55 protein-coding genes and 1 pseudogene (2 of these 56 only partly in view) are annotated in these 56242 nt (G+C 72.1%); 31 read left to right on the forward strand and 25 right to left on the reverse strand.

Annotation, left to right across the window (positions count from 1 at the left end):
* A protein-coding gene (locus J2S42_RS05640; RefSeq protein WP_307235895.1) for a hypothetical protein crosses the window boundary here: on the reverse strand, positions 1–61 show its 5' portion. It extends 959 nt beyond the left edge of the window; 61 of the gene's 1020 nt are visible here — the first part of the coding sequence; it begins with the start codon at positions 59–61; the stop codon falls past the left edge of the window.
* Positions 62–111: 50 nt separating this feature from the next.
* On the opposite strand from J2S42_RS05640, the gene J2S42_RS05645 reads away from it, so the two are divergent.
* Both J2S42_RS05645 and J2S42_RS05650 read left to right on the forward strand, forming a co-directional pair.
* Positions 112–591, forward strand: coding sequence for a (2Fe-2S)-binding protein (locus J2S42_RS05645; RefSeq protein ID WP_307235897.1), 480 nt, complete (start codon positions 112–114; stop codon positions 589–591).
* Positions 591–2714 carry a xanthine dehydrogenase family protein molybdopterin-binding subunit gene (locus J2S42_RS05650; protein ID WP_307235899.1) on the forward strand — a complete coding sequence of 708 codons (2124 nt, stop codon included), beginning with the start codon at positions 591–593 and terminating at the stop codon, positions 2712–2714. The genes J2S42_RS05645 and J2S42_RS05650 overlap by 1 nt, the downstream gene beginning before the upstream one ends.
* Positions 2715–2720: 6 nt before the next feature.
* Here J2S42_RS05650 and J2S42_RS05655 read toward each other — a convergent pair whose 3' ends face one another.
* On the reverse strand, positions 2721–3440 hold the full coding sequence (locus J2S42_RS05655) for a hypothetical protein (RefSeq protein WP_307235901.1): 720 nt from the start codon (positions 3438–3440) through the stop codon (positions 2721–2723).
* Between the two features lie 70 nt (positions 3441–3510).
* Between J2S42_RS05655 and J2S42_RS05660 the strand changes: the two genes are divergently transcribed.
* Positions 3511–3933: a MarR family winged helix-turn-helix transcriptional regulator gene (locus J2S42_RS05660; RefSeq protein ID WP_307235903.1), complete on the forward strand. Its 423-nt coding sequence runs from the start codon at positions 3511–3513 to the stop codon at positions 3931–3933.
* Positions 3934–3973: 40 nt separating this feature from the next.
* On the opposite strand, the gene J2S42_RS05665 is transcribed toward J2S42_RS05660, so the two are convergent.
* Positions 3974–5062 (reverse strand): carboxylate-amine ligase, encoded by a 1089-nt coding sequence (locus J2S42_RS05665; protein ID WP_307248631.1) that lies wholly within the window; start codon positions 5060–5062, stop codon positions 3974–3976.
* Between the two features lie 179 nt (positions 5063–5241).
* On the opposite strand from J2S42_RS05665, the gene J2S42_RS05670 reads away from it, so the two are divergent.
* Positions 5242–5631, forward strand: a complete 390-nt coding sequence (locus J2S42_RS05670) for an SRPBCC family protein (protein ID WP_307235905.1) — start codon at positions 5242–5244, stop codon at positions 5629–5631.
* A 47-nt stretch (positions 5632–5678) separates the two neighbouring features.
* On the opposite strand, the gene J2S42_RS05675 is transcribed toward J2S42_RS05670, so the two are convergent.
* The 4 genes from J2S42_RS05675 to J2S42_RS05690 are packed head-to-tail and all read right to left on the reverse strand — an operon-like array spanning position 5679 to position 9784.
* The gene (locus tag J2S42_RS05675) at positions 5679–6065 is read right to left on the reverse strand and encodes a hypothetical protein (RefSeq protein ID WP_307235907.1); all 387 of its coding nucleotides are present in this window, start codon (positions 6063–6065) and stop codon (positions 5679–5681) included.
* A 27-nt stretch (positions 6066–6092) separates the two neighbouring features.
* Positions 6093–8150, reverse strand: a complete 2058-nt coding sequence (locus J2S42_RS05680) for an SIR2 family protein (RefSeq protein WP_307235909.1) — start codon at positions 8148–8150, stop codon at positions 6093–6095.
* Between the two features lie 13 nt (positions 8151–8163).
* On the reverse strand, positions 8164–9405 hold the full coding sequence (locus J2S42_RS05685; RefSeq protein ID WP_307235911.1) for a YqgE/AlgH family protein: 1242 nt from the start codon (positions 9403–9405) through the stop codon (positions 8164–8166).
* 19 nt (positions 9406–9424) lie between these two features.
* Entirely contained in the window at positions 9425–9784 is a 360-nt protein-coding gene (locus tag J2S42_RS05690) for an effector-associated constant component EACC1 (RefSeq protein ID WP_307235914.1), read from the reverse strand.
* Positions 9785–9881: 97 nt separating this feature from the next.
* Between J2S42_RS05690 and J2S42_RS05695 the strand changes: the two genes are divergently transcribed.
* Positions 9882–11078: an amidase family protein gene (locus J2S42_RS05695; RefSeq protein WP_307235916.1), complete on the forward strand. Its 1197-nt coding sequence runs from the start codon at positions 9882–9884 to the stop codon at positions 11076–11078.
* A gap of 283 nt (positions 11079–11361) precedes the next feature.
* On the opposite strand, the gene J2S42_RS05700 is transcribed toward J2S42_RS05695, so the two are convergent.
* Entirely contained in the window at positions 11362–12801 is a 1440-nt protein-coding gene (locus J2S42_RS05700; protein WP_307235918.1) for a peptide MFS transporter, read from the reverse strand.
* 140 nt (positions 12802–12941) lie between these two features.
* Positions 12942–13469, reverse strand: a complete 528-nt coding sequence (locus J2S42_RS05705; RefSeq protein ID WP_307235920.1) for a DUF4142 domain-containing protein — start codon at positions 13467–13469, stop codon at positions 12942–12944.
* 251 nt (positions 13470–13720) lie between these two features.
* On the opposite strand from J2S42_RS05705, the gene J2S42_RS05710 reads away from it, so the two are divergent.
* The 4 genes from J2S42_RS05710 to J2S42_RS05725 all read left to right on the forward strand — a co-directional run bounded on the left by J2S42_RS05710 (position 13721) and on the right by J2S42_RS05725 (position 19117).
* Positions 13721–15562 carry a chitosanase gene (locus J2S42_RS05710; protein ID WP_307235923.1) on the forward strand — a complete coding sequence of 614 codons (1842 nt, stop codon included), beginning with the start codon at positions 13721–13723 and terminating at the stop codon, positions 15560–15562.
* 186 nt (positions 15563–15748) lie between these two features.
* Positions 15749–17317: a methyl-accepting chemotaxis protein gene (locus J2S42_RS05715; protein ID WP_307235925.1), complete on the forward strand. Its 1569-nt coding sequence runs from the start codon at positions 15749–15751 to the stop codon at positions 17315–17317.
* Positions 17318–17852: 535 nt separating this feature from the next.
* Positions 17853–18284: a transposase family protein gene (locus tag J2S42_RS05720; RefSeq protein WP_307235927.1), complete on the forward strand. Its 432-nt coding sequence runs from the start codon at positions 17853–17855 to the stop codon at positions 18282–18284.
* Positions 18230–19117, forward strand: coding sequence for an ISAs1 family transposase (locus tag J2S42_RS05725; protein ID WP_307248633.1), 888 nt, complete (start codon positions 18230–18232; stop codon positions 19115–19117). Before J2S42_RS05720 ends, J2S42_RS05725 begins: the two co-directional genes overlap by 55 nt.
* A 712-nt stretch (positions 19118–19829) precedes the next feature.
* Here the strand turns inward: J2S42_RS05725 and J2S42_RS05730 are convergent.
* Complete coding sequence (locus tag J2S42_RS05730) at positions 19830–20792, reverse strand: RNase A-like domain-containing protein (protein WP_307248635.1); 963 nt, start codon at positions 20790–20792, stop codon at positions 19830–19832.
* 332 nt (positions 20793–21124) lie between these two features.
* On the opposite strand from J2S42_RS05730, the gene J2S42_RS05735 reads away from it, so the two are divergent.
* Positions 21125–22426, forward strand: a complete 1302-nt coding sequence (locus J2S42_RS05735) for an IS256 family transposase (protein WP_307235929.1) — start codon at positions 21125–21127, stop codon at positions 22424–22426.
* 4 nt (positions 22427–22430) lie between these two features.
* On the opposite strand, the gene J2S42_RS05740 is transcribed toward J2S42_RS05735, so the two are convergent.
* Together J2S42_RS05740 and J2S42_RS05745 are read right to left on the reverse strand one after the other, a co-directional pair.
* Complete coding sequence (locus tag J2S42_RS05740) at positions 22431–22751, reverse strand: hypothetical protein (RefSeq protein WP_307235931.1); 321 nt, start codon at positions 22749–22751, stop codon at positions 22431–22433.
* Positions 22752–22953: 202 nt separating this feature from the next.
* Entirely contained in the window at positions 22954–23946 is a 993-nt protein-coding gene (locus J2S42_RS05745; protein ID WP_307235933.1) for a hypothetical protein, read from the reverse strand.
* 96 nt (positions 23947–24042) lie between these two features.
* On the opposite strand from J2S42_RS05745, the gene J2S42_RS05750 reads away from it, so the two are divergent.
* The gene (locus tag J2S42_RS05750; RefSeq protein ID WP_307235935.1) at positions 24043–25122 is read left to right on the forward strand and encodes an NAD(P)-binding domain-containing protein; all 1080 of its coding nucleotides are present in this window, start codon (positions 24043–24045) and stop codon (positions 25120–25122) included.
* Here the strand turns inward: J2S42_RS05750 and J2S42_RS05755 are convergent, their stop codons facing one another.
* The gene (locus J2S42_RS05755) at positions 25123–25638 is read right to left on the reverse strand and encodes a DUF1360 domain-containing protein (protein WP_307235938.1); all 516 of its coding nucleotides are present in this window, start codon (positions 25636–25638) and stop codon (positions 25123–25125) included.
* A 137-nt stretch (positions 25639–25775) separates the two neighbouring features.
* On the opposite strand from J2S42_RS05755, the gene J2S42_RS05760 reads away from it, so the two are divergent.
* Positions 25776–27512 (forward strand): carbohydrate ABC transporter permease, encoded by a 1737-nt coding sequence (locus tag J2S42_RS05760; protein ID WP_307235939.1) that lies wholly within the window; start codon positions 25776–25778, stop codon positions 27510–27512.
* 623 nt (positions 27513–28135) lie between these two features.
* Here the strand turns inward: J2S42_RS05760 and J2S42_RS05765 are convergent.
* Positions 28136–28546, reverse strand: a complete 411-nt coding sequence (locus tag J2S42_RS05765) for a pyridoxamine 5'-phosphate oxidase family protein (protein ID WP_307235940.1) — start codon at positions 28544–28546, stop codon at positions 28136–28138.
* A gap of 15 nt (positions 28547–28561) precedes the next feature.
* Positions 28562–29401, reverse strand: a complete 840-nt coding sequence (locus tag J2S42_RS05770; RefSeq protein ID WP_307235941.1) for a helix-turn-helix transcriptional regulator — start codon at positions 29399–29401, stop codon at positions 28562–28564.
* Positions 29402–29583: 182 nt separating this feature from the next.
* Here J2S42_RS05770 and J2S42_RS05775 point away from each other — a divergent pair, with 182 nt between their 5' ends.
* Together J2S42_RS05775 and J2S42_RS05780 are read left to right on the forward strand one after the other, a co-directional pair.
* Complete coding sequence (locus J2S42_RS05775; RefSeq protein ID WP_307235943.1) at positions 29584–30522, forward strand: SDR family oxidoreductase; 939 nt, start codon at positions 29584–29586, stop codon at positions 30520–30522.
* 31 nt (positions 30523–30553) lie between these two features.
* The gene (locus J2S42_RS05780; RefSeq protein ID WP_307235944.1) at positions 30554–31492 is read left to right on the forward strand and encodes an SDR family oxidoreductase; all 939 of its coding nucleotides are present in this window, start codon (positions 30554–30556) and stop codon (positions 31490–31492) included.
* Positions 31493–31548: 56 nt separating this feature from the next.
* Here the strand turns inward: J2S42_RS05780 and J2S42_RS05785 are convergent, their stop codons facing one another.
* The gene (locus J2S42_RS05785) at positions 31549–32322 is read right to left on the reverse strand and encodes a hypothetical protein (protein WP_307235952.1); all 774 of its coding nucleotides are present in this window, start codon (positions 32320–32322) and stop codon (positions 31549–31551) included.
* A 74-nt stretch (positions 32323–32396) separates the two neighbouring features.
* Here J2S42_RS05785 and J2S42_RS05790 point away from each other — a divergent pair, with 74 nt between their 5' ends.
* The 7 genes and pseudogenes from J2S42_RS05790 (at position 32397) to J2S42_RS05820 (ending at position 38521) form a co-directional block, all read left to right on the forward strand.
* Positions 32397–33869, forward strand: a complete 1473-nt coding sequence (locus J2S42_RS05790) for a glycoside hydrolase family 43 protein (protein WP_307235954.1) — start codon at positions 32397–32399, stop codon at positions 33867–33869.
* Between the two features lie 79 nt (positions 33870–33948).
* On the forward strand, positions 33949–34464 hold the full coding sequence (locus tag J2S42_RS05795; protein ID WP_307235956.1) for an O-acetyl-ADP-ribose deacetylase: 516 nt from the start codon (positions 33949–33951) through the stop codon (positions 34462–34464).
* A gap of 108 nt (positions 34465–34572) precedes the next feature.
* On the forward strand, positions 34573–35445 hold the full coding sequence (locus J2S42_RS05800) for an AraC family transcriptional regulator (protein ID WP_307235958.1): 873 nt from the start codon (positions 34573–34575) through the stop codon (positions 35443–35445).
* A gap of 104 nt (positions 35446–35549) precedes the next feature.
* Positions 35550–36086 (forward strand): peptide deformylase, encoded by a 537-nt coding sequence (gene def, locus J2S42_RS05805; RefSeq protein WP_307235960.1) that lies wholly within the window; start codon positions 35550–35552, stop codon positions 36084–36086.
* A 113-nt stretch (positions 36087–36199) separates the two neighbouring features.
* The gene (locus tag J2S42_RS05810; protein WP_307235961.1) at positions 36200–37009 is read left to right on the forward strand and encodes a hypothetical protein; all 810 of its coding nucleotides are present in this window, start codon (positions 36200–36202) and stop codon (positions 37007–37009) included.
* Positions 37010–37338: 329 nt separating this feature from the next.
* Positions 37339–37485 (forward strand): annotated as a pseudogene (locus J2S42_RS05815) (GTP-binding protein); the annotation flags it as partial.
* 91 nt (positions 37486–37576) lie between these two features.
* Positions 37577–38521, forward strand: coding sequence for an FAD-dependent oxidoreductase (locus J2S42_RS05820; RefSeq protein WP_307235963.1), 945 nt, complete (start codon positions 37577–37579; stop codon positions 38519–38521).
* A gap of 417 nt (positions 38522–38938) precedes the next feature.
* Here J2S42_RS05820 and J2S42_RS05825 read toward each other — a convergent pair whose 3' ends face one another.
* Together J2S42_RS05825 and J2S42_RS05830 are read right to left on the reverse strand one after the other, a co-directional pair.
* Positions 38939–39394 carry a nitroreductase family deazaflavin-dependent oxidoreductase gene (locus tag J2S42_RS05825; RefSeq protein WP_307235965.1) on the reverse strand — a complete coding sequence of 152 codons (456 nt, stop codon included), beginning with the start codon at positions 39392–39394 and terminating at the stop codon, positions 38939–38941.
* 279 nt (positions 39395–39673) lie between these two features.
* On the reverse strand, positions 39674–41287 hold the full coding sequence (locus tag J2S42_RS05830; protein WP_307235966.1) for a ricin-type beta-trefoil lectin domain protein: 1614 nt from the start codon (positions 41285–41287) through the stop codon (positions 39674–39676).
* A gap of 310 nt (positions 41288–41597) precedes the next feature.
* Here J2S42_RS05830 and J2S42_RS05835 point away from each other — a divergent pair, with 310 nt between their 5' ends.
* A complete protein-coding gene (locus J2S42_RS05835; protein ID WP_307235968.1) occupies positions 41598–41729 on the forward strand; it encodes a hypothetical protein in 132 nt (43 codons plus the stop codon).
* Between the two features lie 10 nt (positions 41730–41739).
* On the opposite strand, the gene J2S42_RS05840 is transcribed toward J2S42_RS05835, so the two are convergent.
* Positions 41740–43023, reverse strand: coding sequence for an MFS transporter (locus tag J2S42_RS05840; protein WP_307235970.1), 1284 nt, complete (start codon positions 43021–43023; stop codon positions 41740–41742).
* A gap of 103 nt (positions 43024–43126) precedes the next feature.
* Entirely contained in the window at positions 43127–43954 is an 828-nt protein-coding gene (locus J2S42_RS05845; RefSeq protein WP_307235972.1) for a CPBP family intramembrane glutamic endopeptidase, read from the reverse strand.
* A 182-nt stretch (positions 43955–44136) separates the two neighbouring features.
* On the opposite strand from J2S42_RS05845, the gene J2S42_RS05850 reads away from it, so the two are divergent.
* The gene (locus tag J2S42_RS05850) at positions 44137–45069 is read left to right on the forward strand and encodes an enoyl-CoA hydratase/isomerase family protein (protein WP_307235974.1); all 933 of its coding nucleotides are present in this window, start codon (positions 44137–44139) and stop codon (positions 45067–45069) included.
* Here the strand turns inward: J2S42_RS05850 and J2S42_RS05855 are convergent.
* Positions 45002–45532 (reverse strand): GNAT family N-acetyltransferase, encoded by a 531-nt coding sequence (locus tag J2S42_RS05855; RefSeq protein WP_307235976.1) that lies wholly within the window; start codon positions 45530–45532, stop codon positions 45002–45004. The genes J2S42_RS05850 and J2S42_RS05855 overlap by 68 nt on opposite strands.
* A gap of 75 nt (positions 45533–45607) precedes the next feature.
* Here J2S42_RS05855 and J2S42_RS05860 point away from each other — a divergent pair, with 75 nt between their 5' ends.
* Positions 45608–46183 (forward strand): AAA family ATPase, encoded by a 576-nt coding sequence (locus tag J2S42_RS05860; RefSeq protein WP_307235978.1) that lies wholly within the window; start codon positions 45608–45610, stop codon positions 46181–46183.
* Positions 46184–46200: 17 nt separating this feature from the next.
* A complete protein-coding gene (locus tag J2S42_RS05865; protein WP_307235980.1) occupies positions 46201–46641 on the forward strand; it encodes a permease-like cell division protein FtsX in 441 nt (146 codons plus the stop codon).
* 45 nt (positions 46642–46686) lie between these two features.
* Here the strand turns inward: J2S42_RS05865 and J2S42_RS05870 are convergent, their stop codons facing one another.
* A complete protein-coding gene (locus tag J2S42_RS05870; RefSeq protein WP_307235982.1) occupies positions 46687–47781 on the reverse strand; it encodes a glycosyltransferase 87 family protein in 1095 nt (364 codons plus the stop codon).
* A gap of 434 nt (positions 47782–48215) precedes the next feature.
* On the opposite strand from J2S42_RS05870, the gene J2S42_RS05875 reads away from it, so the two are divergent.
* Positions 48216–49232 carry a glycosyltransferase family 2 protein gene (locus J2S42_RS05875; protein WP_307235984.1) on the forward strand — a complete coding sequence of 339 codons (1017 nt, stop codon included), beginning with the start codon at positions 48216–48218 and terminating at the stop codon, positions 49230–49232.
* Positions 49233–49275: 43 nt separating this feature from the next.
* Here the strand turns inward: J2S42_RS05875 and J2S42_RS05880 are convergent, their stop codons facing one another.
* A complete protein-coding gene (locus J2S42_RS05880) occupies positions 49276–50718 on the reverse strand; it encodes a glycoside hydrolase family 76 protein (protein WP_307235986.1) in 1443 nt (480 codons plus the stop codon).
* A gap of 75 nt (positions 50719–50793) precedes the next feature.
* Positions 50794–51594, reverse strand: coding sequence for an SDR family NAD(P)-dependent oxidoreductase (locus J2S42_RS05885; RefSeq protein ID WP_307235988.1), 801 nt, complete (start codon positions 51592–51594; stop codon positions 50794–50796).
* Between the two features lie 65 nt (positions 51595–51659).
* On the opposite strand from J2S42_RS05885, the gene J2S42_RS05890 reads away from it, so the two are divergent.
* The 3 genes from J2S42_RS05890 (at position 51660) to J2S42_RS05900 (ending at position 53968) form a co-directional block, all read left to right on the forward strand.
* Positions 51660–52232 carry a TetR/AcrR family transcriptional regulator gene (locus J2S42_RS05890; RefSeq protein WP_307235989.1) on the forward strand — a complete coding sequence of 191 codons (573 nt, stop codon included), beginning with the start codon at positions 51660–51662 and terminating at the stop codon, positions 52230–52232.
* Between the two features lie 186 nt (positions 52233–52418).
* On the forward strand, positions 52419–52943 hold the full coding sequence (locus tag J2S42_RS05895) for a hypothetical protein (protein ID WP_307235991.1): 525 nt from the start codon (positions 52419–52421) through the stop codon (positions 52941–52943).
* Positions 52940–53968, forward strand: coding sequence for a homoserine dehydrogenase (locus tag J2S42_RS05900; protein WP_307235993.1), 1029 nt, complete (start codon positions 52940–52942; stop codon positions 53966–53968). Before J2S42_RS05895 ends, J2S42_RS05900 begins: the two co-directional genes overlap by 4 nt.
* A gap of 195 nt (positions 53969–54163) precedes the next feature.
* Here the strand turns inward: J2S42_RS05900 and J2S42_RS05905 are convergent, their stop codons facing one another.
* A complete protein-coding gene (locus J2S42_RS05905; protein WP_307235995.1) occupies positions 54164–54943 on the reverse strand; it encodes a class I SAM-dependent methyltransferase in 780 nt (259 codons plus the stop codon).
* A 58-nt stretch (positions 54944–55001) separates the two neighbouring features.
* On the opposite strand from J2S42_RS05905, the gene J2S42_RS05910 reads away from it, so the two are divergent.
* Both J2S42_RS05910 and J2S42_RS05915 read left to right on the forward strand, forming a co-directional pair.
* Positions 55002–55823: a metallophosphoesterase family protein gene (locus J2S42_RS05910; protein ID WP_370879144.1), complete on the forward strand. Its 822-nt coding sequence runs from the start codon at positions 55002–55004 to the stop codon at positions 55821–55823.
* Positions 55820–56242, forward strand: partial view of a 4'-phosphopantetheinyl transferase family protein gene (locus tag J2S42_RS05915; RefSeq protein ID WP_307235998.1) — the 5' portion only. 201 nt of this gene lie beyond the right edge of the window; 423 of the gene's 624 nt are visible here — the first part of the coding sequence; the start codon lies at positions 55820–55822; its stop codon lies beyond the right edge, outside the window. The genes J2S42_RS05910 and J2S42_RS05915 overlap by 4 nt, the downstream gene beginning before the upstream one ends.

Consider the following 56242-nt stretch of genomic DNA (forward strand, 5'->3'; position numbering starts at 1 on the left):
CCACCGCCGGGACGCCGATCAGCAGGGCGCGCTCACTTCGTACCGCGGAGTCGTTGACCACGGAAGGGAGTATGCCGGATATTCAGTAAGCTGAACAATGGACGCTGTTCGATGGGAGCCATGATGGGCCGGTACCGGTTGCGGGTCAACGGCAGACGCAGAACCGTGGACGTCCCCGGCGACACGCCGCTGCTCTGGGCGCTGCGCGACGAGCTGGGCGTCACCGGCCCGCGCTACGGCTGCGGCGTCGGCGCGTGCGGCGCGTGCACGTCACTGATCGACGGCGCCGCGGCCCGGCCGTGCGTGCGCACGGTCGCCGACTCGCAGGACGCCGCGATCACCACGATCGAAGGGCTGTCCGACCGCGGCGACCACCCGGTGCAGCGCGCCTGGCTGGAGCTGGACGTCGCGCAGTGCGGCTACTGCCAGCCCGGCCAGATCATGACGGTGGTCGCGCTGCTGGCGAGCGTGCCGGACCCGACCGACGCCCAGGTGGACGCCGCGCTGCGGGACAACGTCTGCCGCTGCGGGACGTACCCGCGCATCCGGGCGGCCGTGCGCCGCGCCGCCGAGCTGGCCCGGGAGGCGTGATGGTCACCCGCCGTACGCTGCTCGGCGCCGCCTTGATCGTCGCCGTTCCGCTCCCCGGCGCTACGCTGCGACCCTCGGTGTTCGTGCGCGTCGACCCGGACGGGCGCATCGTGGCGACCGTGCCCAAACCCGACACCGGCCAGGGGGTACGGACCATGGCCGCGATCCTGGTCGCGGAGGAGCTCGCGGTCGAGGTCGCGGACGTGACGCTGGAGCAGGCGCCCGGCGACACCGCCACCTACGGCCCGCAGGGGGTGGCGAACTCGTTCTCCAGCCGCCAGCTCACCGAACCGCTGCGCACCGCGTCCGCGACCGCCCGCTGCCTGCTCGTCGCGGCCGCCGCCGCGCGCTGGCGGGTCCCGGCCGGCTCCTGCACCGCGGCCCGCGGCCGAGTCACCCACCCGCGCCGCGGCGCCCTCCCCTACCGCGCGCTGGTCGCGGACGCGGCCGCACTGGACCCGGCCACGGTCCCGGTCACGCTCACACCGCCGTCCGCGTGGCGGCTGATCGGCCGCACCGACGCCGGCCGCGCCGACGCCCGCGAGATCGTCACCGGCCGGGCCCGCTACGGCGCCGAGTCCGCCCCGGCCGGCCGCCTGGTCGCTGTCGTGGCCCGGCCACCGTGGATCGGCGCGGTCGTGTCCACCGTGGACGACACGGCCGCGCGGGCGGTCGACGGCGTGGTCACCGTGGTCCGGCTGACCGCGCCGGGCGACGGGCAGGGCGGCGTCGCGGTCGTGGCCCGATCCACCACGGCAGCCCTGCGCGGCCGCGAGGCACTGCGGGTCACCTGGACCGGCGGCACCCCGGACGCGGACAGCCGCACCTGGCTGGCGGATCTGGAGGCGGCACTCCCACCCGCGCCCCCTGCGGCGGCCTCGACGCCGCAGGGAGTTTCCGCCGCGACGGAGGCGGAGTCGGCGGCGGCGCAGGCAGGTCCCGCCGCGCAGGCAGGTCCCGCCGCGCAGGCAGGTCCCGCCGCCGCGCAGGTGGGTGTCGCGGCGGCGGAGCGGGTGTACCGGTTGCCGTTGCTGGCGCACGCGCCGATGGAGCCGATGAACGCGACCGCACACGTCACCGCGGAACGGCTGCGGGTATGGGCGCCGATCCAGGATCCCGGTTCGCTGCGCACTCAGCTGGCCCGGCAGTTCGGGCTCGCCGAGGCGGCCGTCGAGGTGACGCCGACGCTGGCCGGTGGCGCGTTCGGGCGGCGGATCGAGCCGGACGCCACGCTGGAGGCGATCGCCTGCTCGCGCGCCGCCGGAGCGCCGGTGACCGTGCGGTGGACCCGGGACGACGACACGCGGCACGACTCGTACCGGCCGATGTCCGTGCACCGGCTGACCGCCGAGCTGGATGCGGACGGCGTGCCCATCTCCCGTACACATGCGGTCGTGACCTGGCCGTTGACCGTTCTGCCGGTCTTCGGCAACCCGGCGATCGTGAAGGCGAGCGGCGACCACTTCCCCTACGCGGTGCCCGGCGAGGTCACGGTGACGCTGCGGCCGGCGCCGCTGCGGACCGGATTCTGGCGCGCGGTGTACGCGGGGCAGTTCGGCTACGCGGAGGAGTGTTTCCTGAGCGAGATCGCCCGCCGCGGCGGCCACGACCAGGTCGCGCTGCGCCGGCGGCTGCTGCCGGCGGACTCACGGCTGCGCCGGGTGCTGGACGCGGCCGCGGACCGGGACGGCTGGACCGGCGGCCCGGGTCGCGGCGCCGCCTGCCACCTCGACTACGGTTCCGCGATCGCGGTGCTGGTCACCGCGGATCCGGCCACCCGCCGGGTACGACGGGTGACCGCGGCCGTCGACGTGGGCATCCCGATCCACCCGTCCGGCGTACGCGCACAGGTCGAGGGCGGCATCCTGGACGCGCTCTCCACCGTCCTCGGCGCGCAGATCACCGTGCGTGACGGCGCGGTGGTGCAGTCGTCGTTCCGGGACTACGCGTGGGCGCGGATCGGCGACTGCCCGGAGATCGACGTGGTGCTGGTGCCGTCCGAGGCGCCGATCGGCGGCCTGGGCGAGCTGGCGTATCCACCGGCCGCGGCCGCGATCGCGTCCGCGCTGGCCGTCGACGGTGCACCGGTCACCGGCATGCCGTACGGGGTGGCGGTGGGCTGAGGGCCTTCAGAGTTGCGCGGTCAGGTAGATCAGCACGAGCAGGGCGACGGCGGTCAGGCGGATCATCCGGCCGGCCCGGCGGCGGGCCTCGAACGCGTGCCACCACGCGATCGAGGCCTCGGCGAGGGCGGCGGACCCCAGACGTACGGTCGAGTCCAGCACCGCCGCCCGGCGCAGCGCGACGCTGACCCGGCCGGACGGGGCGGGCCGGGCCCGGACCGGCTCGGCTCCGGTCGCGGTGGTCCCGAAGATCGCGAAGGTCTCGGCAGTTGCGCCGAGATGCGAGGTCACAGGCGTCCCGGCGCTTCCACCGGCCTCGGAGATCCCGCGGACCGCGGAGTTCCCACCGAACTCCGCGGTGCCGACCGGCTCAGCAAGAGCGCGGAACTCCGCGGTGCCGCCCGGCTCGGGAGCACCGCGGAGTTCGGCGGTGCCGGGCGTCTCCCAGACGACGAGGTCCATCGGGTAGATCTGCCGCTCGCGCCAGCGCCGGGCCTCGCGGCGCACGATCCGGTCGAGGTGCCGGTCGACGAGACCCGGCCGCCGCAGCAGCATCGCGGCCGCGCGCAGCGCCGACCACCGGCCGGCCAGGCCGGACAGCACCTCGGCGAGCACCTCCGCCCGCTCCAGCCCGAGTGCCGGAACCTCCCGCGCGACGCGCGCACGCAGCTCCGGCAGCCGCCGGCCGACGAACGCCACGTAGTCGGCCGGCGCCTCCGCCGACATCCACATTCCTCCATGGTTGCCCGGTCCGGCCGCCCGGTAAAGCGGCTCAGCCGCGTGAAAGGATGATCCGATGCGCGCGGACGTCGACTCCTGGCCGACCGGCCGGCTGCTGTCCGTGGCCGCCCGCATGGTCGAGGCCCGCTTCGACGACTTCCTCGCCGGGCTCGGCCTGACCCACGCCGGCCTGATCACGCTGCACCACCTGGCCGACGGCCCGCTCCCGCAGCGCGAGCTGGCCCGCCGCTCCCGCGTCACCGACCAGACCATGAGCCGCACCATCGACCGCCTGGCCCGCACCGGCCACATCACCCGCAGCACCGACCCGGCCGACCGGCGCCGCACGGTCGCCGTGATCACCCCGCTCGGCACCCGGGCCCTCACCGCCGCCCGCGACGAGGAACGCCGCTCCGACCGGTTCTTCGGCGCCGTCGACGACTACGACCACTTCCGCGACCAGCTCATCCGCCTGATCGAGTCCGCCGGCAACCGCTGAGCCGCAACGACCGGCTCGCGGCCCGGCCGGTGGCGGAGGCTCAGCCCATCACGGTGAGCCGGGCGACCATGTTGAGCACGTGCCGGAGGTCGCCGGTCGCTTGCAGCACGCGGCGCTGCCGGGCGGCGCCGGTGCCGACGCGCCGCAGCAGGGACAGCGCCGCGATCACCGACGGCAGGTCGCCGTGCCGGATCAGGGCCGGGGAGGCCGTGGCCAGCAGGTCGCCGACCAGGTGCCCAGCCGGGCGGGAGTGGCCCACGCGAAGGTCGAACAGCTCCGCGTCCAACCCGTCGCGCGCGGCCCGCCAGTGCGCGGCCGTGACCGTGCACTCGGGTACGTCCGGCGCGGGGATGCCGTCCCGTACGTCGTCGATGGCGGTGGCGACCAGCGCCCGCAGCAGCGCGGTGATCAGCACCGTGTCGCGCGCGGTGGCGCACACGTCACCGACCCGGATCTCGACCGTGGGACAGCGTTCGGAGACCCGCGCGTACCAGTGGACCTTCGCGTCGCCGACGAGCACGCCGGAGTCCCGCAGCGCGTGGACGGCCTCGTCGTACTCGGCGGCGGAGCCGAACACCGGCGTCGGCCCGAGGCTCGGCCATCGCTGGATCTGCACGCTGCGCCAGCTCGCGTGGCCGGTGTCCACGCCGTCGAAGATCGGCGAGTTCGCGCTCATCGCCTGCAGCAGCGGCAGCCAGACCCGCAGGTGCGCGCAGACCTGCACGGCCAGTTCCCGGTCCGGTACGCCGACGTGCACGTGCAGGCCGCAGAGTCCGTCCCGTTGCCCGGTCGGGACGTGCGGGCCCGGCGCACGCAGCGGCGTGGCGCCGATCGCGGTCAGCCGGGCGCCGGAGTCGCGAGCGGCCAGCGCCGCGATCCGCCGGTGCCGGTGCAGGTGGTAGGAGAGTTCCGGCAGCCGGGTGCAGACCGGGCTGACCATCTCGATCATGCTGCGCCGGGACTCGGCGCGGCTGTGCTCCCGTACCGGGTGCGGCAGACCGGCGCGGACCCGGTCCGCGACCGGCATGTTCTCCCCGGTCTGCGGGTCGAGCAGCAGAAGTTCCTCTTCCACACCGATCGTCGGTACGACGGGGCCGGCGGCGAACCCCGGCCGAGTCCAGCGTCGCAGCGTCTCGACCACGAGCGTCCTCGCTTCGTCAGGACGCGCCGTGACCGGCGCGTCGGGCCGGACCGGGCTTCCCGCCATCCGGGGCGGTAAACGTCCGCGGGTGGCGATGATCGGGTGTGAAGCCGGGCCGGCGGGGAAGCCCGTGGTGTGACGGACAGGCACGCCGGGAGGGCGACGACATGACGACGCTGGTGCAGGAGACGTACGGGTTCAACGCCCCGGCGGAGGTGGTGTTCGGCGTGCTCACCGACCCGGACAGGATGACCCGGTGGCTGCCGGTGGGCGTGACGGCCGAGCCCGTGCCCGGCGGCCGGGTGCGGGTGCGCAGCGGGCAGGACGAGACCGAGTACGACGTGGAGATCGACCCGGAGCGGATGGAGATGCGCTGCCGCACCGCGGACGACACCGGCCCGCACGCCTCCGCCCGGGTCGGCGACGCCCCGGCCGGCGGCAGCGAGCTGCGCGCCGAGGTGACCGCGCCGGTCAGCGAGCAGCGGCTGCGCACGCTCCTCGAGGAGACCATGACCCACCTACGGCGCGACGTCAGCGACAACTTCACCGCCGGCTGACCGCGGCCCGGCATCACGGTCCCGAGGCGTGATGCCGGCGGTGGCCGTCAGGCGGCGACCGGGTGGGTGCGGCTGCGTTCGGTGACCCAGAAGTGGGCGGCCTGGAGGACGGTCTTGATGGGCTGGATGTCGGTGCCGGCCGTGCGGATCGCGCGGGCCGGGACCAGCGGGCCGTCCTCGGTGTCGGTCATCTCGCGCAGCCAGTGTCGCAGGTGGGACAGCAGGTTCTCGGCGGCGAAGATGCGGATCAGCTCGGTGCCGGCGGCGAGCCGGACGACCGTGCGGGCCGGGTCGGGCGCGGGGGCGCCGGCCCGCCAGGCGTCCAGCTCGGCGACCGTGTCGGCACCGGCGAGGTAGGCGGTCAGCTCCTCCCCCAGCGCGGCCGCGCACCGGCCGGCGAGGACGGGCAGCTCGATCGTCGCGTGAAGGACCATGCCCCGAGCGTACCCATCGATGCCCGCTCACGAAACGGCCGAAGGTCCCGGGTCGCCGCGGTACCAGAGCGTGGCCTGGTCGGCGAGGACGGCGAGCGCGGGGGCGCCGCCGTCCAGCGCGGCCATGAAATCGGCCCACGAGTCGAGGACGTAGCCGCCGGTCTCCGGGGGAGCGGTCCCGGTCAGGTAGTTCGGCAGCAGCACCGCGTTCTGCAGCAGCCAGGACACGTACCGGCCGTCGGCGTCCCAGCCGGGGACCGCGCACGTCTCGGCCAGGTGCTCGCGCAGCGACTCGGCGTCGTCCCAGCGCAGCATCTCGGACTTGTGGGTGAGGCTGGAGATGTGCGGGTTGTAGAGCTGCGCGATCCCGAACCGGTACATCTCCCGCCACTGCTGCCAGAACAGCGCGTCGTCCCGGGTGCCCAGCGTCATGATCGAGTGGGCGGGACGGTCCAGGAGCAGATGATGCAGGTACGCCCACATCGTCATCGGCGTCAGCAGCCGGTTCGTGTTGCGGCGCAGCAGGGCCTGGACGATCTCCCAGGCGCGCGGCTCCAGCTCGTGCGCGGCCACGTTCGGCACCGCCTTGATCGCGGACAGCACGCTGTACAGCGACGGGTTGTGCTCGCCGTAGAACTCGCGGGCCACGGTCCACGGGTCGACCGGCCGGAGCAGCTGTTCCGGGCCGTGCGACTCGTGCTGCTGCAGGATGAACTCGGACAGCGACACGAAGTCGACGTCCAGACCGGGCGCGGTGGCGCCGATCCAGCGACGCAGGTCGGCCTCGAATCCGGCGCCGGTGACCCGCGGGTCGCGGATGCCGAAGTCGTCCAGGCAGACCAGCAAGCTCGCGCCCCGGCTGGCGAGCGCGCCCGCGACCAGCGCCTGTGCCATGTGGATCACCGAGGTGCGGGCGCGCAGCCGTACCGGCCAGAAGATCAGCGACGGGGTGCCGGTGTCGGCCGGGGAGAACTGCCAGCCGAACCGGCGCTCCAGCTGCCGGATCAGGCCGAGGAAGCCGTCCGGCGGGGTCGCGGCCGGGTGCGAGACGAACTCCCGCTCCCAGATCGGGTGCCGGTGCCGGTGCCGCGGGCCGGACGTACGCGGCACCACGGTCACGCCGACGCGCGCGGCCAGCCCGGACAGCAGCCGTTCCGCGTCCACGCCGGCGAAGCACTCGACCTGGGTGACGCCCTCGCCGCGCAGCTGCTCGGCACGCCGGGCCGCGCCGTCCGGGTCGTCCGGATGCAGCGCCCACAGCACCGTGACCGGCCGGTGCCGGGTCACCTCGGCCAGCGCGGACGTGATCGTGCCGGCCCAGTCGCTGCTGCCGATCACGCACACGGTGTCGCCGGTGATCAGGTCCGCGACCGGGCCGATCGTGGGCTTGCGGGAGAACCGGGCCGGGTCGTGCACCAGCGGCGTACGGTCACCGGTCACCACCGGGCGCCAGAACCCGTGCAGGTGGAAGACCCGCACCGCGCCGTCGTACGCGTTGTTGCGGTCCCAGCGGCCGTCCACGTCCAGCGGTGTGGTGATCGCCCGGCCGCTGGCGGTGCGGATCGCGACCTCCAGCTGCGGGTCGAAGTTCGTGGTCAGCACCCGGTTGTCGAACGCGCCGGGCAGCCCGGCCAGGACCGCGCCGAGCGCCTCGACCGCGGGCGACAGCGTCCACGAGCCGAGGTCGTTCTCCAGGTCCTCGCCGAGTTCCGCGGTGACGCGCTGCCACAGCCCGTGCGTGGCCAGCGGGCCGGCCAGCCGGTCCGGCGGCCGGTACTTCTCCAGCACGGCCTGCTGCGCGATCACGTCGAAGCCGTCGCCGCCGACCCAGTTCGCGAAGATCCGCCGGTACTCCGTGTACAGCTCGGTCGGTGCGCCGTCGCCGCGGCGGGCCCGGGCCAGCGCCAGCATGCGGGTCAGGTCACCACCGTCGCTGCGGCCGACCGCGTACTGTTCGGCCAGCCGCAGCACGTCGGCGACGCCGGGCGTGGCGTCCGCGCCGATGCCGGAGCCGAGGATCAGCGTGATCTGCTCCTCCCGGCGGAACGATTCGTACAGCCGGTCCGCGAGGATCTGCTCGGACATCACAGCTCTCCGCTCACGCCGGTGGTCTTTCCTGGGTACGGACGAGCGCGCCACTGTCCAAATAGGACTCTAGTTCGCCCGGCGCCCAGCCGAGGTAACCGCTGAACACGCGGATCCAGGCGAACGTGTGCCGCAGATCGTCCGGCGGCGCCGCCAGCGACAGGACGCCGAGCCGGTCCCGGATCGGCGTGAACCGCGGCGGCGGCGTCGCCTGCGGGCGCACCTGGGCCAGCGCGATGTAGCCGTCCCGGGCGACCGGCCCGCCGTACCGCACGGACTGGTCGGCCATCAGGTCGCGCCAACCGGGCCCGAACTCGTCCGGCAGCGGCGCGCGCCGCCCGTACAGGTCGACGCCGATCGCGCCGCTCTCGTCGTGCGCGAGCACCAGGATCCGGCCGCCCGCCAGGTCGCGGTCGGCGACGCCGGGGCCGCCGCGCAGCACCCGGCCGGCCAGGTTCTCCTTGCTCAGCGCCGCGTTGCGGACCAGCCCGAGGCTGCCGCCGGCGTTGCGTTCACGCAGCTCCGGGCGTTCGAAGCCGCGGGCGGTGAGCGCGGTGCGGACCCGGCGCCAGATCGCGGCCATGGTCAGCACCGGATCGCCGCCGGGAATGCCGTCGCGCAGCACGCGCAGCAGCTCGCCGGTGAACGCGGTGTACGGCTCGCCCTCCGGCGCGGCGGCCCGCCGGTTCGACGGCGCGGACACGAACAGGCAGGTCCGGTCCAGCTCCGCGACGTCCGCGACCTCGTCCGTGCCGGCCGGTGACTCGGCCGACATCAGGTTGTCCGCGCGGCCGGCGTAGCAGCAGTCCAGGATGACCGCGCGGCGGGCCGCGGGGCTGCCGGCGAGCGCGCGGCCGATCCAGTCGTACGGCAGGCCGGCCTCGTCCGGCACCTCCGGCTCGCACTCGGCCAGCGCCAGGATCAGCTGCCCGTTGAGCGGGTCGATCAGCCCGTGCCCGGCGTAGTAGACCAGCAGCAACCCACCCTCCGCGACCGACGCCGCGGCGGTCCGGATCACCCGGCCGACCTCGCGCGGGCTGGCCTCGTCCAGCACCACGTGGCAGTTCTCCGCCGGCACGCCCCACAGTGCCTCGTCGCGCAGCACCTCGGCCAGCGCGGCCACGTTTCCCGCCACGGACGGCAGCGACGGCAGCCGCGTGTAGGTGGTGGCCCCGATCAGCACCACCTGTGAGGCACCGGGATCGGCCAGGTCCGAGCGGGTCATGCCGGACTGCCGGCCGGACTGCGGTGACACCGAGCCGATGATTCCCCGCTCATGACCCGCCGAGCTCGCGCATCGCGGTGGCCACCGCGTCCGGGTCGGACGTCTCCAGCGTGATCGTGCGGCCGTCCTCGGTCTCCCGGGTGATCGTCACGACCGGGGCCGGGCGACGCGTGTCCCGCCACTGCGCGACGGCGAGGCCGAGCTGGACCAGCGTCAGTCCACTGCCGACGATCAGGCTGAGCATCTCGACGCCCACGCCCATCTCGTTGCCGCCGGCCGTCTCCGCGTACCGCAGGTCGCCGTGCGCGCGCACGGCACGCTCCTGCTGCAGCCACGATCGAAGATTCCGTACCTCGTCGGGGTCGTCGCCCTGCACCCGGAGCCGTACCCGCACCGCGTCGCTCTCCATCCGGCCACTGTATGGAAATCCGACAATAGCCGCCGCCCCGGGGTACCGGCCACATCGGCGACGGTCAGTGGCCGCACGCCGGGTAGCGTGGCTCCGCGTGACCGACGGACGTACCGGGCCGGCCGCCGCACTCGCCGCGCGGGTGCGCGCGGGCGTTCGTACCGCCACGGAGGTCGTCGAGGAGGCGCTGGACGCCGCGGCGCGGCTGGATCCGGTGCTGCATTTCCTCGCGTCGCTCGACGCGGCCGGCGCCCGTGCCGCGGCGGCCCGGCTGGTCCCCACCGGCCCGCTGGCCGGCGTGCCGTTCCTGATCAAATCGGGTACGTCACCGGACGCGCCGATCGTGACCCGGCTGGTCGCGGCCGGCGCGATCCCGATCGGCGTGTCCACCCGTGCCCGTCCGGGCTCCGCGGCCCAGACGCACGGCTGGAACGGCACCGACCACACCCGCAACCCGTGGGACCTGACCCGCTCCTCCGGCGGCTCGTCCGCGGGTGCCGCCGCGGCCGTCGCCGCGGGCGTGGTCCCGATCGCCACCGGCGGCGACAGCGGCGGCTCGCTGCGGATCCCGGCCGCGTTCTGCGGCGTGACCGGCGTCAAGGGCACCGCGGGCCGCATCCCCCGCTCCCGCCCGGACCTCGGCGGGCTGCTCACACCCGGCATCATCGGCGCGGACCTGTCCGACGTGGTCACCGCGACCGCGATCGCGTCCGGCCCGCACCGCCGCGACCCGTCCGCACTTCCGGTATGGACGCCGCCGGCCGCCGGCGGCACGGCACGCGAGTGGCGGGTCGCCTACCTGCCCGGCCTCGGTGGGGTCCACGCGACGCCGGAGCTGGATGCGGTGGTGCGGTCGCGTCTGGTGGTGCCGGGGATCGAGGTCGCCGCCGAGGCGCTGGAGCTGCTGCCGGTCGCGGACGCGTGGGCGGCGCTGTACGCGGCCGGCAGCGGCGCGGCCGAGGTGCCCGGACCGGCGCTGCGGGCCGCCGCCGAGGTCCGTCACCGCAACGCGGCCGCGCTCGCCGATCTCTTCGAGTCGGTCGACGCGCTGGTCACACCGGTCACGCTGACGGTCGCGCACGGCTTCGCCGGGCCACCCGCGGGCCCGTTCGTGGGTGATCCGTGCTGGCACCTCAACGTGACCGGTAACCCGGCGGTCAGCGTCCCGGCCGGCCTGGCCGCGGGGCTGCCGGCCGGGTTGCAGGTGGTGGCCGCGCACGGCCGCGACGACATCGCGGTGACGGTCGCCGCCCTGCTGACGGCACCGCTCCCCCGCCCGCCCGTGCACGCCTGACCCAGCGCCTGTCATCGCCCGCCCGGGATCTTCCGGCGCCGGTTCCGGATCCTCCGGCGTCGGTCGGCATCTTCCGGCGCCGGCCCGGCACGGAGCTCGGCCTGCCGCCGCCGGTGATCGGCGTGCCGCCCCGTCGCCGCATCGCCCGCCGTGCACATCCGCCCGACGCACAGGCCCGGGGACGTTGCCGCGTCCCCGGGCCGGTCCGGCGGACCACGGCGCGGGCCGCGATCTGCCGGACCGCCGGATTCCCCGGATCACCCGGGCCATGTGTGCGCGCCGGTCAGCGGACGCCGCCCATCAGCCGCCGCAGCGACGGGGCGAGTGCGGCCAGCGCCAGGCCGAGCACGATCGCGACCGCGCCCAGGATGCCGAAGTACGCGGTCTCGCGATCCGGGTCGTAGTAGCCGGCCAGCGTGCCGGACAGCGCGGTGCCGAGCGCCACGGACAGGAAGAAGAGCGCCACCATCTGCGTGTGGAACGCGTGCGGCGCCAGCTTCGTGGCCACGGACAGCCCGACCGGGGACAGCAGCAGCTCCGCGATCGTGAAGACGAACAGGATGCCGGTCAGCGCGAGCAGCGGCGCGCTCGACGGCCCGCCGCCGGCCAGCGGCAGGAACAGCAGGAACGCGACACCCATGATCGCCGTACCGGCCGCGAACTTGACCGGCGTGCCCGGCTGGCGGTCGCCGAGCCGGCTCCACAGCGCGGCGAACACGCCGGACAGCACGATGATGAAGACCGGGTTGATCGACTGGACCCAGGAGACCGGCATCTCCCAGCCGAACAGGTTCCGGTCCAGGCGCTGGTCCGCGTAGATCGTCACGACCGTGAACTGCTGCTGGTAGAGCGACCAGAACGCGGCGCTGGCGATGAACAGCGGGATGAACGCGAGCACCCGGCGGCGCTCGACCGGCGTGACCGTGCGCGCGGTCAGGATCACCGCGAAGTACGCGATCGCGGCGAGCACGCTGGCCGCCACCACTACGTCGGAGAGCCGGTCGGTGAACAGCACGAGCACGGCCGCGACCAGCGCCGCCACCGCGACGCCGACCACCGGCACCAGTGGGCGCGCCCGGGCCGGCAGCGGATTCGGCACCTCGCGCGCGGCGGCGGGCAGCCGGCGGCGGCCGAACGCGTACTGAATCAGGCCGGCCGCCATGCCGACCGCGGCCAGGCCGAAGCCCCAGTGGAAACCGGCGCGCTGCTGGAGCAGGCCGGTGGCGAGCGGGCCGATCAGCGCGCCCACGTTGATGCCGAGGTAGAACAGCGAGAACCCGGCGTCGCGGCGCTCGTCGCCCGCCGCGTAGAGCGTGCCGACCAGCGACGTCGCGGTGGCCTTGACGCCCCCGCTGCCGATCGCGACCAGGATCAGGCCGGCCGCGACCCCGGCCAGGCCGGGCAGCACCGCGAGCGCGATGTGCCCGGCCATCACCACGACCGCGCTGGCGAACAGCGTGCGTTCCGCGCCGAGCACCCGGTCGGCCAGCCACGCGCCGAGGATCGTGGAGAGATAGACCGAGCCACCGTACGCGCCGACGATGCCGGTCGCGGTGTCCTGGCCGATGCCGAGCCCGCCCTCGGCCGCGGAATAGTACAGGTAGATCAGCAGGATCCCCTGCATGCCGTAGAACGAGAACCGTTCCCACAGCTCCACCCCGAACAGGTTGGCCAGCGCGCCCGGCTGCCCGAAGAAGCCGCGCTTCTGCTCCGTCTCCGTCATACCGCCCGCATACCCCGGACGGTCGTCGATCACCCTCGACAGGTGATCGACTTTCACATCCGGTCACGGGTACGGCGTCCCGCGGCCTCCCGGGCTGCGCTGAGCGCCGTTTCCGTGCCTGACCTCGATCACCGCACCGCTCAGGGGCGCAGGGCGTCGCGGACCATGGCGAGGTGGGCCACGACGACCGGGGCGGCGGCCTTCGCGGCGTCGTGGACCGCGGGCGCGCAGCCACCGGTGAGTTCGCGCGCGATGTAGTCGAGCGTCTTCAGGTGCGCCTTCTCCTGCATGGCGAGCCAGGCCGTGTCGAACGCGGCGCCGTCCTGGGCCACCACCGCGGCCAGCTCGTCGCGCTGCATCTGGTTCGGCTTCGGCGGCAGCGTCACCCGGTGGTGCCGGGCCAGGTGCCGGACCGCGCGGTCCAGGCGCGCGTGGTCCGGGATCAGCATGGCCGCGATGTGCCGCACCTCCCCGGATTCCGACTCGGCCAGCGCGGCCCGGCCGGCGGCCTGCTCGGCCAGGTTGCCGCGGTGCGCACGGACCAGGTACTTCACGTCCTCGGCGCAGACCTTCCCGGGCGAGGCGGCCGGCTCGGCGGACGCGGGCGCACCCGCGGTGAGCACGGCACCGGCCAGCAGCGCGGCGGTCAGCGTGGAAGTGATTCGCATGATGTGTTCCCCCGTGTACGGGCGGCGTGCCGACCACGCCGCCGGGCCGCGAGTACCCGAGTCTTCGCAGGTCAACCCGGTGGGGTTCAGTGGTGACCACCGCGGAACGGACAGGGAGGCCGCCCGCGGCCGACCGGTGCCCGCGGGAGCATGCGGACCGCGACCACGCCGGAAGCGGGCAGATCCGAATTTGATCGTTGATCTTCAATGTTTCATGAGCCGGCTCCGGGATCGGTCCGTTGGTGACGGGTGTGAATACTTTTCGGAGGAAGGCGCTGCTGGCCGCGCTGGCGGCGGCGCTGGTGCTGGGGCCGGCCGGGTTCGTGATGATCGCACGGGACGGTGCGGTGGCCGCGGTCGCGGATCTGGCCGATCCGGCGCTGAAGGACGTCGCGATGCGGCTGGTGTCGAGCGCGGAGAACTCGTCGCTGGACTGGCAGGAGCAGTACGGGTACATCGAGGACATCGGGGACGGGCGCGGGTACACGGCCGGGATCATCGGGTTCTGCTCCGGGACCGGCGACATGCTCGCCGTGGTCGAGCGGTACACGTCGGCGGCGCCGGAGAACGTGCTCGCGGCGTATCTACCGGCGCTGCGCGCGGTGAACGGCACGGACTCGCACGACGGCCTCGACGGGTTCCCGGACGCGTGGCGAAAGGCGGCGGCGGATCCGGCGTTCCGGGCGGCGCAGGACGCGGAACGGGACGAGACCTACTTCGCACCGGCGGTCGGGCAGGCGAAGGAGGACGGGCTGCGGGCGCTCGGGCAGTTCGCGTACTACGACGCGATCGTGATGCACGGGCCGGGTGCCGGGCTCGGCGACATCCGGTCGGCGGCGCTGGAGGCCGCGGAGCCGCCGTCGCAAGGTGGGGACGAGACGGCGTATCTGGAGGCATTCCTGGACGCGCGGGTCGCCGCGATGCGGACCGAGGCGGCGCACCGCGACACCGGCCGGGTGGACACGGCGCAGCGGGTGTTCCTGCGGGACGGCAACCTGGATCTGACGCCGCCGCTGCGGTGGGAGGTGTACGGGCTGCCGTTCGAGATCGCCGCGCTCGGGCCGGCGTCGTCGGACGGGGTGTTCGTGCATCCGGGCGTGCTGGTCGGCGCGGAGCGGCTGGCCGCGATGGACGCCCGGTCCGCGGCGTTCGACGACATGATGGCCAGCCGGTACGCGTCACTGGACCGGACGCCGACGCCGCGCGCGACCGTGGAGTGCGGGTCGTACTCGCGGCCGAACCACGGCTGCACGGACGAACGGGAGGACGCGATCGCGGCGTACACGCTCGCGCTGGCCTGGCACGTCACCCGCGACGACCGGTACGCGATGGCCGCCATCACGATCATGGACGCGTGGTCCGCGACGCTGGAACGGCACACGAACAGCAACGCGCCGCTCCAGGCCGGCTGGGCCGGATCGGTCTGGCCGCGCGCCGCCGAGATCATCCGGTACGGGTACGGCGACTGGCCGGCGGCGGAACGGTTCGCCACCATGCTGCGCGACGTGTACCTGCCGACCGTGATCAAGGGCTCGTGCAGCAACGGCAACTGGGAACTGAGCATGATCGAGGCGGCCGTCGGCATCTCCGTGTTCCTCGACGACCGGTTCAACTACGAGCGCGCGATGGCCATGTTCGCCGAGCGCGTGCCCGCCTACCTCTACCTCTCGTCGGACGGCCCGGCGCCGGTGTCCGTGCCGCGATGCGGCGACTCCCGCTGGCACGGGCAGCGGACGTTCGTCGACGGGCTCGCGCAGGAGACGTGCCGCGACTTCACGCACACCGGATACGGCATCTCCGCGATCACCCACGTGCTGGAGACCGCCCGCCTGCAAGGTCAAGACCTGTGGCCACGGTACGGCGAGCGGGTGCGCGCCGCGCTGGAGTTGCACGCGCGGTACCAGCTCGGGGCGCGTGTCCCGGCCAGCCTGTGCGGCGGGGAGCTGACGCTCGGGCTCGGGCCGATCGCGGAGGTGGGCTACGCGGCACTCGGGGCGCCGGACCTGCCGCACACCGCGGAACTGGTCGCGCAGAGCCGGCCGGCCGGCACGAACAACCTGTTCGTGGCGTGGGAGACGCTGACCCACGGCTGACCGTTTCCGGCGTGTTCGGGGTCTCGGTGTGCGTTCGGGGTCTGCGGGTGTGTCCGGGGTCTCCAGGGGCTCTGCTCGGGATCGGGGTGATGCGGCCGATACAGCGGTCGCATCCCCCTTGCACGCGTGACCTCATGCCCTGGAGGCATCGACATGGATTCGTCCCGGCGCAACCGGTTCGACGATATGAGCTTGAACAAGAAGATCCTGACCGCGGTCGTCACCGGCGTGCTGGCCGCCGGTGTGGTCGGTGGCGTCGGCCTGCTGAAGCTGCACGAGGCCGCGCAGTCCGCCGACCTGATCTACGAGAGCAGCGTCGCGAACATCAGGTCGGTCAGCGAGATCAAGTCGGAGATCTACAAGGCCCGCCTCGCCGCCGCGAACGAGGCGATCTCCCGGACCCCCGCCGACCGGGAGAAGTACGCCGCCGAGTTCCAGAAGCACGTGGACGCGTACGTCGCCGCGATGGCCGGCTACCGCGACGGCGACCCGGCCGGCAGCCCCGACACGATCGACGACCTCGACGCCGCCTGGCAGAAGTACCTGACCGTGGCCGAGAGCGACCTGCTGCCCGCCGCCGCCAGCGGCGACGTGGCCACCTGGGCCGCCGTCCGCGACGCGAACGTCAGCCCGCTGATGAAGGAGGTCGACGCCAACCTGGCCGAACTCGACGCCGCCGAGACCGCCGACGCCGCCGCCAAGGCCGCCGCCGCCACCGCCGGCTACTCCTCCGGCCGCCTCACCTCGATCATCGTGATGATCGTCGGTGCCGTGGTGGCACTGGGCCTGGGCGTGCTCGTCTCCCGCCGGATCGTGCGCGCACTCGTCAGCGTGAAGTCCGTCGCCGAGGGCCTGGCCATCGGCGACCTGACCCGCTCCACCGGCGTGACCTCCCGCGACGAGACCGGCGCGATGGCCGCCGCGCTGGACACCGCCGTCGGCAACCTGCGCCGCACGGTCCAGACCATCGACGGTTCCGCGACTTCGCTGGCGAGTGCCGCGGAGCAGATGAGCAGCACCGCCGCGCAGATCGAGGACTCCGCCACCGAGGCGTCGATGCAGGCCAAGGCCGTGTCCGCCGCGGCCGAGGAGGTGTCCCGCAGCGTCGAGACGGTGTCGGCCGGTGGCGAGGAGATGGGCGCGTCGATCCGCGAGATCTCCCAGAACGCAGCCGAGGCCGCGCGGGTGGCCGCGGAGGCGGTCAGCATCACCGCGGTCACGTCGGAGACGATGAGCAAGCTCGGCGAGTCGTCGGCGGAGATCGGCAACGTGATCAAGGTGATCACCTCGATCGCGGCGCAGACGAACCTGTTGGCCTTGAACGCGACCATCGAGGCGGCGCGGGCCGGGGACGCGGGCAAGGGTTTCGCGGTGGTGGCGTCCGAGGTCAAGGACCTGGCGCAGGAGACGGCGCGGGCGACCGAGGACATCGGCAAGCGGGTCGAGGCGATTCAGGCCGACACGATTGGCGCGGTGGAGGCGATCGCGCAGATCTCCGCGGTGATCGCGCGGATCAGCGACTTCCAGACGACGATCGCGTCCGCGGTGGAGGAGCAGACCGCGACGACGGCGGAGATGAACCGCAGCGTGAGCGAGGCGTCGGGCGGGACGAACGAAATCGCCGCGAACATCACGATGGTGGCGCAGGCCGCCGAGACGACAAGCCGCGGCGTGGCGGAGACGCGCCAGGCGACCGGCGAGCTGGCGCGGATGTCCAGCGAGCTGAACGCTCTGGTGGCGGGGTTTCGCTACTGACGAGGACGGGCTGGCGCAATGCGCCAATCCCGCATGGTTGTGCCAGCCCGCCCCTCTGATAACAATGTTGTCCAGCACCGGGTTTGATAGAGAATTGGTTAGCTGGTTTCAGGGGCGCTGACCGGGTGGATCATCGCGTGTAGTGCTTTGGGCTCGGCGGGCGAGACACAGGGTCATTGCGTTGTCGGGTAGCCGCTGGTCACGGCGGTGACCAGGTCAGGGCCATTGCGTAGTCTGATGGCACAACTCTGAACTGCGGATTTGCGGGTGGAGTGGCCTCTGTGGAGGCAAAGATGGCGGGTGAGATCACGTCAGTGATCATGAAGTTCTCTACGCCCCACAAAGCCCCGAGCACCTCACCCACCGATGGCATCATCTCTCATCGCTGCACTGACCGTCACCGCACCCGCCGCCGTGACCCCACCCGCCTTGGTCACCGAGAGTGATCAGCACGGGTTGTTGGCTGCTCTGGCAGCGGTTCGGCGACCCGCGTGATCCGCGAGGGATCCGATATCCGCTGACCGCGGTCCTGGCCGTGGCGGTCTGCGCGGTCATGGCCGGCGCATCGTCATTCGCCGCGATCAGCGACTGGCTACAAGACCTCGACGAACACAGCCGTATCCGGCTCGGATTCACCGATGCCCTGCCGGCCGGCACGACCGTGTGGCGGCTGCTGATCAGGCTCGACGCACCGCTGCTGTCCGGCGTCCTCGCCGGCTGGCTGCGCACCCGGACCAGCCCGCCGAATCCGGCCACTGACACGCGACGACACCGGCGGGTGATCGCAGTCGACGGCAAAACGTTGCGCGGCGCCCGGCGTGACGACGGCCGCCAGGTCCATCTGCTGTCCGCCCTGACACCGGCACCGGAATCGTCCTGGCCCAGGTCACCGTCGACGCGAAAAGCAATGAGATCCCGGCGTTCGCGCCGTTACTCGACCGCGTCGAACAGGTCCTGGGCAGCCTGACCGGGGTGCTGTTCATCGCCGACGCCCTGCACACCCAGACCGGCCATGCCGACGAGATCGCCCGGCGCGGCGCTCACCTGCTCGTCCAGGTCAAAGCGAACCAACCGACCCTGTTCAAGCAGCTCAAACGACTGCCCTGGGCACAGATCCCGGCCGGGGATCGCACCCGCGACCGAGGTCACGGCCGCCGCGAGACCCGCACCGTCGAAGCCGTGACCCTCCGCCCGCCCGGCGGTATCGCATTCCCCCACGCCCAACAGGCCATCCGGATCACCCGCACCCGTGTCACCGCAGGCCGGACCAGCCGAGAGACCGCCTACCTGACCATTTCACTACCCACCGGCCACGCCAACGCCCGCGACCTGCAGACCTGGATCCGACGACACTGGCACATCGAGAACCGGCTCCATCACGTCCGCGACACCACGTTCCGTGAAGACCAGCACCAAGCCCGAACCGGCCACGGACCCGCCGTCATCGCCACACTCCGTAACACCGCCATCGGCTGGCACCGCACCACCGGCGCCACCAACATCGCCCGCGCCACCCGCCACGCCAACCGCCGCTCACACGACCTGGTCACCGCCGTGACCAGCGGCTACCCCGACAACGCAATGACCCTGCTCGCCCCCCCCCCCCCCCCGACCGCATATGCAAGCGCCACCAGCCTGAAAACGTTGATCTGTGTCGGTGCTCATAATCGGCTGACATCGACCGTGATAGCAACCCGTGCGATCAGCCACGCGCGCCAGTGCACCGCAGCTCCGAAGGATACGATGCACGAGGAGCTTCGACCACCGAACCTGACCGCTGGCGGATCCCCGCACGATTGAGCGAAAGCCGAAGCACACACCTCAGGTATACCATTTCAAGATTGTAGAATCGCCAGACCATCTACTCGACCAAGAATTCCACGGTGGACACCAAGAAAGGACCGTAGCCCATAGCCGTACCAATTTCTCGGAGATCTTCGTACTCAGCAAGCCCGATTGTGCAATTGCTAACGACAAGCAGCCTTAGAAGGAAGCGAAATGCAAGCTCGGGCCAAGCCCCCGAGTCAGCGTACTGATGGAGTGCTTCTACCGCCGCCGGAGAGCCCTGACCAAGGGCGCCACCGAGGCCCGATCGAGCAAGGCAATCCGACAGACGATCATGGAGTTGCCGAATTACCCGTAGCACCTCGCCCCCGCACGCCCTATAGCGCAAACCGGGTAACAGAGGCCTACTCTCCCTCTTCAGCCTCTCTTTACATTCTCCAAGAACCAGCCCAAGGAGACCCTCGCTAGACATTCCGGCTAGCCGAGGCTGATAATTCCCCATGGTGCTTGCAAACCAAAGACTCCCTACGTAGTCACCTCTCGCGTTCCATTCAATCATGAACGAGAGATCATCCGCCAGCGCCGCTAGATGCGCAGCAGACTGCCCATCTAGGTACGCGATAGCAACATCCATCGGCGCCCCCTCACTTGGCCAGTCCTGATGAAACTGCTGAGCCAGCGCAGTGACGCCAAAATCAAAGTCAGCAACAGCATTCATTCAGACTCCTCAGCGAGGATAAGCTGTGTAGACATAATAACCTCCAGGATGCCCCTGAGCACGCTGAAGAACGATGGTATAGGCATTACTGCTGGGCGAAATCGACCCGTCTGCTCTTGCCACCACGCCAATCGGGTTATTCGCGCCGAATCTGCCGTTGATTTCAAGGTTGCCCACGCCACCTCCACGGAGCCACCTATCAATCTTATCCTTATTTCCAGCCAATCCGTAATCAACAACCTGCTGAGCGGTTTGAAGATCAAGGAATCGCGATTTTACTCCGGTGGCTTGAGCCATTTGGACAAGTTGCACGTCGGACACATTGACATGCTCGTTGAGCACGTGAGCATTCGGGAATCGGGCAGCGTCACCCACAAGGTTGCCGCAGTTGTGCACCAGCACGGGCGTGTTGCCGGCGAGCACATAGTACGTGTGGAGGCTATCGACGGTGAGGTCGTAGGCTGCCGCCCCAAAGGAGAACCCGTACTCGATGTCTTCGAGGATGGCGGGTCGGCCACTCGGAGTTAGGAGGGCGTCGCCGGCATCGAGCTCGTCCATCCTCTGCCATTGACGGTCGCTGGCATTCCAGACGGGATGGTCCTCCGTAGCCGTAAGGACTTCGCCGTCGATTCGCACTAGAACGAGGTCATCGCGGTGAGGCCACAGATGTGCGACCTTTCGGGCGCCGCTTTCCCCGGTTTCGGGGTCGCTCGCAGCAACCTCGTCTCCGACCTCGATGTCCGCGATTTCTTTCGAGGTTCCGTCTGCCATGAGGACCCGAGTGTCGCCACTGAAGCTGCAGAAAAGCTTTGCGGCGGCGCCTGCGGCGGTTAGACCGGCCCCTTCCGCGATGCCCACCTCGGCAGTGATCAGGCCAGTCGAGATGGCACTTCCCGTGGCGGCGAATTCGGCCGCTTCGACAACGATGGCCGCCGCTCCACTAACGCAGGCCACAATCGCCGCGCCACACACCAACGATCCTAGAATAACGCTTGTAGCTAGGGCAGTCTCAGCAAGACTTGGCGGCTCCCTAACCAGGTTGTTTGAAATGCAATATTCATATGTGCCACCAAGGCCGTGCTGGCAGAGCCATTCCCAGTTTCCGGTACTTATTCTGGCCCAATTTATTGCGTCGTTCCAGGTAAGACGATCTGACCCCTCATACATAAGGTCTTCGAGGACGTAGCCACGTTCCCACTCCTCAAGAGCCTCAAGCGGTACCTCCGCCTCCCAATAGTCTTGAAGGATCGGGGTCGGGGACTGTAAAACGAACGGTGTAACTCCTGATCAAGGAGACGCACCTGATGACTGTCATGACGGATGCCGTGGATACTTCCGCGGTGGCGAAGAAGAAAACTCCGGCGAGCACGCCGGAGGGCGTGGACGCCGAGCTGGTCGGCCGGCTGGTCGAGCAGGCCCGCGCAGCGGGCCTGCAACTGACCGGCGAAGGCGGCCTGCTGCAGCACCTGACCAAGCGAGTGATCGAAGCCGCGCTGGACGGCGAGATCACCGACCACCTCGGCTATGAGAAACACGACCCGGCCGGCAAGGACGGCGGGAACTCCCGCAACGGTGTCCGCGCCAAGACCGTGCTCACCGACGTCGGCCCGGTCGAGATCACCGTGCCGCGGGATCGGGACGGCTCGTTCGAGCCGCAGATCGTCAAGAAGCGGCAGCGGCGGCTGACCGGCGTCGAGGACATGGTCCTGTCGCTGTCCGCGAAAGGCCTGACCACCGGGGAGATCAGCGCACATTTGGCCGAGGTCTATGGCGCCGACGTCTCCCGCCAGACGATCTCCACGATCACCGATAAGGTGATGGACGGCATGGCCGAGTGGCAGAACCGGCCGCTGGACCGGGTCTACCCCGTGGTGTTCCTGGACGCGATCAACGTCAAGATCCGCGACGGGAAGGTCGCCAACCGGCCCATCTATGTCGCGCTGGCGGTCACCGTCGAGGGCACCCGTGACATCCTCGGGCTGTGGGCCGGCGACGGCGGTGAGGGCGCCAAGTTCTGGTTCCAGGTATGCACCGAGCTCAAGAATCGTGGTGTCGAGGACGTGCTGATGGCCGTCTGCGACGGCCTCACCGGCCTGCCTGACGCGATCAACACCGTCTGGCCCCAGACCGTGGTCCAGACCTGCGTGGTGCACCTGCTGCGCAACTCGTTCAAGTACGCAGGCCGCCAGCACTACGACGCGATCGCCAAAGCACTCAAGCCGGTCTACACCGCACCGACAGAGGCCGCTGCCGAGCAGCGGTTCCTGGAGTTCGCCGAGGCCTGGGGCGAGAAATACCCGGCCATCGTCCGGCTCTGGACCAACGCCTGGGCCGAGTTCGTGCCGTTCCTCGCGTTCGACGCCGAGATCCGCAAAATCGTCTGCTCGACCAACGCCATCGAAAGCGTCAACGCCCGCATCCGCAGAGCCGTCCGGGCCCGCGGACACTTCCCGAACGAGCAAGCCGCCCTCAAATGCGTCTACCTCGCCGTCATGGCCCTGGACCCCACCGGCACCGGACGCCGCCGCTGGACCATCCGATGGAAACCCGCCCTCAACGCCTTCGACCTCGCCTTCGAAGGCCGCCTGTCCGCAGGCCGGAACTGACCTTCTAACAAGATCGAGTTACACCGTTTTCTTGACAGTCCCGATCCGTCTCCGACCACGACCCGTCCGCATGCCGCACATGCATCGGCACCACCGTGGACTCCATCACGAACCGGCCCGACGGCTCCGCGAACACCTGCGAGAACTCGGTCCGCTCCGCCAGCACCTCGACCCGCTCACCGGTCTCCGCCGTCCGCTCCACCTCGGACAGCGGCCGCGCCGCCACAGCCGGCTGCGCCAGCACCGGAAGCAGCGTCACACCCACCACACCCGACATCAGAAGCGCGAGCTTGCGCCGCGACGACGAACGAAACGCGCGCAGCATGACACCACGTGGCACAGCGGTCTCCCCCGGTGATCAAGATCAGCCGCAGGGACTCTAGACCGTCGACACTCAGGAAGTAAACAGGAATTACAAAGCGTATTCACAGAACGGGCAAACCAACTTGATCATGACGCTCAGTCACTGATAATCACCGATCGCCTGCAGAATGTAGGCATGGGCGACGCAACCGATCAACCCAGGATCAACGGCCTTCGACGGTACGTCGTGAGCCGCGCGGCCGGCGGGCCAGCCGCACCAGCACCGCGTCGCCCCGGCCGTACTTGGCCTGGAACAGCGCGGCCGCCCGCTCCCCGCCCGCCGGCCCCGCCATCCGGTAGCTCACGCCACCGGCCGTGACGTCGCCGTCCGGCGGCTCGCCGCCCAGGTCCACCCACGGCTCGTCGTCACAGATCACGTACGGCACGTCGCGTTCCACCGCGCCGCTGGCGGCGGTGAACCGCACCCGCAACCGGTAGTGTTCCGCGATCGGCCGGGCTGCGGTCCATCGTCCGTCGAACGCCTCCAGGGCCAGCGCGCCCAGATCGCCGTGCACCTGCACCTCGCGCTGCTGGTTCTCGCTGACCCGCCGCGTGCCGAACCGGCCGTACGACAGCCAGTCGTCCACCCGGTAGATCGCGTGCGCCGGTCCGACCGGGCTGATCCCGACCGTGAACAGGTCCCGGCGGTCCGGTGGCAGCGTGCCGATCAGCGCGTCCAGCCGCTCGATGTTCTGCCGGATCAGCGCCACCGCGTCGGTCGGCGCGGTCTGCCGCCCGCGTGCCGCCGCGTCCGCCGACGCCGGATCGGTCAGCATGATCCGGAACCGGACGTCGCGCTCCAGCGCGCCGTGCACCGCGGCCACGAACGCCCGTTCGTACCGTGGCTCCAGCAGTCCGGTCCAGAACTTCCAGATGTCCACCCGGTACTGCGCCCGCTCGATCCGCCGGATCACGTCCCGGTAGTCGAGGCTGTTCCGCCGCCGCACCGCGTTCCGGTTCAGCGCCACCACCGCCGGTTGCAGCACCAGCACCGCCAGCACCAGGTCGATCAGGTTCGACCCGATGTTGATCCGCAGCTGCGTCGCCAGCCCCGGCGTGTCCCGGATCGGCCACAACGTCACCACGGCCCCGAGCACCAGCCCGGCACCGATCAGCACGTACACATAGGACAACCGCCGCCACATACCGCCCATCATGACTACAACGGTCGATATGTGAACCACGCCGGGCATCAACGGCTCCCGTACGTACCATCGAAGGGTTGTTGATCGTCGGAGAGCGGTGGGAAGACCATGCCCGAGCGTGCGACCGTGGTGGTCATCGGCGGTGGCCAGGCGGGGCTGTCGGCGGGGTATCACCTGAAACGGCGCGGGTTCGGCAGTGCGCTCGCGGAGCCCGGCGGCGCGCGGACGTTCGTGGTGCTGGACGCGGAGACCGCGGCCGGTGGGGCGTGGCGGCACCGGTGGGAGTCGCTGCGGATGGCGACCGTGAACGGCATCTTCGATCTGCCGGGGTTCGCGCAGCCGCCGATCGACCCGGACGAGCCGAGCCGGACCGCGGTGCCGCGGTACTTCGCCGCGTTCGAGGAGCAGGCGGGACTGCCGATCCTGCGGCCGGTCACGGTGTCGCGGGTGCTGCCGGCGGACGGCGGCGACCTCACGGTGGAGACGGACCGCGGGTCCTGGCACGCCAAGGCGATCATCAACGCCACCGGGACCTGGACGAACCCGGTCCGGCCGCACTATCCGGGGCAGGAGACGTTCAGGGGCGTTCAACTGCACACCCACGAGTACGTGGACGCGGCGCGGTTCGCCGGCCGGCGGGTCGCGGTGGTCGGTGGCGGGATCTCGGCGGTGCAGCTGCTGGAGGAGATCTCCCGGGCCTCGGTGACGTTCTGGTACACGCGCCGCGAGCCGGTGTTCCGGGACGGGGACTTCACCCCGGAGGTGGCCGGGCGCGAGGTGATCGCGAAGGTGGTCGCGGACGTGGCGGCGGGCCGGCCGACCGGCAGCGTCGTCTCCTACACGGACCTGATCTGGACGCCGTACGCGCTGGCCGCGAAGGCCCGCGGCGCGCTGGAGCGGCGGCCGATGTTCACCGCGATCGAGCCGGACGGCGTGCGCGAGGCGGACGGCACGCTCACGCCGGTCGACGTGATCCTGTGGGCGACCGGGTTCAAGGCCGCGCTCGCCCACCTGGACCCGCTCGGGCTGCGCACCGCGGCGGGCGGCATCCGGCTGACCGGCACGCAGGTGGCCGGTGAACCGCGCGTGCACCTGATCGGGTTCGGCCCGTCGCAGTCCACCGTGGGCGCGAACCGGGCCGGCCGCGATGCGGTGCGCGCGCTGGTCACGTACCTCGGCCGGCCATGATCACGGCGCCTTCTTCAGCGCGTCGTAGGCGAGCTGCAGGAAGTCGGAGGCCGCGGTCGCGGTGAGCGCGGTCGCGGCGAGCCGGGTCAGCCGCGGCGCCAGCACCAGGCCGCCGGTCAGGCCGGTCGCCACCCAGACGGCCAGGCAGAACGGGCAGGTGATCAGCTCGCCGAGGCTGTGCCGGACCGTGCTGCCCTCGTGGCGTACCTCCTCGTTGAGTTCCGCGGCACCGGCCGGGCCGGTGTACCGGGTCAGCGGCGCACGCAGCGGGCTGGTCACCGCGCCCTTCGCCAGCAGCCGGCTCAGCTTGTGGGTGGCGATCGAGACGAGTACGACGTCCGCGATCGCGGGTCGCTCCGGCACCGGCCGGCCGGTGAACCGGGCCGCGGCGGTGAGCGTGGCCGCGAGACCACCGAACGCGGCGAGCGCGGTCGCGTAGCCCTGCAACGGCCGGTGCTCGTGCGGCGCGTACCGGACCGCGACGCGATCGAGTGCGGTCTGCCCGGTGTTCAACATCCGTGTTCCTCCAGTGGCGTCGCAAGCGGTACGGCCGGTGACTACCCGTGATCCGGCCGTGCCACTCCCCCCAATGGTGTTGCCCGGTGTGGCTACCATCGCGGCGTCGGAGGATCCGGATGATCGAGGTGACCGGAGTGACTTCCCCACCCGCCCGTACCGCCCGCCCGATCGGCCTGGTGCTCGTGGTGCCGGCGCTGCTGGCGCTGATCGCCGGCTACGTCGTGCCCGGTGCGCGCACGCTGTGGAACAGTTTCCAGAACGTCGCCGTGCTCGACGGCAGCGGCGAGTTCACCGGCTTCGACAACTACGCGCGCGTCACCGAGCTGGGCTTCTTCCGCGGCCTCGGGTTCGCGCTGGCACTCGCGGTGCTGCCGGTGCTGGCCGCGTGCGTCCTCGCACCGGCGCTGGCCTGGCTCGCGCACCGCGCCGGTACGCCCGGCCGGCTCGCGGTCCGGCTCGGCCTGGTGCTGCCGATGGTGATCGTCACCCCGGTCGGCCTGGCGCTGGCCTGGCGGGCGTCGGCCCGCGGTGGCCCGCTCGCCGAGCCGCTGGCCGCGCGGCTGTTCGTCGGCCAGGTGCTCGGGCTGACGCTGTTCGGCCTGCTGATCGGCGCGGGTGTGACGCTGTTCCTGGCCGCGCTGCGCCGCAGCGGCACCGGCCGTCCGGTCCGGGCGGTCGCAATCACCGGCCTGGTCGCCGGGCTCGCGGTCGTCGCGTACACGCTGCAGACCTGGTCCTATCCGGCCGTGCTCACCGGCGGCGGGCCGGGCGACGCGACGGTCACGCCGATGCAGACGATCTACGACGCGGGCTTCCGGTACATGGACTTCGGCGTCGGCGCGGCCGGCGGCACCGTGCTCGCGCTGCTGCTCGGCGTGCTCGGGCTGGCCGCGGTCGCGGTGATGGTGTTCGGCCGGGTCCGGGTCGACGTGGTAGGCCCGCGGACCGGGGTGCGGCCGGTGGCGCCGCTGCCGCTGGCCGGTGCGCTCGCGTTGCTCGCGGTCGTGCTCGCGGTCGCCGGTTACGCACTGTGGCCGTGGCTGTTCCCGGGAGCCGACGTTCCCGGCCCGTCCCGGTTCGACGGCGTGGGCAGCGCGTTCAACACCTGGGTGCCGCCGCTGATCTCCACCGTGGGCGGCATCGTGCCGGCCGCGCTCGCCGGTTTCGGCATCGGTGCGCTGCGCCCGCTGGGCGACCGCAGCGAACTGTTGCTGTTCCTGTTCGCGCCGTGGCTGTTCGTCGGCACCGGGCCGTTCAGCATGGTGCACTTCCAGACGCTGAGCGACCTGGACCTGATCGGTACCGTGCTGGCGGTGCTGCCACCGGCCTATCTGAGCGTTCCGGCACTGGTCGTGTTCACGCTGCTGTTCCGCGGCCTGACCGAGGCACGCCCGGGCGGCCCGGCCCGGACGCTGTTGCCCGCGCTGCCGATGCTGGCCGTGACCGGCGGGATCACCTATGTGATGCAGACGCAGGACGCGTACTGGCAGACCATCGCGGTCGTCGAACCGGACCGGATGCCGCTGCCGGCGGCGGCGCTGACGCTGGGGAACTCGCTCGCGTTCGGCGGCGCGGCGTCGCTGCCGCTGCCGATCACGGCGGTGGTGCTGTTCGCATTGACGCTGGCCACGCTGCAGGTGCTGTACCTGGACCGGCTGTCGCTCCGCACCACACCGGCGGCGGAGCTGGTGGGGCAGCCGTCCGGATATCCGCCGGCAGCGGGGTATCCGCCGGCAGCGGGGAACGCGGGGCCGGGGTATCCCCCGGCTGGGTACCCGCCGTTACCGGGGAATTCGGGGGCGGGGTATCCGGGGCCGGGATATCCACCGCCGGCGGCTCCGGGCTATCCGCCGTCGACGGCAAAACCATAGATCCGAGGGCGATGCACCCGCTTCCGGCGTGGTCGCGTTCCGGTGCTCCCGCGGGCACCGGTCCGCGCCGTGGCCGGGCTACGAGCACGCGGCTGCCGCCGAGGTGCCGCCTGCCGCGCGGTAACGACATCGTCATCTCGTCGGATGCTCTGCGGGCATGATGCGACGTCACGCCGGAAGGTCCGCTGCCCGAGAGTGATCTTCCGCCATTCGGGATGGAAGATCCTTCAGCCTGTATGGCTGTTTCGGGCGACCGGAAACAGCCATACAGGCTGAAAGGACCTTCGCCGGCCGGCCGGCGACAGCGGTTCCCGCTGCCGGCGTCCGACATTTCTTTTATGGCGGCAATGCCCGCTCAACAGCGAGCCATCACACCGGAAACGACCACGGCGACAGCCCCGAAGTCACCGCGGCGGAAAACGACCACACCGGAAGCCACCGCGGCGACAGCGGCGCAGCCACCACGACGCAGAGCCACCACACCAGCAAACGACGGTGGTGGCGGAAGCCGGTCTCGCCGGAAGGCAACCGCGGCGGCGAGACGGTGGCGGTAGGTGGACGTGGCGGGTAGCCGGGTGCCGGCGAGCGGTGGCTCGCCGGAGCCGGGCCGCGCGGGGAGCGGGTCAGATCGTGAAACGGTTGACTTTTTCCGGGGTGAGGACGAGCCGGACGATGCTGGAGTCGCGCCAGTCGTCGAGAAGTTCGCGCTGTTGCGGGCCGACGGCCGGCCAGTAGCGGTCGCCGAGGCGGGCGGCCAGGTCGTAGGCGCCCTCCTCGTGCAGCGTGATGGTGCCCTCGGCGGACACCCAGTGTTCCGGCTCGCCGACCGGGGCGGCGACCACGACGGAGGCGCGCGGCTGCTTGCGGATGCGGTCGATCTTGCCGTCCGGCTCGGAGAACATCTGCAGCGTGCCGTCGTCGCTCGCCTCGAACCACACCGGGCGCGGCGCCGGCCAGCGGCCGCCGCGGGGCGCGATGGTGAGGAAGGCGTAGAGCGGCCGGGCGAGCAGCGTGAGGTCCCGTTCGGTGAACATGAGATCCACCTTAGGTCAGACGGCCGCGCCCGCTCCGATCACCGAGAGCAGCTGGAGGCGCTCGTAGCTGACGCTGCCGGGGGCGACCGTGTAGACCAGCATCCGGTGCGACTGGGCCGGGTCGACCAGCGACTGGCAGTTCAGGTCGATCTGGCCGACCTCCGGGTGGATGAACCGCTTGCCCTCGTCGAAACCGATGCTGATCTCGTGCGCTTCCCAGTACGTCCGGAACTCCTCGCTGCGCTCCAGCAGCAGCTCGGCCAGCTTCGCCGGGCGGGAGCCGGGACCGCGCATGGTGACCAGCGCGCGCAGCCCGGACGCGAACACCCGGGAGTGGTGGGTGTGGTCGTCCGGGTGGTAGAGCGCGCGGGTGGCCGGGTCGGTGAACCAGCGGTAGCCGATGCTGCGGGACGGCCCGGTGTAGCGCGTCAGGTCACCGACCAGCGCGACGCCGAGCGGCGTCTGCCGGAGCGTCTCGCCGAGCTCGGTGACGATCTCGGCCGGGGTGTCGGTGAGCCGGTCGAAGATGCGCAGCAGGCCCGGGCTGATGTGCTCGCTGACCGTACCCCTGGGTGGTGGGTTGTGGCCGGCCAGGCGGAACAGGTGGTCGCGTTCGTCCAGCGACAGGTGCAGGCCCTGGGCGATCGACGCGATCATCTGCTCGGACGGGTGCGGCCCGCGCTCCCGCTCCAGGCGGCTGTAGTAGTCGGCGGAGATGTGGCAGATCGAGGCCACCTCCTCGCGGCGGAGACCGGCCGTGCGGCGGCGCTGCCCGCGCGGCAGACCGACGTCCTCCGGCTGCAGGGACTCGCGCCGGCGGCGCAGGAAGTCGGCGAGTCCGGCCCGGTCGATCACGCGCGTCTCCTCCGTCGTTGTCGTGTGCGACCGTTCTACCAGGCGCGGCCGGCGCACAGCCACGGATCGTCGATCCCCCCTTGACAGACTGGGATCGCAAGGCCCTGGTTGCCCCGCGCGACTGGGCCGAGGCTGAGTGCACCAGCCCGAGCAGGGTTCATCACCAGCCAGGAGCGTCAGACATGGCACGTAAGACGACGGACGTCACCGTCCCCAGCCTCGCCTACAAGACCGCGGTCGTCACCGGCGCCAGCGACGGCATGGGCCTGCATCTGGCGACCCGGCTCGCCGGTGCCGGCGCCGAAGTGATCCTACCGGTCCGCAACCGTCGCAAGGGCGAGACCGCGATCGCCACCATCCGCGAGCGGCACCCGCGGGCCGTCGTGTCGCTGCGCGACCTCGACCTGGCGTCGCTGGACTCGGTCGCCGCGCTCGGCGACACGCTCCGCGCGGAAGGCCAGCCGATCCACCTTTTGATCAACAACGCCGGTGTGATGCGGCCGCCGACCCTCCAGCGCACCGCGGACGGCTTCGAGCTGCAGTTCGGCACGAATCATCTGGCCCACTTCGCGCTGGTCGCGCACCTGATGCCGCTGCTGCGCGCCGCCGGCGGCCACGTGACATCGCAGCTGAGCATCGCGGCCCGGGCCGGCGGGATCAACTGGGACGACCTCAACTGGGAGCGGTCGTACGACTCGATGCACGCCTACCGTCAGTCCAAGATCTCGTTCGGGCTGTTCGGCCTGGAGCTGCAGCGCCGCAGCGCGGCCGGCGGCTGGGGCATCACCAGCAACATCTCCCACCCGGGTCTGGCGGCGACGAACCTGCTCGCGGCCCGGCCGGAGGTCGGCCGGTCGGAGGACCTCATCGCCCGGCGGATGATCGGCGTGATGTCCCGGGTCGGCCTGACCGGCACGCCGGAGACCGCGATGCTGCCCGCGCTCTACGCCGCGACCTCACCGGAGGCCCGCCCGGGCCGGTTCTACGGCCCGCAGGGCCCGGGCAACGTCGGCGGCGGCCCCGGCGAGCAGCAGCTCTGGCCGCCGCTGCGCAGCGAGGCGGACGCCACCCGGATCTGGGAGGCCTCCGAGAAGCTCACCCACGTCTCGTTCCCGGCCTGACTGTCCACCCCACCGACAGGAGCCCCCGACCATGGCACGCACGAGAACCGACATCATCGTTCCCCGCCTCACCGGGACGCTCGCCGTCGTCACCGGTGCCAGCGACGGCATGGGCCTGCACCTGGCGACCCGGCTGGCCGGTGCCGGCGCCGAAGTGATCATGCCGGTCCGCAACCGGAGCAAGGGCGAGACCGCGATCGCCGCGATCCGCGCCGAGCACCCGCGGGCCACCGTGTCGCTGCGCGACCTCGACCTGGCGTCGCTGGACTCGGTCGCCGCGCTCGGCGACACGCTCCGCGCGGAAGGCCGGCCGATCCACTTTCTGATCAACAACGCCGGCGTGATGATGCCGCCCACCCACCAGCACACCGCCGACGGGTACGAGCTGCAGTTCGGCACCAACCACCTGGCCCACTTCGCGCTGGTCGCGCACCTGATGCCGCTGCTGCGCGCCGGGCGGGCCCGGGTCACCTCGCAGATCAGCGTCTCGGCGAACCGCAACTCGATCAACTGGGACGACCCGGCCTGGACCGGGCCGTACGACGCGAGACGCGCGTACAGCCACTCCAAGATCTCGTTCGGGCTGTTCGGCCTGGAGCTGCAGCGCCGCAGCGCGGCCGGGGGGTGGGGCATCACCAGCAACATCTCGCACCCCGGCATCGCGCCGACCAGCCTGCTCGCCGCGCGTCCCGAGGTCGGCCGGTCCTCGGACACCATGGGCGTACGGATGATCCGCGTGCTGTCCCGGATCGGGCTGGCCGGCACGCCACAGACCGCGATGCTACCCGCGCTGTACGCCGCCACCTCGCCGGACGCGAAGCCCGGCGCGTTCTACGGCCCCCAGGGCCCGCGCAACATATCCGGCCCGCCCGGCGAGCAGGACCTCTGGGCCAACCTGCGCAGCGAGCAGGACGCCGCCCGGATCTGGGAGATCTCGGAGAAGCTCGCGCACGTGTCCTTTCCCGCCTGACCCCCCGTTGTGCCGCGGCCGGACCGGACATGCCGCCGGCCGCGCCGATACCGCGGTCAGACGAACTGCGGCGGGCCGGCCGGGTCGCCGGTCCGCCAGGCGCGGCACCACACCAGGTAGTCCAGCTCCTTGCGGATCTCGGCCAGGTGGGCGTACGTGGCCGGGCCGGCGCCGATCGCGGCGGCCGCGATCGCCCGGCGCAGGCCGGCACCGAACAGCCACTCCGCGAACAGCGCGGTGCTCGCCGGGCTCCAGCAGCTCAGCTCCACGACGTCCGGATCGCCGCGGTAGTCGTTCAGCATCCCGGCCAGCTGCCCGGCCGCGGCCGGGCGCGCGAGCGAGGACGCCCACTCGGCGAGCATCGGCGCCAGGTCCGGCTCGGCCGCACTGATCCCGGCCAGCACGTCGCGCGGCGGCGTGGCGCACGCGCCGGCCAGCACGCCGGACCACAGCGCCCGCAGGTACGCGTCGATCGCGGCGCGCTCGTCCGCCGCCCAGGTCGCCCACTCCGCGCTGACCAGCGCCCGGAGTTCCCACTCCAGGTCGCCGGCCATCGGGCGGCCGTGCATGGTCTCCGCCGCGGTCAGCTCCAGCACGCGCGGCAGGAAGTACCGGAAGTCCGGTACGCCGCCGACCATCGAGAACAGGTTCGACCGGTAGTACCGCAGCGCCTCGGCCGTCACCTCGCGCAGCGGTCGCGGTGTCAGCAGCACCCGCGCCTCCTCGGCGGAGAAGCAGCAGCCGCCGCAGTAGCTGAACGACTCCGGGAGAGGGACGGGGGCGAACGTGGCGTAGAGGCCGTCGATCGCGGTGGCCAGGGGCGGAAACATTCGGACAGGGTACGCCGGGTGCCTTGACGGAGTGGCGGCTCAGCGGAAAACATCGTGAGATGTCGATTTCTGTCGTGCGAAAGCTCGCCGCCGTCGCCGGGATCCTCGCCACCACCGTGGCGGGGGCACCCGCGTCGGCGGCCCCGCCGGACCAGACCACCGCCGAGGCCGGCAACCCGTTCGTGTCCGGGTGGTACGCCGACCCGGACGTGGCCGTCTACGGGGGCCGGTACTACGTGTTCCCGACCGCCTCCCGGCCGTACGATCAGCAGACGTTTCTCGATGCCTTCTCCTCGGCCGACCTGGTCACCTGGACGAAGCACCCGAACGTGCTGACCACCGCGGACGTCTCCTGGGCACGCCGGGCGTTGTGGGCGCCCGCGCCGATCGAACGGAACGGCAGGTACTACCTCTACTTCGCGGCGAACGACATCCAGAGCAACGCGGAACCGGGCGGCATCGGCGTGGCCGTCGCGGACCGGCCGGAGGGGCCGTACCGGGACGCGATCGGCAGGCCGCTCATCGCGCAGTTCGTCAACGGCGCGCAGCCGATCGACCAGGACGTGTTCGTCGACGACGACGGTCAGGCCTACATCTACTACGGCGGCTGGGGGCACGCCAACGTCGCGCGCCTGAACAGCGACATGACGAGCCTCGGTACGTTCCCGGACGGTGCCACGTTCAAGGAGATCACCCCGAGCGGGTACGTGGAGGGCCCGCAGATGTTCAAGCGCGGCGGCGTCTACTACCTGATGTGGTCCGAGGGCGGCTGGACCGGGCCGAACTACTCCGTCGCGTACGCCATGTCGAACTCCCCCACCGGCCCGTTCACCCGCCTGGACCGGGTGCTCGCGCAGGACCCGGCCGTGGCCCGCGGCGCCGGCCACAACTCGGTGATCAACGTGCCGGGCACCGACATCTGGTACATCGTCTATCACCGCCGCCCGCTCAGCGAGACCGACGGCAACTCCCGCGAGCTGGCCTACGACCGCATGTACTTCAACCCGGACGGCACGATCCGGCGCGTCACCATGCTGGTCAAGGACAACTTCGCGGACGGCAACGGGTACGGCTGGAAGACCCTCGGCGGCACCTGGACCGCGACCGGCGGGCAGTACCGGGCGGGCCACTCGTACGGCGGCAAGTCGCTGCTGGACGACAACCACACGAACGCGGTCCACGACGCGGACGTCACGATCGGCTCCGGTCCCGGCGACGCCGGCCTGGTCTTCCGCGCCACCGCCGCGGCCGTCGGCACGGACGCGTACCGCGGCTACTACGCCGGCATCACGCCGCGCGGCGAGGTGCTGCTCGGCAAGGCCGACAACAACTGGACCCGGCTCGCCGGCGCACCGCTGACGATCACCCCGGGCCGTGCGTACCACCTGCGGGTCGAGGCCGTCGGCGCGACGATCCGGGTCTTCGTCGACGACTTGACCACGCCGCGGATCACGGTCACCGACAGCACGTACGCCGCCGGCCGGTCCGGCGTGCGCGTCTACGACACCAGCGCCTCGTTCGACAACGTCGCGATCACCAACCGCTGACGCAAACGCGTTGCGGTCGCCGCTTCCGGCAGCGAATGATCACGCTGCCGGAAGCAGCGACGGAAGGGCGGCGATCGACGTGCGCATCGAACTACGGACCGGGGACATCACGGTTCAGGAGGTCGACGCGGTGGTCAACGCCGCGAACTCGTCGCTGCTCGGCGGCGGTGGCGTGGACGGCGCCATCCATCGCAAGGGCGGCCCGGCGATCCTCGAGGAATGCCGGAAACTGCGGGCCAGCCGGTACGGGCGGGGTCTTCCGGCCGGCCGGGCGGTGGCGACCGCGGCCGGCCGCCTGCCGGCGCGCTGGGTGATCCACACGGTCGGCCCGGTCTTCAGCCCGGACGAGGACCGCGCACCGCTGCTGCGCGCCTGCTACACCGAGTCGCTGACGGTCGCGGCCGGCCTGGGCGCCCGCACGATCGCGTTCCCGCTGATCTCGGCCGGTGTCTACCGCTGGCCGCCCGCGGACGCGGTCGCCCAGGCACTGACCGCGCTGCGTGCCGCGCACACCGGCCTCGACCTGGCCCGCCTCGTGCTCTTCGACGCGCCTACCCGCGAGATCGCCGATCGGGTGCTGGCCGCGTCGCACTGAACGGACCCGCCCGCCGGGGGAACCGGGACATGATCGGATCGGATCGCTGTGATCGGGCGGCGGTGGGGGTGGCGCGGCCAGGCTGGGTGGCGAGAGGACGGAGGGCTCATGGTCATCGCGGCGCTGAACCGGCTCGTCGATCTGGTCGAGGAGCAGGGCGGCGGGGAACTGGACGTCAGCGCGCTGGCCCGGTCGCTCGGCACCACCGAGTATCACCTGCGGCGGATGTTCTCGTCGCTGGCCGGGATGCCGCTGTCGGAGTACGTGCGCCGGCGGCGGATGACGGTCGCGGCCGCGGACGTGGTGCGCGGCGCGGACGACCTGCTGACGATCGCGGTACGGCACGGCTACGGGTCGACCGAGGCGTTCGGGCGGGCGTTCCGGGCCGTGCACGGTGCCGGGCCGGGGGACGTGCGCCGGGACGGTGGGCCCCTCCGGACGCAACCGCAGCTCAGGTTCCGCCTGACCGTCGAGGGGAGCAGTTCCATGGACACCCGCATCGTCGAGCGTCCCGCGTTCCGGCTGATCGGGCACGCCACCCGCGTGCCGCTGATCCACGAGGGCGCCAACCCGCACATCCAGCGGTTCATCGCGTCGCTGCCGCCGGAGGCGCACGGCCGGCTGAAGGGGCTGAGCGGTGCGGAGCCGGCCGGGCTGCTGCAGGTCACCGACGACGTGGAGCAGGACAGCCCGGAGGGCACCGAGCTGACCTACCTGCACGGCGTCGCGGCCGGGGCGGACACGCCGGTCCCGGACGACCTGGACGCGATCGAGGTCCCGGCCGGGCGCTGGGCCGTGTTCCGCAGCTCCGGCGCGTACCCGCGGGAGTTGCAGAGCACCTGGGCGGCGACCGCGACCGAGTGGTTCCCGTCGAACCCGTGGCGGCTGCGGCCGGGGCCGTCGATCGTGGCGGTGGTCGAGCGCGCCGGCGACTTCAGCACCGCGACCACGGATCTGTGGCTGCCGGTCGAGCCGGCCTGACCGGACCGCGGCGGTCTCCGGCACGCCCGGCGGCCGCCGCGGCTCCGCTGAGTACCGTTGGTGGCACAGGCATCCCACGGTACGACCGGCAGGAGACGTCCCGCATGACCGTGCTTTCCATCCGTACCGTCGAGGACCCGGTGCTGCGCCGGGTCGCGGATCCGGTGACCGACTTCGACGCCGAGCTGGACCGGCTGGTCCGCGACCTGGGCGAGACGCTGCAGCACGCGCGCGGTGCCGGGCTGGCCGCGCCGCAGCTGGGCGTGAGCCTGCGGGTCTTCGCGATCAACCCGGACCTGCCCGGCAACGACCTGCGGCTGGACCACCTGGTCAACCCGGTGCTGGAGTTCCCGGACGCCGAGGAGCAGGACGGGCCGGAGGGATGCCTGTCCATCCCCGGCGTCTACCTGGACACGAAACGCCGGATGAACGTGGCCGCGAAGGGCTACACGAAGCTCGGCGACCCGGTCCAGGTGGTCGGCTCCGGGTTGCTGGCCCGCTGCATCCAGCACGAGACCGACCACCTGGACGGCATCCTGTTCATCGACCGGCAGGACGGCGCCCGGCAGGACCGCCTGCTCGCCACGCTCCGCGCGGCGGACTGGTTCGACCCGGAGCGGGTGCGGGTCAGCCCGCACTGACCTGCGAGGACCGGTGGGACGGCAGCCGGCGGCAGCGCGATGGCAGCGCGATGGCAGCGGGGGTGGACAGCGTCTGCGGCGCAATGTCCACTCCCGACTCCCAGGGGGATGTCATGAACCGATTGCGTGCGCTCGGCGCACTGATCGTCCTGGCCACGGTCGCGCCGCTCGTGCCCGGCACGGCCGCCGCGGCGGCGACGCCACCGCTGACCGTGTCGATCACCTGTGACGCACGGACCGGTGCGATCACCACCTCGACCGCGGGCACGCTGCTCAAGCCCGGCACGCCGACGGCGGTGACCGTCGAGTTCGCGCGGCGGTCCGCCTACCGGATCACCGCGAACGGGATCGTCAGCCTGCCGCAGCGGGCGCCGGCCGTCGTCACCGCGACCACGAACAGCGCGGGTGAGATCGCGGCGACCGGGTACACCGGCACGTTCGACCCGGTGGGTTCGCTGTTCTACCGGGAGCAGGTGCTGGTGACCTACCGCAACGCGGCCACCGGCGCGTCCTACACGCAGCGCGACGCGACCTGCTTCCACGACCGGCGGACGACCGTCGCGCTCACCTGCGACCCGGCCGCCGGTACGGTCACCGCGGTCGTCACCGGCGTCGACGGGCACCTGCCCGGCAACGACCTGCCGGGCCGGGCGGGCCGGGTCGGCTATCACGTCGCGACGATCAGCCAGACCGGGCCGGACGATCCGCGGTTCCGGGGCGAGTCGCTCGGCGGGACCTGGGACGTCTGGCACGGGATCTCCCGGGCCGCGGACGGTACCTGGTCGGACACCGGTTACGTGCACGCCGGCGCGTCCCGGCCGTACTACTACGCGGAGGAACTGACGGTCGGCGTCTTCGACGCGTACGGGCTGATGGTCGGCGCGGGCAGCGCCCGCTGCGTACTGTTCGACGGCGCGGCCTGAGCCCGGCGCGGTCGTGGCCCGATGCAGCCGCGGCGGTCCCGGGCCACGACCGCGCACGCGACGGACATCCGGTCGACCGGTGCGCCCGCCACCCGTACCCTCGTGGTCACCGATTTTGATCTTTGGGTCTCGAGGGGAGGACGCCGTGCGCTATCGGACCGCGGTCGTCGTCCCCGTCTGCCGCTTCGAGTTGATCCTCGTGTCCCGGGTGCCCAGCTCCGGCTGCGCCACCGGGGCTGGACGTGCCTGACCGCCTGCGAGTCGCCGCAGCGCGGCCGGCTGGGCGCCGTCCCCTGACCGAGATCATCCTTGAGAGACACACATCATGCGACACGCCCGGCCACGTCGACTTCTCCGACGAGGTCGAACGGTCGCCGCGGGTGCTGGACGGCGCGGTGGTCGTCTTCGACGGCGTGGCCGGCGTGGAGCCGCAGACCGAGTCGGTGTGGCGGACCGCGGACCGCTATGGCGTGCCGCTCGTCCGAGACCCCGCGTTCCGCGCCGCCGGGCGGCGACGGGCGGGTGCGAGCCCGCCTGTGGGCTCGCACCCGGCACTATGATCGATTCGTGGGACGGATAGCGGTGGTCGGCGCCGGGGTGATCGGACTGTCGATCGCCTACGAGCTGGCCGCGGCCGGGCACGACGTGACGGTGCTGGCCGACCGGGACCACACCGGCGCGGTGTCGTCGGTCGCGGCCGCGATCTGGTTCCCGCACGCGGTGGACGCGGTGCCGCGCGTGCTGGAGTCGGCCGAACTGACCCGGGAACGCCTGGCGTCGCTGGCCGCGCGTCCGGAGACCGGTGTGCGGCTGCGCACCGGCACGGTCCTGACCCGGCGTCCCGAGCCGGATCTGTCCTGGACCTCGGCCGTGCCGGTGCACCGGGCCGCGACGCCGGACGAGCTGCCGCCGGGCGCGTCCGGCGTGACGTGCGAGCTGCCGGTCGCGGTCACCGGGCGCTACCTGAACTGGCTGCGTGCCGCCGTGGCCGCCCGCGGTGTCACATTCGGGCACGTCACATTAGGTTCCGTCGGTGAGGTGCCACCGGGCTTCGACGTGGTGGTGGTCGCGGCCGGGCTGCGGTCCGGCGCCCTGCTCGGCGGCGACGATCAGGTCTTCCCGATCCGCGGCCAGGTCGTCCGGCTGGCGAACCCGGGCCTGACCCGCTGGCTGCTCGACGACGACAACCCGGACGGCCTCACCTACGTGGTCCCGCGCGACGACGACGTGGTCTGCGGCGGCACCGGCGACACCGGTGCCTGGGACGAGACCGTGGACCCGGCCGTCGAGCGGGCCATCCTGGCGCGCGCGATCGCGCTGGTCCCGGCGCTGGCCGGGGCCCCGATCGTGTCCCGTGCGGTCGGCCTGCGCCCGGCCCGCACCTCCGTGCGCCTGGAGATCATCGGTGGGTACCCGACGCCGGTCATCGCCGCATACGGGCACGGCGGGTCCGGGTTCACGCTCTCCTGGGGCGAGGCCGCCCGGGTCCGCGAACTCGTCGGCACGCTGTAGAACGGCCTGCGCGTCCCAGGGGGCCGGGTCGCGCAGGCCGATCGTTCACCGGCCTGTCCTCCTCGTCGTACGGGCCGGCCGACTCGACCGTCACCGCGAACGAGTCGGCCACGATCAGTGCGTTCGCGACGTGGTGCAGGACGCCGAACGCGGTGTCCCGGTCCAGCGGGCCGCCGCCCGGCCAGGGCGGCTCGCCCGGTGACGCGTACGCGCTCCGACCTGGCGTCACCGCGCGCCCACAGCCCGGCGGGCTCACCGAGATCGCCGTCGACGCCGGTGTCGATCGTCCCGCAAAATTCTGGTATCTGCGTGTCGTCCGATCCGCACCGCACGGCGAATGAATGAGATTGAGCGGATACGCCCGCCCGAAATGACATCTATCGGCCTTGTCCGCGACCGGTGTCAGGCTTCCGCTCGTCAGCGCGGTTCCAGCACCACGACCGCGGTCTCGGTCGGGCGCAGCCGCGCGTACGCGTCCAGCTTCGGATCGATCCGCCGGTACAGGTCCCACAGCCGGTCCCGTTCCGCACCCCGGGCGGCGCGGGCGCGGACCGGGCGCGGACCGCCCGGCAGGTCGACGGTCACGTCCGGTCCGGCCTGGAGGTTCAGCCACCAGGCCGGCTCGGCCGCGCCCCAGCCGTTCATCGCGAGCGTCACCAGGTTAGGGCCGTCCTCGATGTACGCGAGGATCACACCGCGCGGGCTGCCGGTGCGGCGGCCCCGCGTGGTCAGCCACATGGCGCCCTCCCGGCCGGGCCGGGCCCGCCACAGGCCGAGCCGGCGGCCGCTGTACCGCACCAGTGCGCGGTGGAACCTCCAGAACGCCGTCATGACCGCCCGCGACGGCAGCCACACCTCACGCTTCCCGGCCATGTCTCTCCCCCTCGGTCAGCCGCTTCCCACCGTCCACTGTCCGACAGGGAGGCAAGAACTGGGTCAGCGGCAGCACGCCGCCGTTCGCGCCCGCCCGCACGTCCCGCAGATCGACGCCGGCGAAGCCGGTGGCGGGCCGGCCGGCCCGTCGTCGCAGGCCGGCCGGCCCGCTGGCGTCAACCTGTCCTCACGGGCGGATCAAATGGTCTCCGGAAACGGCGGTCAGACCATTTCCAGCAACGGGCCATACCGATTCGACGGCACGTGGGGCACCCATTCTCAGCTGGCCCACCACTTCTGATTCGTCTGTCCCTCGCAGGCCCAGAGCTGCAGCACTGCGCCGTTCGCGTCGTTCCAGTCGACCACGTCGACGCATTTGCCCAGCTCCGTGTTGACCAGGTCCTGCGCGCCGTTGATTTTGAACCGCTGCGCCCAGCCGCCGTTGCACTTCGCCAACTGGATGCGGGTGCCGTCGGCGGACTCGCCCCAGGCCAGGTCCATGCAGAAACCCTTGTGCCGGATCGTGCCGTTCTCGAACGTGAACTTCTGCGACGCGCCACCGGTGCACGTCCACAACTGGAGTGCCACGCCGTCCGCGGCCTTCGGCGCATCGATGCACTTGTCCGCGTACCCCTTGATCTGATACTGGGCCGGTCCGGTGTTCGCGGGCGGGTTCGCCGGTGGCGGCGCGGCCGTCCCGTCGTCCTCCTCCGGCGGCGGCGCGGCCACGTTCCCCTGCGGCGACCGCGTGGTGACCGGTCTCGGCGACGGGGTCGCGGCGGTCGCGGTGGGCGCGGCGGTCGCGGTGGCTGCGGGTGGCTGCGGCGCCGCGGGTGGGGTCAGGCGGGTGTCCTGGGCGTAGTAGGCGGTGTAGCCCAGCACCCGCTGCGCGAAGTCCCGCACGGCCGGCGCGTCCGGCACCCCCTCGGCCTGCCGGATCGCGGTCGGCCCCCACTGGAAGGCCGCCAGCGCCACCGGGTACGGATCGTCGGCCAGACCCGACAGCTCCGCGGACAGCGCGCACATGGTCCGGCCCAGCGTGAGGATCGCGACCGCCGGATCCCACGGCGATTCCCCCGCCTGCCCGTACCGGTTCCACACCGCCGGCAGGAACTGGGCGATGCCCTGCGCGTCCCCCGGCCCGACCTTGTTGCGGTTGAACGCGGACGCGGCCATCAGCTGTGCCGCGATCCGCGGACCGGAGACCACCGGGCACTCCTCACCCGCGGTCCGGACCAGCTGCACGTACTCGTCCGGCACCGGCACCGGCGCCACGTCCGGGTCCTGCGCCGGTGGATTCGCCGGCTCCCCGGTGGCGAAGTCCGGCCGGGCCGCATACCAGGCGGCGTACGACGCCACCTCGTTCACGTAGGCCGCCGAGTCGTCCGGCACGGCCGCGCGCGCCAGCACCGTGTCGACACCGGACCGGTGCGCGCCGAGCGCCAGCTCCCACAGCGCGCCGCCGACGTCCTCGTGCCGGATCCGCCCGACCGTGTCACACATGTAGTGGGCGAGGGCGAACACGTTCGCCTCCGGATCCAGCCGCTGCGCGTCCACCCACGGCTTCCACTGCTCCCACACCTGGTCGGTGAGCCCGGCCAGCCCCGACCCGCCCCGGCCGTTGGCCGCATCCGTTCGGAACCCGGACTCGGCCATCACCTGCCCCGCCAGGCGTGCCGGCGTCAGCGACGGACAGGAGAGCGCGGCCTGCGCGATCATCGCCACCTGCTCGGACGGCACCGGCACCCCGACCCGGGCCGGCCCCGCCGTCGCCGTACCCGCGATCGACCCGGTCACCGCACCGGCTCCGATCAACGCCAGCACGACCGCCACCCCGAGCACGCGGCGGATCACCGGGCGATGGGCCGCCTCGACGAGTGCCTGCACGTTCACGATCACTCCCCAACGGTCTACGGCAGCGGCGGCCCGTTCCGCGGCCGCCGTCTAGGAACACAACGGGAACGACGAACTTCGGTTCATCGCAAACGCCACACCCTCTCACGCCCCGCCCCCACCCACGCGGCCCGCGACGTCGGCCCGCCCGGCTTCGCACCGCACGGCGGACGGCGCCCGCGGTCGTCGCTCCGCTCTGCTTACCGGCCCGAGAAGCTCCCCGCCCGCGTGGGGCTCGAATCCCTCAACCACGCGCCCCACCGGCCGATCGTGCGGTAAAGCACCGGGCCTCCGGCGGAAGGAGCCTTCCATGATCAAGCGTCTGACGGCCCTGGTCGTCATCGTGCCGCTGGTGGTGCTCACGCTGCTCTGGCTCCACGCTAACCCGCCGAGCACCGGCGACGACTTCTCCAAGACCATCTGCGAGCTGCGCCGCTGCTGACCCGGCCGGGCTACTCGGTCCCACCATCCGCACTCCCCCGCCCGCCCGGGCTGCCACCCACGGTCGGGTCCGCCACCGAAGCCGCTTCCGCCACAGCCCGGCTCCCCCGCACCGCCGGGCTGGCCGTCGCCGCGACCGCGACGGCCAGCATGACCACCGAGAGCACCACCACCGCTCCCTCCGCGCCCACCCAGCTCAGCAGCATGCCGCCGACGAGCGCCCCGACCGGCATCACTCCCCAGGAGAGCGTCTTCGACGCGCTGGTGACGCGGCCCTGGAGGTGGTTCGGGACCAGCGACGCGAAGTAGCCGACGATCACCACGTTCCACAGCGGCCCGGCGAACGTGGTGGCCGCGCCGATCGTGCCCAGCCACAGCGGCGCGTCCGTCACCAGGAACAGCGGCAGTAGCGCCGCCCACGCCCAGTTCACCCCGATGATCACCGTCCGCGGCGCGAAGTACCGGTGCAGCCACCCGGCCGCGACCGCGCCGAGCATGCCGCCGCCGGAGTAGATGCCGAGCATCACGCCGGTCTCCGCCGGGGACGCGCCGCCGTCCTGCGCGCGCACCACCAGCACCAGGATGATCGCCTGGAAGATCAGGTTGCTGGCCGCGACCAGCAGGCTCGCGGCGCGGATCAGCGGGTGCCGCCAGATCCACCGGAGCCCGGTCAGGGCGGCCCGCCACAGCGGCTCCGGTGGTTCCGGTGTCCGGTCCTGCAGGTCGCGGCGCAGGAAGAGCAACGCGACGGACGCGACGGCGTAGGAGAGCGCCTCGACCACGAACGGCAGAGCCCGGTCGATGCCGAAGAGCAGGCCGCCGAGCGGGCCGCCGGCCAGCGCGGCGCCGCGGGTGCGCACCTCGTTGCGCGCGATCGCGGTGTGCAGCTGGGCCGGCGGCACGATCAGCGGCAGCGCGGCCGCCTCGGCCAGGCCGAAGAAGACGAAGCACAGCCCGTGTACGAACGCGGCCACCGCCAGGTGCCCGACCGTGAGCACCTCCAGCCACAGCGCGACCGGCACGGTGGCGAGCGTGAGCGCCGCGGTGACCTCGCTGGCCAGCAGGACCCGCCGGCGGTCCCACCGGTCGACGAGCGGCCCGGCCGGCAGGTGCCCGATCAGGTACGGCAGCGTGGCCGCGGCCCCGACCAGCCCGGCGTCGGCCGGTGATCCGGTCAGCGCGAGCACCAGCAGCGGCATCGCGGTCGCGCTGATCCGGGCGCCGAGCGTGGAGACGACCTGGCCGCTCCAGAGCAGCGCGAAGTCCCGGTTGCGCCACAGCGGTGTGCTGGTCACGGCGTCGCGAACGGGTGGAACAGCACGGTCACGTGCCGCCGGCCGGGACCGGGTGCGCGGTGCCGGCGGGTCTCGCCGGGCCCGAGGCGTTCCATGTGACCGCTCAGGCGAAGACCGGCAGCAACGGCAGCGCGTTGACCGCGCCGTGCACCACCACCAGCGCACCGAACCGCCGGTAGCGCGACCACAGGTAGCCGGTGAACAACCCGAAGAACCCCTGGAACGCGAGCAGCCCGGCCAGCGACACCCAGACGTGGCCGCCGCCGAGGTGGCTCGGGATGTGCATCGCCGCGAACAGCAGCGAGGTCGCCACGATCGCGGGCCACCGCCCGGCGATCGCCTCCAGCCGGGTCTGCAGCGTGACGCGGTAGAACCACTCCTCCAGCACGCTCGCGGTCAGGAACGTCAGCGCCATCGCCACCACGAGGTAGACCCGGTCCATCTCCTCGTAGGGCGCGAGGTCGGCCGGTACCCAGAATGCGGCCAGCCCCCACCCGGCGACCGCCGGAACCGCCCAGAACCACCGCACCGGTACGGCGGCGGGCAACTCGGCCGGGATCAGCCGGGTGACGAGCAGCGCCCCGCCGAGAAACAACAACACCTTGACGAGCGGGTACGCCAGCGACTGCGCCCCGGCGACCGCGATCACCACCGGGAACGCCACCGCGATCCCCACCAGCCACCGGACCTGCCGCGCGACAGCCGGGCGCGGCTCCGCGCTCGCCGGCGGCAGCGACGGTAGCGACGGCGGCACCAGCCGGATCAGTGCCGTCCCCACCAGCACCGGCACGACGGCCGTCCACAGCGGGCGGCCACCCGCACCCTCGTCCGACGAGGTCACGATCTCGGTGTGCCCGGTCACGAGCAACAGCACCGGCGCGAGTACGAGCAGCGCGCCACCCGCCGCGGTCAGCACGATACGCGGATTCATGATCAGCATTGTGGACGGTCCGGGCAACCTCGGGTTCGCCGCAACCAGCCTCGGTGCGTGCAGGGAGGAGCGCCAGCGACGACCGGTGCCCGCGGGAGCGTGCGGAGGGTGACGCCGCCGGAAGCGGGTATATCCGCTTCCTGTCATTCAGCCGTCCATGCCGGACGTGCATCATCCGCCCGGTGACCATCAGGACCGCGCGGGACGGCCGCGTTCTCACCGTGTTGATCGACGCGCCGCCGCACAACTACATGAACCGTTCGCTGATCGAGGCGTTGCAGGCCGTGGTGCGGGAGGTGGACCGGGATCCCGGGATCGGCGCGGTGGTGGTCGGGAGCGCGGTGCCGGGACGGTACATCACGCACTGGGACATCGCGGATCTGTCCGCGACCGCGGAGTCCGCGCCCCGGCTACCGCCGGCCGGCGCGCGGTTGCTGCTCGGCGCGGTCCGGGCGCTGACCGCGGCCGGCGCGGGCCGGTTGCTGGGCAGGTCGAAGCTGGCCGGTGTGCACGGTGTGGTGCGCTGGCACGACCTGGTGCTGCGGATCATGCGGTCGCCGGCGGTCTGGATCGCGGCGATCGACGGGCCGTGCGGCGGTGGCGGGCTGGAGATGTCGGTCTTCTTCGACCAGCGGATCGCGTCGGCCCGGTCGTCGTTCGTGGTGCCGGAGCTGACCATCGGGCTGACCACCACGCTCGGCGCACAGCGGCTGACGCACCTGGCCGGGCCGGCCCGCGCGCTGCGCATGCTGCTGGACGGCGAGCCGTACACCGCGTCGGAGGCCCTTGACCTGGGTGTGATCGACCGGGTGTGCGCGGTGGATCCGATGGCGGAGGCGCAGCGGCTCGCCGCACGCTACGCGCGCCGGCCTCGGGTCCAGGTCGGACGGCAGAAGCGGCTGATCAACCGGGCCTACCGGGCGAGCGCGCGGGCGACGCTGACCGGGGAGGGCGTGTCGCAGATCTCCGGCGTGCCGAGCGCGGCCACCCGGTCGGCGCTGCGCCGCTGGCTGGAGATGCGGCGGCCGGATGGGGAGAGCGTGTTCCTCACCGACATGCGCCCATGGGCGGACGGGACGGCGATCGATCTGAACCCACCGCCGCCGGAACGCTGAACCGGATGCGCGCGGTGAGCACGCCCGGCTCCTCGCGGAACCACTCCGCGCCGAGCCGGGTGAACACCCGTTTGCCGCGCGCGTTGTCCGCCTCGACCAGCGCCTCGATCCCGCAGGCGCCGGACGCGCGGGACTCCCAGACCAGGTAGGCCGCGGCCCGGGTGCCGAGCCCGCGGCCCTGCCAGGCGTCCTCGATCAGCAGCCCGGCCTCCCAGGGCGCCGCCGCGGCGGTGCCGATCACGTTGACCAGCCCGACCGTGTGTCCCTGCACGGTGACCAGCGCGCTGAACCCGTACCCCGGCTCGCACAGCGCCGCCCACTCCACCGCCCTGATCCGATCCCGCTGCCCGTGGTAACGGGCCCGCCGCGTCTCGGCCGAGCAGCGCGCGTGCATGTCGTTCACCGCGTCGAGATCGGACGCCACGGCCCGCCGGATCACCGCGAGGTCGCGTACATCGTCCATGGCCACCACGGTCGCGGCCGGAACTGCTCACCCGCCAGCCCGCGGCTGCTCACTCCGCGCCGATAGCATTCCGGGATGGCCGACCACCCGACCTTGGTCCTGATTCGCGGCAATTCCGGCAGCGGCAAGACGACCACGGCCCGCGAGGTCCGCCGCCGGTACGGCCGCGGCTGCGCGCTGCTGGAACAGGACCACCTGCGCCGCGTCGTGCTGCGCGAACACGACTGGACCGGCATCGGCCCGGTCGCGCCCACGTTCATCGCCGCCACCGCCCGCGCCGCGCTGGACGTCGGCTACCACGTGGTCCTGGAGGGCATCCTGCACACCGAACGGTACGCGGGCGTGCTGCACGACCTGACCGGCCGGCACCCGGGGCCGGTGCACGCGTACTACTTCGACCTGTCCTTCGAGGAGACGGTCCGCCGCCACCGCACGCTCACCTACGAGGTCGGCTTCACGCCGGAGGACATGCGCGGCTGGTACACGCCCCGCGACCTGCTCGGCCTGCCCGGCGAACGGCTCATTCCGGAGTCCGCGGACCTCGAGGAGGCGGTGACGCTGATCCTGCAGACCAGCGGGCTCGGCGCCGCCCCGCCGCGGACGCCGTGCCCGGCCCGCTGCCCGCACTGCGCGGCCAAGATCCAGTTGTGACGGCTACCCTCGGGCGAGTGCGTACCCTATCGATCATCACCGCGGCGCTCGCCGCCGTCCTGCTGCTCTCCGCCTGCGCGACCTCGGACGGGGCCGACGAGGTGCTCCGCGAGAACCCGGAGATGATCGTCTTCCTGGAGCCGGACATCACGCCCGGCCAGCGCGCCGACGTCGAGCGGGCACTGCGCGCGCTGCCCGGCGTCAGCGAGGTCGCCCTGATCACGAAGGAGCAGGCGTACCAGGACCTCACCCGGTTCATGTCCGGCCAGCCGAGCGCGGCACCGATCAACAGGGACAACCTGTCGGAGAAGTTCACCGTCCGCACGACGGACCTGGAGGCGTTCCGGGCGCTGCGCGAGAACGGCACCGCGACCACGCTGTCCCAGCAGCCCGGCGTGGACGAGGTCCGCTTCCAGTGCGTGACCCGGGCCGAGTGCCGCGAGGAACTCGGCGGCTGAGCAGGGCCTGGCCAGGGCCCGTACCGCGCCCTGGCCAGGCCCTGCTCAGACCACCCAGTCGTTGTTGAGCAGATGAAACATCAGGACTCCCTGGAGCGGGAGTGAGATCAGCGTGTAGACCTGAACCGGGGTGAACGGGAGGCGGCCCAGCAGTATGAACGCGGCCAGCACCTCCATCACGTAGCGGGGCGCGGACATGAGCGGCTCATTGGTGACCGGGCCGGCCGGGAACGAGATCGCGAAGAGCAGCAGCCCGGTGCCGAGCAGCGGTAGTACCCACTGGTCCTGGCGCATACGCCAGGGTCCGGTGAAGCACAACACGAGCAGCACGATGACGAGCAGTACCGACGCAAGGTCAAAAATGCTGTGCAGCGTACGCCAGTCCACCAGCGGATTCGTGGCGATGAGCTGAATGGTCTCGACGATGCCGGTCCACGGCCAGTCGAGTTCGCGGCCCCACGGTTCCATGGCTACACCGCTGAACCGAAACGGGTCGTCGAAACGCCACCACAGGTAACCCATGTAGGCGAAGAGGCCGGACGGCATCAATGCGGCGGCGAGCACGTTCCAGCGCCAGCGGTAGCCGTACACCCGCAGGTACTCGTAGGCGAACGCGAGACCGAGCAGCAGACCGGCGGAACGAGTGGCGGAAGCGAGGCCACCGAGTGCCCCGGCCAGCCACCAGTGGCCGCGTCGGATCGCGTAGAGCGTGCCGATCATCAGCGCGATGAACAGAGACACGTTGAATCCGATGCCGAGGTAGAACGCGACCGGCCAGATCGCCATCGCCCAGGACGTGCGCACTGCGACCGCTCGCCCGAATTCGACCTCCGCGAAACGGTAGAGCAGCACATACATGGCGAACATCGCGATTCCGGCGACGACAACGCCCGCGGTTTTCGGCCCGGTCGGCAATATGATGTCGGCCACACGGATAAGGAACGGGTAGAGCGGAAAGAATGCCGGGTCCACGGCGTCGGTGGCATAACCGCTCTCCGCAATCCGGGTATATTTCGTCTGATCGAAGCGCCACCACGCCTCTACCAGATCGGCGATGCTGACCGGATCTCCGACCTTGCGGTCGTACTGCTTGTAGACGGTGACGACCAGCCAAGCCACGTAGGACGCGACCGAGATCACACCAGCGGTACGGACTGCGGGCCACCACGGACGACCGAGGGCGGACGCGGCGGGGTCCCGAGACCCGGATGACGGTTCATCCGCGGGGACGCCGGTCCGGTCCGAGTCCGGGGTCGGGGTGTGGGCGGCCAGGGATTGGGAGGACACGGGGGGACATTCTTAAGGCAATTCCGAGCTGGCTGCAAGTTTCCTCGGATAACGTAACCGATCCCTCCCCGAGCGTGACCATCACGGTTCCCCGGAAACAGATATCGCGGCAGGTCGACAACCTCCCGGAAACAAGCCGGACCGCAACAAGTCCCCGTGCGCACTCTTGACAAATTGGACTATTCGCCAAGATCGCCTCACATTGGCGTACCCGTCGGGCCGATGCCCGGAAGCATGTGAATGCCTTTATGATTCGGCGGGTTTTCACTCGAGGAAGGGTCCAACCGGTGCGTTCAGCCCCGACGCTGTCTGTCGTCGTTCCGATTTACAACGAGGAGGCGGTCCTGCCCTCCTTCGCTGAGCGGCTCCGCCCGGTGCTCGACGGGCTCGGTGAGTCCTACGAGGTGGTGGCGGTCGACGACGGCAGCCGTGACGCAACGCCGCTGATGCTGACCGCGATGCGGCGATCCTGGCCGCAGCTGCGCGTGATCCGCCTCAGCCGTAACTGCGGCCACCAGGGTGCGCTCACCGCAGGGCTGCACCGTGCCTACGGCGAATACGTGGCGAGCATCGACGCCGACCTGCAGGACCCGCCAGAGGCGCTGGCCAGCATGCTCCGCCTCGCACAGGCCGAGAGTCTCGACATCGTGTACGGCGTGCGCACCGACCGGACCACCGATACGGTCTTCAAGCGGTGGACGGCCGGTGCCTACTACCGCCTGATGCGTCGCGTGGTGGGCCGCAACGTACCGTCCCAGGCCGGCGACTTCCGTCTGCTGAGCCGCGCAACCGTCGACGTGCTGCGCCAGCTTCCGGAGAATCGGCCGGTCTACCGCCTGCTGGTGCCGTGGACCGGCCTGCCGAGCGGCGAAATCACGTATGTCCGGGAAAAGCGCGCGGCGGGCGAGTCGAAGTACCCGCTGTCCAAGATGATCCGGCTCGCGCTGGACAGCATCACCGGTTTCACCGCGTCGCCGCTACGGCTGGCCACCTGGCTCGGCCTGGCCGGCATGCTGGTCTGTGTGTTGCTGGCGGTGTTCACGATCATCACCTACCTGAACGACAGCGCGGTGCACGGCTGGGCGTCCTCGATCCTGATCACGGTCTTCCTCGGCGCGGTGCAGCTACTCTGCCTCGGCCTGCTGGGCGAGTACGTGGCCCGCATCTACGTCTCCGCGCAGGGCCGGCCGAACTATTTCGTCGGGTACGACTCAGCCGCGGAAACCGGCATCGACGACCGCCCCGCCACCCCGGTGATCGTGCCGCACCAGGCCGACCCGGACCGGATGGCGCCGACCCTCTGACTACCGGCCCTTCTCCGGCCCGGTAGTCGAGTGCTGGACCTGCTCAGACCGTGTTGAGCAGGTCCAGGGCGCTGTGCTGGCAGCCGTGGCTGGTGTCGATGAACGGGCCCGACCAGTGCGAACCGTACGCGTCGAAGGTGTTGCGGTTGCTCGCGTGGATCGTGTCCGCGTTGCGGCGCAGCCAGGGTGTGTAGGCGCCGCCGGTCGCGCGGTTCAGCACGCCGAGGCCGCGGGCGAACGCGCCCTTCCAGGACGGCTGGTCGCCGGTGCAGGTGTCCTGTTCGCCCGGCTCACGCAGGATGCCGTTCTGGGTGAGCCGGCCGGCGACCGTGACCGCGTCCGCGAGGCGGCGCGCGGTGGCGAGCTGCTCCGCGTTACCGGTCAGCCCGTGCAGGCCGGTCAGCGCGTTGATCAGCACACCCTGGTTGTACGTGAGCGGGCCGCTGATCCCCCTGCACGTCTGCAGGCTGATGCCGTCGATCACCAGGTTGTCGCCGTTGATCATGCCGGTGCCACGGAACCACGCCCAGCCGGCCTCCGCGCGCTGCCGGTAGGTCGCGTTGCCGGTGCGCCGCGCGATCTCCGCATTGAGCTGGATGTAGAGGCTGTTCGCGATCGCGTTCTTGTACTGCCGGTCGTTGCGCCACCACACGCCGCCGCCGCACACGCCGTCCCAGAAGCTGTGCATGTGGTCCGCGTCGGCCCGCGCGGTGTTCAGGTAGCGGGCGTCGCCGGTCAGGTCGTAGGCGGCCAGCCAGGCCAGACCCCACCAGCCGGTGTCGTCGATGTACTCGTTGCGGAACTGCCCCTGGACCGCGTCGATCTGCCGGTCGTAGGTGTTGGCGATCGCGTACGTGTAGCTGCCCATGCCGGAGACGCGGATGTTCTCGATCAGCGCGGACATCGCGTTCGCGCTGGTCCACCACGCGTTGCCGTCGAACAGGCCGGTGCCCTGGTCGTAGCGCATCATCAGCGCGGTCGCGGCCGCGCGCTTGCGGTCGCCGGCGTTCCAGGTGCTGCGCGCCCACGGCGTGCACGCCACCTCCGGCCGGCCACCGGCCCTCGCGCAGGCGCGGAGCACGCCGACGCCGCGGCCGGCCCAGTCGTCCACGTTGAACATCGGGCTGCGCGCGGCGCGCTGCCCGGCCGCCACCGTGCTGAAGCCGAGCCGGCTGCCGGCGGCCCAGCCGCGGCCGCCGTCGAACGACCGGTCCAGCCACACCTCGTCGCCTGGTGAGCCGTTCTCGACCGTGCCCCAGATCATCGCGTCCGGGTCGCTGACGTGCAGGCGCACCGTCCGGCCGTGGATCGCCACGCCGACCGGCGTGCGGTCGCCGGCGGCCTGCGCGGCGTCCCGCCCGTCGCAGTGGACGTTGCAGACCGCCACGGCCGCGACCACCTCGGCCGATCCGGCCGGGGTCTGCGCGATCAGCCCGCCCGCGGCCACCACGGCGAGCACGACGGCCCCTGCGATCCTGCGCCCCATACCCGCCTCCACATGTCGCGATGGACGCACATCATCCCTCCCGTCGCGGCCGAAAAGACATTAATTAGGGTTGATTTAGGAGTGGCGGAGCGTGTTCGCCCCGGCGAGCGTGACGCCGGCCCGGCGGGTGAACAGCCGCCCGGCCAGCGTCAGCGCGTGGTTGCGCCGCCCGGACACCGCGCTCGGCGGCGGGTCGCGCCGGTCCAGCACCCGCAGCGCGGCCGTCACCACCCGCTCCGGTGTCTGGAACTCCGACCGGCCGGCCGGGTCGGTGCTGCCGATGACGTCGAAGAACTCGGTCCGGGTGAGCCCGGGCGCGAACGCGAGCACGCGCAGTCCGGTGCCGCGCGACTCCGCCCACAGTGACTCGGTCAGGCTGAGCACGAACGCTTTCGCCGCGGAGTAGGCCGCCTGGTTCGGCACCGGTGCGTAGGCCGCCACACTCGTCATGTTCAGCAGGTAACCGCGGCCGTGCTCGCGCAGCCGGTTGATGAACGCGCGGCTGATGTCGGCCACCGCGGTCACGTCGACCGCGATCATCTGCCGCAGCCGCTCCGGATCGTCGTCGTGGAACCGGCCCCAGCTGCCGTACCCGGCGTTGTTGATCACCGCGGTGACCGGGATGCCGCGCCGGTCCAGTTCCGCCGCGAGCGCGGCCCCCGGCGCGGGCACGCTCAGATCGAAGGGCAGCGGCGTCACCGGTACGCCGTGTGCGCGCCGCAGCTCGGCCGCGAGCGCCTTCAGACGGTCCGCCCGGCGGGCGACCAGGATCAGGGCGGAGCCGCGGGCAGCCAGCCGCCGGGCGAACTCCGCACCGATCCCGGAGCTGGCGCCGGTGATCAGGACGGTCTGGGCGCGGTGTTCCAATCTCTGCATGGACGACACCGTACGCCATATTGGCAGACACTGCCAATATGGCGCCGGGTGATAGGATCGGCGGCATGGGAATCCGGGAGCGCAACCGGCTCGCCGTCGAGCGCGACATCAGCGAGGCCGCGATGCGGCTCTTCGTGACACAGGGCTTCGACGCCACCACCACCGACCAGATCGCACGCGAGGCCGGTGTGTCGCCGCGGTCGCTGTTCCGCTACGTCGGCTCGAAGGAGGACATCGTGCTCGGCGACATGCTCGCCGCCGGCGAGTCCGTGCTCGGCGCGCTGCGCGAACGGCCACCGGCCGAGGGCCCGTGGGAGGCGCTGCGCGCCGCGCTGCGCGTGCTGGAGGGCAACCCGCCGGATCGCGCGCTCGCGCTCGCCACGATGTTCCTGGAGACTCCGTCGCTGCGGGCCCGCCGGCTGGAGAAACGCCTCGCCTGGCTCGGCCTGCTGGTCCCGGAGATCACCCGCCGCCTCGGCCGCACCCCGGGCGACGTGCCCGACCCGGCCGCGCACGCGATCGTCGCCGCCGCGCTGGCCTGTCTGGACAGTGCCACGGAGATCTGGGCACGCCGCGGTGGTGCCGGAGACGTGGTGGCTGTCTTCGACGAGGCGCTGGACGCGGTGCGGCACGCCTGAGACAGCGTCCGCGGCCGTGCCCGTAGCCGCACCGGCCGTACACGACCGACGCCGAGGTCACGCCGTCCCCGGCGCGGCTGGTCCACGGCCGGGCTGACGGCGCTGTACGAAGTCGCGGACCGACCCGCGCCGCGACCTCGCTCACAGCACGGATCCCGGCCGCCGCCGGGCTGTCATGATTGCCCAATGTTCCAGGCGGGGGCGCGCTCGCGGCGCGTCGGTACGTTCATGCTGGCCGAGGACGAGGCCACGTTCCAGGAGCGGCTGGCGCCGGTGGTCGCGAAGCTGGGCGGGTGGGAGACGCACGACCGGCGCGGCCGGACCAGCACGGCGCACGCCACGCTGCCGGACGCGATGCGCCGCGACGGGCTGCGGGCGTTCCTGCGGCTGCGCGACCGGGACGGCAGTCCGCTGATCCAGTACGAGCGGTCCACCACCGCCGGCGGGTCCGCGTCGATGCGCCCCGGGCGCCTGGCCTGGACCTGGTTCCCGGACGACCACGCCGACCCGGTCCGGCGCGAGTTCGCCACGCTCGCTGACGCGGCCTGGACCGCGCTGCAGGCCGTCACGTCGCCGCACGTGGCGACCGTGGACGGCCGCAACGCCCGCGGCTACCGGATCGGCCCGGCCGCGGCGGCGTGGATCCTGGCGCACCCGGACCGGCGCCTGCACGACGGGGTCCCCCTGATCCTCACGGAGAAGACCCGATGACCCGCAAGACGGTACGGCTCGCGCTCAGCGGCCTCGGCGCGATCGGCGGCTCGCTGCTGCGCCTGATCGCCGACGGCGCACAGGGCACCTACTCACCGCGCGGTACCGCGCTGGACCTGCGCGTCGTCGCCGCGGTCGACTCGTCCGGCGCGATCGCCGACGCCGCCGGCATCGACCCCGCGCCCCTCGCCGCGCACAAGGCCGCCGGTGGCCGCGCCGTCGACCTGCCCGGCGTGACCGTGGCCGGCCGCACGGTGGCGGACCTGCTCGCCGCCGGCGTCGAGTTCGATCTGCTGGTCGAGGCCGGCCCCGGCGACCTGGAGACCGGCGGCGCCGGCCTGGCCGCGGTCCGCGCCGCCCGCGCGGCCGGCCTCCCGGTCGTGCTGGCCGCGAAGGCCCCGCTCGTGCTCGCCTGGGACGAGCTGACCGGCCCCGGCCCGGCCGTCGCGTACAGCGCCTGCGTCGGCGGCGCGCTGCCGACCGTCACGCTGCTGCGCGCCACGCTCACGTCCGCGCGCGCGTCGAAGATCGAGGCCGCGCTGAACGGCACCAGCGTCTACGTGCTCAGCCTGATCGAGGACGGTCTCTCCCCCGCGGACGCGGTCGCGCGCGCTCAGGCCACCGGCATCGCCGAGCCCGACCCGTCGTTCGACCTGGACGGCTGGGACGCCGCCTGCAAGCTCGTCATCCTCGCCAACGCCACGCTCGGCGCCCACGCCCGCCTGACCGACGTGGACCGCACCGGCATCACCGACGTCACCCGCGACGACCTGCTCCGTGCCCGTGCCACCGGCCACCGGATCGTCCCGGTCGGCACCGCGGTCCCGAACGGCACCGGCTGGCGGCTCACGGTCGCACCGGTCGCGCTGCCCGCCGACCACCCGCTGGCCCGGATGGACCCGGAGGAGATGGGCGTCGTCGTGCACACCGACGTCGCCGGCCGCCTCTGCGCCACCACCCGGGAGCCCGACGCCGTCCCGTCCGCCGCCGCGGTCCTCCGCGACATCCTCACCACGGCGGGCTGACCGGCCGCCCGCCTTGCCCGCGGCACCGAACACGGGCGCGGCCGGAAAGATCTGGAGCGGCGGATTCACCAGGACGGGGAGATCCTCCGCGGCACGCCCCGGCCCACCACGCGGCGAAGGGCGCGGTCCGGCCGCTGACCGGCGCGTCCCGCGCACGGTGGCCGCGAGGGTCTCGCCGGGAGTTCCCGGCCGTCCCTACAGCGGCGGCCGCCGGGCGACGATGCACACGTTGTGCGGGTCGAGCGCCCCGGCGGCCGTCAGCGCGGCCAGGCACTCGTCGATGAACGCGTCGGTGTCGTCGCCGAGCACCTCGGCCTGCGCCGCGAACGTGGCCGCGCGCAGCGCCGCCCGCAGCCGGTCCAGGTCACCGGCGCCGAGGTCCTGCGCGACCGGCTCGACCGGTGAGACGGCCAGCCCCTCCGCGGCCAGCAGCAGCGACACGTCGGCCGCCGGGTGCTGGTGGAACATGATCGGCGCGTCCGTCAACCGGTCCCGCCAGGCCGGCCGGTCCGCGACCGCGCGCAGCGTGTCCCGCAGCGCGAACCCGTCCGCGCGCGGCTGGCCCGCGCTGTACTGCAGGACCAGCGTGCCGCCGGGCGCGACCGCGCGCGCCATCGTCCGTACCGTGTGAGCGGGGTTGTCCAGCCAGTGCAGCATCCACGACGAGTGGACCACGGCATATGCCCCGGACGGCAGCGACAGCCGCCGCGCGTCCTGCCGTGCCACGGTGACCGGCAGCGCCGCGCACCGCGCGCGGGTCGCGTCCACCATGGACTCGCTGATGTCGCACGCGTCGACGGTGAGCCCGCGCCGCGCCATCGCCTCCGCGACCTCGCCCGACCCGCAGCCGACGTCCGCGAACCGGCCGTCGCGCGGCAGCCCGGCCTTGGCCAGCGCCTTGAGCGCGGCGCGCACCTGTCCCGCGTTCGCCGCCCGGTACGGTTCCGCCCGCCACTCGTGCCCGGTCCGTGCCATCTCCCTACGGTCCCAGCTCCGCGCACGCGCCGCCACCCCATGATTACGATGGATGACGATGAGTACGCCAGGCTTGTACGCGGTCAGCGACCTCCACGTCACCTACCCCGAGAACCGCGCGATCGCCGAGTCGCTGCACCCGGTCACGCCGGACGACTGGCTGATCGTGGCCGGCGACGTCGCCGAGAAGGTCACCGACATCCAGCGGACGCTGGCCCTGCTGGCCACCCGCTGGTCCACCGTGATCTGGGCCCCCGGCAACCACGAACTGTGGACGGTCCGCGACGACACCGTCCAGCTGCGCGGCGAGGAACGCTACCGCCACCTGGTCGAGGTCGCCCGTGACCTGGGCGTCCACACGCCCGAGGACCCGTACCCGATGTGGCACGGCACGGCCGTCGCCCCACTGTTCGTCGGGTACGACTACTCGTGGCGGCTCCCCGGCCTGACCACGAAGGAGGACTCGCTGCGCAACGCCGAGGCCGCCGGCGTCGTCTGCACCGACGAGTTCCTGCTCCACCCCGACCCGCACCCGTCCCGCGACGCCTGGTGCGCCGACCGCGCCCGCATCACCGCCGCCCGCCTGGCCGCGCTTCCCCCCGACGTGCCCACCGTCCTGGCCAACCACTACCCCCTGGTCCGCGAGCCCACCGACATCCTGTGGAAGCCCGAGTTCGCCCAGTGGTGCGGCACCACCCGCACCGCCGACTGGCACCTCCGCTTCCGCGCCACCGTCATGGTCTACGGTCACCTGCACATCCCCCGCACCACCTGGCACGACGGCGTCCGCTTCGAGGAGGTCTCGCTCGGCTACCCCCGCGAGTGGCGCCACCGCGGCACCACCGCCCCGTCCCCCGTCCGCCGGATCCTCCCCGCATGATCGAACAACTGCTGCCCCCCGGCGTGGCCTGGGCCGAGTCCTTCCGCGACGAACACTGCACCCTCTTCCCCGAGGAAGAGGCCACCATTGCCCGCGCCGTCGACAAACGCCGCAACGAGTTCACCACCGCCCGCTGGTGCGCCCGCCGCGCCCTCGCCACCCTCGGCCTGCCCCCGTCCCCGATCGTCCCCGGCGACCGCGGCGCCCCCAGCTGGCCCCCCGGCGTCACCGGCGCCATCACCCACTGCCCCGGCTACCGCGCCGCCGCCGTCGCCCACACTCCCGCCGTCGCCTCCATCGGCATCGACGCCGAACCCCACGCCCCCCTCCCCGACGGCGTCCTCGACCTGGTCACGCTCCCCACCGAACGCGAGTGGATCGCCCACGCACCCCACGGCGTCCACTGGGACCGCCTGCTG

Origin of the sequence: Catenuloplanes indicus (assembly GCF_030813715.1) — a bacterium.
Taxonomy (GTDB): domain Bacteria; phylum Actinomycetota; class Actinomycetes; order Mycobacteriales; family Micromonosporaceae; genus Catenuloplanes; species Catenuloplanes indicus.

Bases quoted from the DNA above. Each gene is read 5' to 3' on its own strand.
- J2S42_RS05645 (WP_307235897.1), top strand. From the start codon at position 112: ATGGGAGCCATGATGGGCCGGTACCGGTTGCGGGTCAACGGCAGACGC.
- J2S42_RS05650 (WP_307235899.1), top strand. From the start codon at position 591: ATGGTCACCCGCCGTACGCTGCTCGGCGCCGCCTTGATCGTCGCCGTT.
- J2S42_RS05655 (WP_307235901.1), bottom strand. From the start codon at position 3,440: ATGTCGGCGGAGGCGCCGGCCGACTACGTGGCGTTCGTCGGCCGGCGG.
- J2S42_RS05660 (WP_307235903.1), top strand. From the start codon at position 3,511: ATGCGCGCGGACGTCGACTCCTGGCCGACCGGCCGGCTGCTGTCCGTG.
- J2S42_RS05670 (WP_307235905.1), top strand. From the start codon at position 5,242: ATGACGACGCTGGTGCAGGAGACGTACGGGTTCAACGCCCCGGCGGAG.
- J2S42_RS05675 (WP_307235907.1), bottom strand. From the start codon at position 6,065: ATGGTCCTTCACGCGACGATCGAGCTGCCCGTCCTCGCCGGCCGGTGC.
- J2S42_RS05680 (WP_307235909.1), bottom strand. From the start codon at position 8,150: ATGTCCGAGCAGATCCTCGCGGACCGGCTGTACGAATCGTTCCGCCGG.
- J2S42_RS05690 (WP_307235914.1), bottom strand. From the start codon at position 9,784: ATGGAGAGCGACGCGGTGCGGGTACGGCTCCGGGTGCAGGGCGACGAC.
- J2S42_RS05700 (WP_307235918.1), bottom strand. From the start codon at position 12,801: ATGACGGAGACGGAGCAGAAGCGCGGCTTCTTCGGGCAGCCGGGCGCG.
- J2S42_RS05705 (WP_307235920.1), bottom strand. From the start codon at position 13,469: ATGCGAATCACTTCCACGCTGACCGCCGCGCTGCTGGCCGGTGCCGTG.
- J2S42_RS05715 (WP_307235925.1), top strand. From the start codon at position 15,749: ATGAGCTTGAACAAGAAGATCCTGACCGCGGTCGTCACCGGCGTGCTG.
- J2S42_RS05735 (WP_307235929.1), top strand. From the start codon at position 21,125: ATGACTGTCATGACGGATGCCGTGGATACTTCCGCGGTGGCGAAGAAG.
- J2S42_RS05740 (WP_307235931.1), bottom strand. From the start codon at position 22,751: ATGCTGCGCGCGTTTCGTTCGTCGTCGCGGCGCAAGCTCGCGCTTCTG.
- J2S42_RS05745 (WP_307235933.1), bottom strand. From the start codon at position 23,946: ATGATGGGCGGTATGTGGCGGCGGTTGTCCTATGTGTACGTGCTGATC.
- J2S42_RS05750 (WP_307235935.1), top strand. From the start codon at position 24,043: ATGCCCGAGCGTGCGACCGTGGTGGTCATCGGCGGTGGCCAGGCGGGG.
- J2S42_RS05755 (WP_307235938.1), bottom strand. From the start codon at position 25,638: ATGTTGAACACCGGGCAGACCGCACTCGATCGCGTCGCGGTCCGGTAC.
- J2S42_RS05765 (WP_307235940.1), bottom strand. From the start codon at position 28,546: ATGTTCACCGAACGGGACCTCACGCTGCTCGCCCGGCCGCTCTACGCC.
- J2S42_RS05775 (WP_307235943.1), top strand. From the start codon at position 29,584: ATGGCACGTAAGACGACGGACGTCACCGTCCCCAGCCTCGCCTACAAG.
- J2S42_RS05780 (WP_307235944.1), top strand. From the start codon at position 30,554: ATGGCACGCACGAGAACCGACATCATCGTTCCCCGCCTCACCGGGACG.
- J2S42_RS05785 (WP_307235952.1), bottom strand. From the start codon at position 32,322: ATGTTTCCGCCCCTGGCCACCGCGATCGACGGCCTCTACGCCACGTTC.
- J2S42_RS05800 (WP_307235958.1), top strand. From the start codon at position 34,573: ATGGTCATCGCGGCGCTGAACCGGCTCGTCGATCTGGTCGAGGAGCAG.
- def (WP_307235960.1), top strand. From the start codon at position 35,550: ATGACCGTGCTTTCCATCCGTACCGTCGAGGACCCGGTGCTGCGCCGG.
- J2S42_RS05810 (WP_307235961.1), top strand. From the start codon at position 36,200: ATGAACCGATTGCGTGCGCTCGGCGCACTGATCGTCCTGGCCACGGTC.
- J2S42_RS05825 (WP_307235965.1), bottom strand. From the start codon at position 39,394: ATGGCCGGGAAGCGTGAGGTGTGGCTGCCGTCGCGGGCGGTCATGACG.
- J2S42_RS05835 (WP_307235968.1), top strand. From the start codon at position 41,598: ATGATCAAGCGTCTGACGGCCCTGGTCGTCATCGTGCCGCTGGTGGTG.
- J2S42_RS05845 (WP_307235972.1), bottom strand. From the start codon at position 43,954: ATGAATCCGCGTATCGTGCTGACCGCGGCGGGTGGCGCGCTGCTCGTA.
- J2S42_RS05855 (WP_307235976.1), bottom strand. From the start codon at position 45,532: ATGGACGATGTACGCGACCTCGCGGTGATCCGGCGGGCCGTGGCGTCC.
- J2S42_RS05860 (WP_307235978.1), top strand. From the start codon at position 45,608: ATGGCCGACCACCCGACCTTGGTCCTGATTCGCGGCAATTCCGGCAGC.
- J2S42_RS05880 (WP_307235986.1), bottom strand. From the start codon at position 50,718: ATGGGGCGCAGGATCGCAGGGGCCGTCGTGCTCGCCGTGGTGGCCGCG.
- J2S42_RS05885 (WP_307235988.1), bottom strand. From the start codon at position 51,594: ATGCAGAGATTGGAACACCGCGCCCAGACCGTCCTGATCACCGGCGCC.
- J2S42_RS05890 (WP_307235989.1), top strand. From the start codon at position 51,660: ATGGGAATCCGGGAGCGCAACCGGCTCGCCGTCGAGCGCGACATCAGC.
- J2S42_RS05895 (WP_307235991.1), top strand. From the start codon at position 52,419: ATGTTCCAGGCGGGGGCGCGCTCGCGGCGCGTCGGTACGTTCATGCTG.
- J2S42_RS05900 (WP_307235993.1), top strand. From the start codon at position 52,940: ATGACCCGCAAGACGGTACGGCTCGCGCTCAGCGGCCTCGGCGCGATC.
- J2S42_RS05905 (WP_307235995.1), bottom strand. From the start codon at position 54,943: ATGGCACGGACCGGGCACGAGTGGCGGGCGGAACCGTACCGGGCGGCG.
- J2S42_RS05910 (WP_370879144.1), top strand. From the start codon at position 55,002: ATGAGTACGCCAGGCTTGTACGCGGTCAGCGACCTCCACGTCACCTAC.